This window comes from Haloarcula argentinensis DSM 12282 (genome assembly GCA_000336895.1).
Lineage (GTDB): Archaea > Halobacteriota > Halobacteria > Halobacteriales > Haloarculaceae > Haloarcula > Haloarcula argentinensis.
The window spans coordinates 166,595-220,275 of the sequence record AOLX01000027.1 but is presented as its reverse complement, the minus strand read 5'-3'; the positions used below and the strand labels follow the sequence as shown (position 1 = coordinate 220,275).

At 62.4% G+C, this 53,681-nt stretch carries 60 protein-coding genes and 6 tRNA genes (2 of these 66 running past the window's edge); 28 read left to right on the top strand and 38 right to left on the bottom strand.

Annotated elements, in window-relative coordinates; genetic code table 11:
- The 9 genes from C443_RS18970 to C443_RS18930 all read left to right on the top strand — a co-directional run.
- Positions 1–14 (top strand) — tRNA-Glu (locus C443_RS18970) (it extends 62 nt beyond the left edge of the window).
- Positions 15–76: 62 nt separating this feature from the next.
- Positions 77–898 (top strand): nucleotidyltransferase domain-containing protein, encoded by an 822-nt coding sequence (locus C443_RS18965; protein WP_005538439.1) that lies wholly within the window; start codon positions 77–79, stop codon positions 896–898.
- A 188-nt stretch (positions 899–1,086) separates the two neighbouring features.
- Positions 1,087–1,158 (top strand) — tRNA-His (locus C443_RS18960).
- A 3-nt stretch (positions 1,159–1,161) separates the two neighbouring features.
- Positions 1,162–1,233, top strand: a tRNA-Thr gene (locus tag C443_RS18955).
- A 525-nt stretch (positions 1,234–1,758) separates the two neighbouring features.
- A tRNA-Arg gene (locus C443_RS18950) sits at positions 1,759–1,833 on the top strand.
- 55 nt (positions 1,834–1,888) lie between these two features.
- A complete protein-coding gene (locus C443_RS18945) occupies positions 1,889–3,418 on the top strand; it encodes a TROVE domain-containing protein (protein WP_049944155.1) in 1,530 nt (509 codons plus the stop codon).
- A gap of 18 nt (positions 3,419–3,436) precedes the next feature.
- Positions 3,437–3,511, top strand: a tRNA-Gly gene (locus C443_RS18940).
- Positions 3,512–3,568: 57 nt separating this feature from the next.
- Positions 3,569–3,853 (top strand): hypothetical protein, encoded by a 285-nt coding sequence (locus C443_RS18935; protein ID WP_005538437.1) that lies wholly within the window; start codon positions 3,569–3,571, stop codon positions 3,851–3,853.
- 100 nt (positions 3,854–3,953) lie between these two features.
- The gene (locus C443_RS18930) at positions 3,954–4,880 is read left to right on the top strand and encodes an ADP-ribosylglycohydrolase family protein (protein WP_005538435.1); all 927 of its coding nucleotides are present in this window, start codon (positions 3,954–3,956) and stop codon (positions 4,878–4,880) included.
- Positions 4,881–5,258: 378 nt separating this feature from the next.
- On the opposite strand, the gene C443_RS18925 is transcribed toward C443_RS18930, so the two are convergent.
- Genes C443_RS18925 through C443_RS18915 form a run of 3 tightly spaced genes read right to left on the bottom strand, consistent with a single transcriptional unit; the run spans position 5,259 to position 6,725 of the window.
- A complete protein-coding gene (locus C443_RS18925; RefSeq protein WP_005538434.1) occupies positions 5,259–6,137 on the bottom strand; it encodes a mechanosensitive ion channel family protein in 879 nt (292 codons plus the stop codon).
- Positions 6,137–6,385, bottom strand: a complete 249-nt coding sequence (locus C443_RS18920; protein WP_004591849.1) for a YhbY family RNA-binding protein — start codon at positions 6,383–6,385, stop codon at positions 6,137–6,139. Before C443_RS18920 ends, C443_RS18925 begins: the two co-directional genes overlap by 1 nt.
- 52 nt (positions 6,386–6,437) lie before the next feature.
- Entirely contained in the window at positions 6,438–6,725 is a 288-nt protein-coding gene (locus C443_RS18915) for a ribonuclease P protein component 4 (RefSeq protein ID WP_005538431.1), read from the bottom strand.
- Positions 6,726–6,933: 208 nt separating this feature from the next.
- Between C443_RS18915 and C443_RS18910 the strand changes: the two genes are divergently transcribed.
- Positions 6,934–7,983 (top strand): glycosyltransferase family 4 protein, encoded by a 1,050-nt coding sequence (locus C443_RS18910; RefSeq protein ID WP_005538430.1) that lies wholly within the window; start codon positions 6,934–6,936, stop codon positions 7,981–7,983.
- Between the two features lie 22 nt (positions 7,984–8,005).
- On the opposite strand, the gene C443_RS18905 is transcribed toward C443_RS18910, so the two are convergent.
- A complete protein-coding gene (locus C443_RS18905) occupies positions 8,006–9,610 on the bottom strand; it encodes an MFS transporter (RefSeq protein ID WP_342764095.1) in 1,605 nt (534 codons plus the stop codon).
- On the opposite strand from C443_RS18905, the gene C443_RS18900 reads away from it, so the two are divergent.
- A complete protein-coding gene (locus C443_RS18900; RefSeq protein ID WP_342764094.1) occupies positions 9,506–10,552 on the top strand; it encodes a glycosyltransferase in 1,047 nt (348 codons plus the stop codon). The genes C443_RS18905 and C443_RS18900 overlap by 105 nt on opposite strands.
- Positions 10,553–10,584: 32 nt before the next feature.
- Here C443_RS18900 and C443_RS18895 read toward each other — a convergent pair whose 3' ends face one another.
- From C443_RS18895 to gatC, 4 genes are read right to left on the bottom strand one after another with little or no spacing between them, the layout of a single operon-like run.
- The gene (locus C443_RS18895; RefSeq protein WP_005538425.1) at positions 10,585–10,770 is read right to left on the bottom strand and encodes a hypothetical protein; all 186 of its coding nucleotides are present in this window, start codon (positions 10,768–10,770) and stop codon (positions 10,585–10,587) included.
- 41 nt (positions 10,771–10,811) lie between these two features.
- Entirely contained in the window at positions 10,812–11,957 is a 1,146-nt protein-coding gene (locus tag C443_RS18890; RefSeq protein WP_005538423.1) for a M48 family metallopeptidase, read from the bottom strand.
- 46 nt (positions 11,958–12,003) lie between these two features.
- Positions 12,004–13,281 carry an Asp-tRNA(Asn)/Glu-tRNA(Gln) amidotransferase subunit GatA gene (gene gatA, locus C443_RS18885; protein WP_005538422.1) on the bottom strand — a complete coding sequence of 426 codons (1,278 nt, stop codon included), beginning with the start codon at positions 13,279–13,281 and terminating at the stop codon, positions 12,004–12,006.
- Positions 13,282–13,560 carry an Asp-tRNA(Asn)/Glu-tRNA(Gln) amidotransferase subunit GatC gene (gene gatC, locus C443_RS18880; protein ID WP_005538420.1) on the bottom strand — a complete coding sequence of 93 codons (279 nt, stop codon included), beginning with the start codon at positions 13,558–13,560 and terminating at the stop codon, positions 13,282–13,284.
- A gap of 226 nt (positions 13,561–13,786) precedes the next feature.
- Between gatC and C443_RS18875 the strand changes: the two genes are divergently transcribed.
- On the top strand, positions 13,787–14,761 hold the full coding sequence (locus C443_RS18875; protein ID WP_005538418.1) for a transcription initiation factor IIB: 975 nt from the start codon (positions 13,787–13,789) through the stop codon (positions 14,759–14,761).
- A gap of 43 nt (positions 14,762–14,804) precedes the next feature.
- Positions 14,805–15,278: an NUDIX hydrolase gene (locus tag C443_RS18870; RefSeq protein WP_005538416.1), complete on the top strand. Its 474-nt coding sequence runs from the start codon at positions 14,805–14,807 to the stop codon at positions 15,276–15,278.
- A gap of 1 nt (position 15,279) precedes the next feature.
- On the opposite strand, the gene C443_RS18865 is transcribed toward C443_RS18870, so the two are convergent.
- The 7 genes from C443_RS18865 to C443_RS18830 form a co-directional block, all read right to left on the bottom strand.
- A complete protein-coding gene (locus C443_RS18865; protein ID WP_005538415.1) occupies positions 15,280–15,486 on the bottom strand; it encodes a DUF2061 domain-containing protein in 207 nt (68 codons plus the stop codon).
- A gap of 147 nt (positions 15,487–15,633) precedes the next feature.
- Positions 15,634–16,728: an asparagine synthase C-terminal domain-containing protein gene (locus C443_RS18860; RefSeq protein ID WP_005538413.1), complete on the bottom strand. Its 1,095-nt coding sequence runs from the start codon at positions 16,726–16,728 to the stop codon at positions 15,634–15,636.
- Complete coding sequence (locus C443_RS18855; protein WP_005538412.1) at positions 16,728–17,414, bottom strand: PHP domain-containing protein; 687 nt, start codon at positions 17,412–17,414, stop codon at positions 16,728–16,730. Before C443_RS18855 ends, C443_RS18860 begins: the two co-directional genes overlap by 1 nt.
- A gap of 248 nt (positions 17,415–17,662) precedes the next feature.
- A complete protein-coding gene (locus C443_RS18850) occupies positions 17,663–18,898 on the bottom strand; it encodes a TIGR04347 family pseudo-SAM/SPASM protein (RefSeq protein WP_005538410.1) in 1,236 nt (411 codons plus the stop codon).
- Entirely contained in the window at positions 18,895–19,209 is a 315-nt protein-coding gene (locus tag C443_RS18845; RefSeq protein WP_005538408.1) for an Htur_1727 family rSAM-partnered candidate RiPP, read from the bottom strand. Before C443_RS18845 ends, C443_RS18850 begins: the two co-directional genes overlap by 4 nt.
- A 346-nt stretch (positions 19,210–19,555) precedes the next feature.
- Positions 19,556–20,536 carry a quinone oxidoreductase family protein gene (locus tag C443_RS20885; RefSeq protein ID WP_005538406.1) on the bottom strand — a complete coding sequence of 327 codons (981 nt, stop codon included), beginning with the start codon at positions 20,534–20,536 and terminating at the stop codon, positions 19,556–19,558.
- Positions 20,537–20,807: 271 nt separating this feature from the next.
- Positions 20,808–21,959, bottom strand: coding sequence for a multicopper oxidase domain-containing protein (locus tag C443_RS18830; protein WP_005538405.1), 1,152 nt, complete (start codon positions 21,957–21,959; stop codon positions 20,808–20,810).
- A gap of 211 nt (positions 21,960–22,170) precedes the next feature.
- Between C443_RS18830 and C443_RS18825 the strand changes: the two genes are divergently transcribed.
- The 3 genes from C443_RS18825 to C443_RS18815 all read left to right on the top strand — a co-directional run bounded on the left by C443_RS18825 (position 22,171) and on the right by C443_RS18815 (position 23,303).
- Positions 22,171–22,548, top strand: coding sequence for a helix-turn-helix domain-containing protein (locus C443_RS18825; RefSeq protein ID WP_004516178.1), 378 nt, complete (start codon positions 22,171–22,173; stop codon positions 22,546–22,548).
- A gap of 2 nt (positions 22,549–22,550) precedes the next feature.
- The gene (locus C443_RS18820; RefSeq protein ID WP_005538399.1) at positions 22,551–22,850 is read left to right on the top strand and encodes a DUF7521 family protein; all 300 of its coding nucleotides are present in this window, start codon (positions 22,551–22,553) and stop codon (positions 22,848–22,850) included.
- Positions 22,851–23,006: 156 nt separating this feature from the next.
- Complete coding sequence (locus C443_RS18815) at positions 23,007–23,303, top strand: DUF7521 family protein (protein ID WP_005538397.1); 297 nt, start codon at positions 23,007–23,009, stop codon at positions 23,301–23,303.
- A 1-nt stretch (position 23,304) separates the two neighbouring features.
- On the opposite strand, the gene C443_RS18810 is transcribed toward C443_RS18815, so the two are convergent.
- A complete protein-coding gene (locus C443_RS18810; protein WP_005538396.1) occupies positions 23,305–24,618 on the bottom strand; it encodes a hypothetical protein in 1,314 nt (437 codons plus the stop codon).
- A gap of 89 nt (positions 24,619–24,707) precedes the next feature.
- Between C443_RS18810 and C443_RS18805 the strand changes: the two genes are divergently transcribed.
- The gene (locus C443_RS18805) at positions 24,708–24,992 is read left to right on the top strand and encodes a DUF2249 domain-containing protein (protein WP_049944154.1); all 285 of its coding nucleotides are present in this window, start codon (positions 24,708–24,710) and stop codon (positions 24,990–24,992) included.
- Complete coding sequence (locus C443_RS18800) at positions 24,989–25,261, top strand: glutamyl-tRNAGlu reductase (RefSeq protein WP_005538392.1); 273 nt, start codon at positions 24,989–24,991, stop codon at positions 25,259–25,261. Before C443_RS18805 ends, C443_RS18800 begins: the two co-directional genes overlap by 4 nt.
- A gap of 81 nt (positions 25,262–25,342) precedes the next feature.
- On the opposite strand, the gene C443_RS18795 is transcribed toward C443_RS18800, so the two are convergent.
- Both C443_RS18795 and C443_RS18790 read right to left on the bottom strand, forming a co-directional pair.
- Positions 25,343–25,657, bottom strand: a complete 315-nt coding sequence (locus tag C443_RS18795; protein ID WP_005538390.1) for a cupin domain-containing protein — start codon at positions 25,655–25,657, stop codon at positions 25,343–25,345.
- Positions 25,654–25,887: a DUF2249 domain-containing protein gene (locus tag C443_RS18790; RefSeq protein ID WP_005538388.1), complete on the bottom strand. Its 234-nt coding sequence runs from the start codon at positions 25,885–25,887 to the stop codon at positions 25,654–25,656. Before C443_RS18790 ends, C443_RS18795 begins: the two co-directional genes overlap by 4 nt.
- 89 nt (positions 25,888–25,976) lie before the next feature.
- Here C443_RS18790 and C443_RS18785 point away from each other — a divergent pair, with 89 nt between their 5' ends.
- Positions 25,977–26,513 carry a hypothetical protein gene (locus C443_RS18785; RefSeq protein ID WP_005538386.1) on the top strand — a complete coding sequence of 179 codons (537 nt, stop codon included), beginning with the start codon at positions 25,977–25,979 and terminating at the stop codon, positions 26,511–26,513.
- Positions 26,514–26,704: 191 nt separating this feature from the next.
- Positions 26,705–27,031 (top strand): hypothetical protein, encoded by a 327-nt coding sequence (locus C443_RS18780; RefSeq protein ID WP_005538384.1) that lies wholly within the window; start codon positions 26,705–26,707, stop codon positions 27,029–27,031.
- Between the two features lie 65 nt (positions 27,032–27,096).
- Here C443_RS18780 and C443_RS18775 read toward each other — a convergent pair whose 3' ends face one another.
- A complete protein-coding gene (locus C443_RS18775) occupies positions 27,097–27,462 on the bottom strand; it encodes a hypothetical protein (protein ID WP_005538382.1) in 366 nt (121 codons plus the stop codon).
- Between the two features lie 338 nt (positions 27,463–27,800).
- Here C443_RS18775 and purL point away from each other — a divergent pair, with 338 nt between their 5' ends.
- Positions 27,801–30,017 (top strand): phosphoribosylformylglycinamidine synthase subunit PurL, encoded by a 2,217-nt coding sequence (gene purL / locus C443_RS18770; RefSeq protein WP_005538380.1) that lies wholly within the window; start codon positions 27,801–27,803, stop codon positions 30,015–30,017.
- Here purL and C443_RS18765 read toward each other — a convergent pair whose 3' ends face one another.
- The 3 genes from C443_RS18765 to C443_RS18755 form a co-directional block, all read right to left on the bottom strand.
- Positions 30,018–31,235 (bottom strand): sensor histidine kinase, encoded by a 1,218-nt coding sequence (locus C443_RS18765; RefSeq protein WP_005538379.1) that lies wholly within the window; start codon positions 31,233–31,235, stop codon positions 30,018–30,020.
- Between the two features lie 3 nt (positions 31,236–31,238).
- Entirely contained in the window at positions 31,239–32,450 is a 1,212-nt protein-coding gene (locus C443_RS18760; protein ID WP_049944147.1) for an FIST signal transduction protein, read from the bottom strand.
- A 93-nt stretch (positions 32,451–32,543) separates the two neighbouring features.
- Complete coding sequence (locus tag C443_RS18755) at positions 32,544–32,735, bottom strand: DUF7550 family protein (RefSeq protein ID WP_004591771.1); 192 nt, start codon at positions 32,733–32,735, stop codon at positions 32,544–32,546.
- A gap of 117 nt (positions 32,736–32,852) precedes the next feature.
- On the opposite strand from C443_RS18755, the gene hisF reads away from it, so the two are divergent.
- Together hisF and C443_RS18745 are read left to right on the top strand one after the other, a co-directional pair.
- Positions 32,853–33,668: an imidazole glycerol phosphate synthase subunit HisF gene (gene hisF / locus C443_RS18750; protein ID WP_005538375.1), complete on the top strand. Its 816-nt coding sequence runs from the start codon at positions 32,853–32,855 to the stop codon at positions 33,666–33,668.
- Between the two features lie 298 nt (positions 33,669–33,966).
- On the top strand, positions 33,967–34,815 hold the full coding sequence (locus C443_RS18745) for a hypothetical protein (RefSeq protein WP_049944146.1): 849 nt from the start codon (positions 33,967–33,969) through the stop codon (positions 34,813–34,815).
- A 2-nt stretch (positions 34,816–34,817) separates the two neighbouring features.
- On the opposite strand, the gene C443_RS18740 is transcribed toward C443_RS18745, so the two are convergent.
- The 3 genes from C443_RS18740 to C443_RS18730 all read right to left on the bottom strand — a co-directional run bounded on the left by C443_RS18740 (position 34,818) and on the right by C443_RS18730 (position 36,836).
- On the bottom strand, positions 34,818–35,102 hold the full coding sequence (locus C443_RS18740) for a DNA-directed RNA polymerase subunit L (protein ID WP_005538371.1): 285 nt from the start codon (positions 35,100–35,102) through the stop codon (positions 34,818–34,820).
- A gap of 79 nt (positions 35,103–35,181) precedes the next feature.
- A complete protein-coding gene (locus tag C443_RS18735; protein ID WP_005538370.1) occupies positions 35,182–35,493 on the bottom strand; it encodes a C2H2-type zinc finger protein in 312 nt (103 codons plus the stop codon).
- Positions 35,490–36,836, bottom strand: a complete 1,347-nt coding sequence (locus tag C443_RS18730; RefSeq protein ID WP_005538368.1) for a hypothetical protein — start codon at positions 36,834–36,836, stop codon at positions 35,490–35,492. The genes C443_RS18735 and C443_RS18730 overlap by 4 nt, the downstream gene beginning before the upstream one ends.
- A gap of 166 nt (positions 36,837–37,002) precedes the next feature.
- Between C443_RS18730 and C443_RS18725 the strand changes: the two genes are divergently transcribed.
- The 4 genes from C443_RS18725 to C443_RS18710 all read left to right on the top strand — a co-directional run bounded on the left by C443_RS18725 (position 37,003) and on the right by C443_RS18710 (position 40,042).
- A complete protein-coding gene (locus C443_RS18725; protein ID WP_005538367.1) occupies positions 37,003–37,866 on the top strand; it encodes a cytochrome c oxidase subunit 3 in 864 nt (287 codons plus the stop codon).
- Between the two features lie 42 nt (positions 37,867–37,908).
- A complete protein-coding gene (locus C443_RS18720; protein WP_005538365.1) occupies positions 37,909–38,151 on the top strand; it encodes a DUF7385 family protein in 243 nt (80 codons plus the stop codon).
- Positions 38,152–38,205: 54 nt separating this feature from the next.
- Positions 38,206–38,841: a PGF-CTERM sorting domain-containing protein gene (locus C443_RS18715; RefSeq protein ID WP_005538363.1), complete on the top strand. Its 636-nt coding sequence runs from the start codon at positions 38,206–38,208 to the stop codon at positions 38,839–38,841.
- Between the two features lie 160 nt (positions 38,842–39,001).
- Positions 39,002–40,042 (top strand): NAD(P)-dependent alcohol dehydrogenase, encoded by a 1,041-nt coding sequence (locus tag C443_RS18710; RefSeq protein WP_005538361.1) that lies wholly within the window; start codon positions 39,002–39,004, stop codon positions 40,040–40,042.
- Positions 40,043–40,093: 51 nt separating this feature from the next.
- Here C443_RS18710 and C443_RS18705 read toward each other — a convergent pair whose 3' ends face one another.
- From C443_RS18705 to C443_RS18655, 11 genes are all read right to left on the bottom strand, one after another.
- Positions 40,094–40,399: a DUF7562 family protein gene (locus tag C443_RS18705; protein ID WP_005538359.1), complete on the bottom strand. Its 306-nt coding sequence runs from the start codon at positions 40,397–40,399 to the stop codon at positions 40,094–40,096.
- A gap of 270 nt (positions 40,400–40,669) precedes the next feature.
- Positions 40,670–40,743 (bottom strand) — tRNA-Thr (locus tag C443_RS18700).
- A gap of 78 nt (positions 40,744–40,821) precedes the next feature.
- On the bottom strand, positions 40,822–41,235 hold the full coding sequence (locus C443_RS18695; protein ID WP_005538357.1) for a universal stress protein: 414 nt from the start codon (positions 41,233–41,235) through the stop codon (positions 40,822–40,824).
- Between the two features lie 3 nt (positions 41,236–41,238).
- Positions 41,239–41,988 (bottom strand): ABC transporter ATP-binding protein, encoded by a 750-nt coding sequence (locus tag C443_RS18690; RefSeq protein WP_005538355.1) that lies wholly within the window; start codon positions 41,986–41,988, stop codon positions 41,239–41,241.
- Between the two features lie 2 nt (positions 41,989–41,990).
- Positions 41,991–42,776, bottom strand: a complete 786-nt coding sequence (locus tag C443_RS18685) for an ABC transporter ATP-binding protein (protein WP_005538354.1) — start codon at positions 42,774–42,776, stop codon at positions 41,991–41,993.
- On the bottom strand, positions 42,769–43,833 hold the full coding sequence (locus tag C443_RS18680; protein WP_005538352.1) for a branched-chain amino acid ABC transporter permease: 1,065 nt from the start codon (positions 43,831–43,833) through the stop codon (positions 42,769–42,771). The genes C443_RS18685 and C443_RS18680 overlap by 8 nt, the downstream gene beginning before the upstream one ends.
- Positions 43,830–44,717, bottom strand: a complete 888-nt coding sequence (locus tag C443_RS18675; protein ID WP_005538350.1) for a branched-chain amino acid ABC transporter permease — start codon at positions 44,715–44,717, stop codon at positions 43,830–43,832. Before C443_RS18675 ends, C443_RS18680 begins: the two co-directional genes overlap by 4 nt.
- A gap of 5 nt (positions 44,718–44,722) precedes the next feature.
- On the bottom strand, positions 44,723–46,033 hold the full coding sequence (locus C443_RS18670) for an amino acid ABC transporter substrate-binding protein (protein ID WP_005538348.1): 1,311 nt from the start codon (positions 46,031–46,033) through the stop codon (positions 44,723–44,725).
- Between the two features lie 143 nt (positions 46,034–46,176).
- Positions 46,177–47,724 (bottom strand): SLC13 family permease, encoded by a 1,548-nt coding sequence (locus C443_RS18665; RefSeq protein WP_005538347.1) that lies wholly within the window; start codon positions 47,722–47,724, stop codon positions 46,177–46,179.
- 61 nt (positions 47,725–47,785) lie between these two features.
- The gene (locus C443_RS18660; protein WP_005538345.1) at positions 47,786–48,037 is read right to left on the bottom strand and encodes a hypothetical protein; all 252 of its coding nucleotides are present in this window, start codon (positions 48,035–48,037) and stop codon (positions 47,786–47,788) included.
- A 46-nt stretch (positions 48,038–48,083) separates the two neighbouring features.
- The gene (locus tag C443_RS18655; protein ID WP_005538344.1) at positions 48,084–49,064 is read right to left on the bottom strand and encodes a class I SAM-dependent methyltransferase; all 981 of its coding nucleotides are present in this window, start codon (positions 49,062–49,064) and stop codon (positions 48,084–48,086) included.
- Between the two features lie 75 nt (positions 49,065–49,139).
- On the opposite strand from C443_RS18655, the gene dph5 reads away from it, so the two are divergent.
- Complete coding sequence (dph5, locus tag C443_RS18650) at positions 49,140–49,919, top strand: diphthine synthase (protein WP_005538343.1); 780 nt, start codon at positions 49,140–49,142, stop codon at positions 49,917–49,919.
- Between the two features lie 24 nt (positions 49,920–49,943).
- Here the strand turns inward: dph5 and artA are convergent, their stop codons facing one another.
- Positions 49,944–50,945 carry an archaeosortase A gene (gene artA / locus C443_RS18645; protein WP_005538342.1) on the bottom strand — a complete coding sequence of 334 codons (1,002 nt, stop codon included), beginning with the start codon at positions 50,943–50,945 and terminating at the stop codon, positions 49,944–49,946.
- Positions 50,946–51,092: 147 nt separating this feature from the next.
- Positions 51,093–53,681: the 3' portion of a DUF7282 domain-containing protein gene (locus tag C443_RS18640; RefSeq protein ID WP_005538341.1), read on the bottom strand. 165 nt of this gene lie beyond the right edge of the window; the window shows 2,589 of its 2,754 coding nt (coding positions 166–2,754); the start codon falls outside the window, past its right edge; its stop codon occupies positions 51,093–51,095.

Sequence of the window (53,681 nt, the reverse complement as noted above, 5' to 3'; positions counted from 1 at the left end):
TCCCCTCGGGAGCACTATCGGGCGCTGCTGCGACCCGAGGAACCAACTACGACGCACGAACACGAGGTAGCAAGCAATGACTATCGAACAGCTTGATCTGGAGTACGGTGCGGAAGACATCAGAGACTTCATCGAAGCCGCCGTCGCCACCCGGGGTTCGGAAAACCGACCACGGTTCTACGCCATCACCGGGAGCCATATCTACGGGTTCGACAGCACGGACAGCGATATCGATGTCCGTGGTCTCCACATGACTCCGGCGGAGGCGTACGCGTACCTTGATACTCCGGCTGAAGAGGTTACCGTCAACATGGACGGCACGACTGAAGGGTTCGAGGAGTACGCAGAGGTTGACCTGCGGAGCTACGAACTGAAGAAGTTCGCACAGCTCCTCCAGTCGGCGAACTACAACATCGTCGAGCTGGTCTTCGAAGCCCCGACGGTCATGAACGGGATGCCGCTGGAGATGGACGCCCTGCAGGACCTCATCCGGGAGTTCCTCCCGATGAATGTCCCGCACGCGTACCTCGGCATGGCGAAGTCCAACTATTACAAGCATCTCGACCCGGAGAAAGCCGAGGGGTACGATCCGCGAGCGAAGAAGTTCCTCTACGTCTACCGTGGGCTGCTCGGCGCGCAGTATGTCGTCGAGTATGAGGACATCGAGGCCGATATCTTCGAACTCGCCGGTGCTGTCGATGGCGGCGACCCTGAGCTCGTCGAGGACCTCGTCGCGCACAAGCGCACCGGCAACTCGGCGACCGTTCCGAACGGCTTGGAAGAGCGGGCTCGGGATGCGATTACCGGGCAGTTCAACGCCATCGGTGAGTTCCCGACGCCCGACAAGAGCGGTTACCGGGAAGCGTTGGATAACTGGATGCGGAAAGTCCGCGCGTGATGCTACGGTATTTTCCTCAGCTTGCGATTCGACATCGGAACGATAGCGCAATCGGGAGCGCACCCTCAGAGCTGTGCTCTGACGAGCCCTGCCTCGCTACGCTCGGCAGGACACCGGCCTGAAGAGCCAGGGTATCCGGGTTCGAGACCTGGTCGTTCCATGCGCTCGCATCAAGCGGGCACACCGTGGCCGGGTTGGGGTATCTGGTAACCTTCGGCCCTGTGACGGACGAGCAGCGAGTTCGAGTCTCGCACCCGGCCTTGGCCTGTGTAGCGTAATCGGCAGCCCGCGTCCGTGGTAATGACGCGGTCCAGGTTCGAATCCTGGTGCAGGCTTTCGGGACACCGTCGAGGCGGTGGGTTACTTCCTCTTGTCAGGAATTGCGGTTTACCCACCGCCGATTTTCCGGTGTCCCACCATCCGTCGGCGGCCGTCGAGATGGAGCGTTCCTTCCCGGCACCCAGCGGGTTCAACTCCCGCACCGCTCCGTCGATTTCCCGGCCGCTATCATTCGTGGTGACCGTCGAGTCGAAGTGTTTCTTCGATCAGGTATCCATCAGGTTCAAGCCCTGACGGTAGGCTTCTCCGGCCTATCGTTATGTCCGGACAAAGGGACCGACCCGACACCGGGCCCGCTTCGATAATTTCCCGGTCGCCATCACTCATCAGGTAGTCTTCTGAACACGGTGAGGAAGACCTCGTTGGATGAGCAATGCGAATCCAACGGTGGTCGCCGAGCTGGAGTGTTCCTTCGCTTGTGGAGCGACTACTCCGGGTTCGAGTCCCGGGAGCGGACCGGCCGCTCTGGTGTAACTGGTAACACAGTATCCCTCGCTCCAGCGATTTTCCGACCACCGCTTGTCCCTGTAGCTCAGTTCGGAACGAGCACCGGCCTTCGAAGCCGGGTGCCACAGGTTCGAATCCTGTCAGGGACGTGTTCCGCTCGCGGTGAGCGGGTTCGGCGTCGACTCTTGCGACGCCGGTGATAGCATGAAACTGAACGATACGAAACAGACGGTCGCGGAGGCGACACGCACCACCAACCACGAGGGCGGTGAAGCGTTCCAGCCTGCGGACCCACGACTCGCACTGTACAAACGAACGATCAACCAGCTGCTGGAGGATTCGTACTACGAGGACGACACCGAGCACCTGCGGGCGGTCGTCAAGCGGTTCGACGCCGCGGCGGCCGAAGATCCGGAGTTCGTCCTCAAACTGGCCGCGTACGCGCGTCAGGAGATGCATCTCCGGGACATCCCGCAGGTGCTGCTTGTGCTCGCCGCGAACGACGACCGGTTCAAAGACGACTCGGACGAGTCGCTCATTCGGGCGTGGACGCCGGCCATCGTCCAGCGGATGGACGAAACAGCGACGGCACTGGCAGTCCACGACACGCTGTTTGGCGGCACTGCGCCGTGGCCGCTACGGCGTGGTATCGAAGACGCGCTGGTCGGAATGGCCGACGCGTACTCGCTGGAGAAGTACGCGCTGCCACGGCGGGAGGTGACGCTGCACGACGTATTCAACCGTGTCCACCCGACGCCGGTTAACGACGAACAAGAAGACCTGTTCGAGCGGTTCATGCGTGGTGACCTCGACGACTACCCGGATGTCGACCCACTGCCGTCACCGAATACATGGGAGACAGTCATCTCTGAACGCGGGAACACCGCCAAGGCGTGGGAGACACTCATCGAAGACGACAAGTACTCGCTGCCTATCTTCGCCTCAATTCGGAACCTCCGGAACATGCTCGAAGCCGGGGTCGACGGGGAGACGATTGTCGGCCACCTCGACCTCGATTCGGTCCGGCATGCGCCGCTGTACCCGTTCCGGTATTACCAGGCGTACACGGCGCTGCAGGACGCTGGTATCGAGGCGCCCGAGGTCGAGCGCTGGCTCGAACAAGCCGTGGACGTGGCTATTGAGCACGTCCCTGACGGCCTCGGTGACACGTTCGTCGGCGTGGACCTCTCGGGATCGATGACCGCTATGCTCTCTCATCGAGGGTCGCTCCAGCGCAAGGAGATCGGAGCGCTGTTCGGTGCAGTCCTTGCCGAGCAGGGTGCCCGCGTTGGCGGCTTCGGGACAGACTTCCGGACTGTTTCCACCCACATCGAGACACCAGTCCTGCAGCGGCAGCGGGCCGTTATGGGTATCGACAACGATGTCGGGAACTCGACGAACGGTTGGAAAGTCCTCGATTACCTCCGTGAGGAGGAACTCGAAGCCGATCGTGTCGTCCTCTTCACGGACATGCAAATCTGGGACTCGATACACCACTTCGGTGACCAGGACCGGACGGTCAAGGCGGCCTTCGAGGACTACCGTGAAGACGTGGCGCCGGAAGCGGCGCTGTACATGATTGACCTCGCATCGTATGGCGATCTCGTGACGCCGGAAGGCTACGAGAACGTTTACAACATCTCGGGCTGGTCGGAGCAGGTCCTGGAGTTTATCGGCTACGCCGAGGAACCGATGCAGGTCATCGACGATATTGAGGCGTACCGGCCAGTCTGAACCGTTTCTACAGTTTTTGCGCGAGTCGTGTAGTCTGGCCGATCACGCAGCCATGCCACGGCTGAAACAGGTGTTCGAATCACCTCTCGCGCATCCGGAGTGGCGCGTCGGGACTGCCCGCCGGGTCGCTCCACCAATGGAGGTACGACAATGGAACTCACCAGTGACACCGAGACACGACAGACGACGATGACGGTCACAGTTCGCGTCCCTAACGGCGCGGACGGTGGCCTCACGACCGACGCCCAGCGGCGGCTCTCGCGCGTTGAGGGCGTGCTCGCTGTCACTATCGAGGATCTCTGTCGTCTCCAGCCCGGCCTGTCGGCGACTGAGGTGACCGTCCGTGTTACTATAGAGACAGACATCGCGCCACCTGCGCGTTCGATCACAGCTTCGCTTAGCGAACTCACCGGTGTCACACCCGTGGAGTCGTAGTGGCCGCCAAGCATCAGGAAGACACCGGAGAAAGGCAGCGTCTACGTGGGAAACACGCTGAAACCAAAACACTACATCGGCTACGCTCTCGTCATGATCCATGACAGTCGACCTCATTGAACGAGCGAAGGGGGCGTTACTGGGACTTGCCTGCGGGGACGCCCTCGGCCGGCCTGTCGAGTTCCGGTCATCGGAGCAGATTGCTACCGAGCACGGTCGGGTGACAGAGATGCTCGGCCACGGGACCCACGGCCAACCAGCTGGGACCGTCACTGACGACACGGACATGATGTTGTGTCTTGCGCGTAGCCTCGCCGAGCAGCAGGCGTTCGACGGAGAGGACATTGCTGACCGGTTCGCCGAGTGGTACGAGGACGGCCCCTTCGATATCGGGCTCATGACTGCTGACGCAATTAGTGAATACCAGAGCGGCACGTCATGGCGCGATGCCGGCCGGGAAGTCTGGCAGCGCCGCGCAGAAGGGTCAAACGCCGGGAACGGCAGCATCATGCGCTGTGCTCCGCACGCCATCGCATTTGCTGAGGGGACAGATACACTCGAACGAGTAAGTAAGCAGTCTTCGGCGATTACGCATCATGACCCCCGCTGTCAATACGGGTGTGTACTGCTCAATCAGACCATCGCTGGGTTCCTCCGTGGTGCGGAGTCGCCACTCGCCGCTGCAATCGCACGTATCGACAGCGATGGACCGGACGAACTCGTCGATACCATCCGTCTCATACCGGACCTCATCGATGAACAGCAACTGGAGAACACCGGCTACGTTGTCCACACGTTACAGACCTCGCTATACGACGCACTGACGGCAGACAGCGCTGAAGTAGCCATCGTTACCTCGGTCAACCGTGGCGGTGACACGGACACGCTTGGCGCTGTGACTGGGGCTCTCGCCGGCGCGCGTTTCGGGGCTACTGGACTCCCGGATCGGTGGCTTGAGACAGTCGAGTACCGGGAAGAGTTAGCTCTTCTCGGGCAAGCGCTTGCCACTGGCCAGATCAGTGGATAAGACACGGTAAGGACGACTCCGAACGCGTCGAAGAAACTGTGAAGCGGTCAAGTCCCTCAGCGCCCGTGACTTTTGTGCGAACGACAGTGAGAACCGAGAAGCGTCGGCTGAGGGATCTGTATCAGGGAGGCGTTTGCTCCGACTGTGGTTCAAATCTCTCAGCTACCGTAGCATCTTGCTGCGAGTGGTTCGTCAGCAGCAAAGCGCCATTTGAGGAAGTCAGTTCTACGCGAATGACTGTGAGATGTCCGTCCTACTTTTCGGGAAGCGAATACGGAAAGAACCGGCACGGAGATTCCAAACCACACGTAGCGTCGCACAGATCGTAAAACATCGGTGTGTCGTGGTTTCTTGTGACGATATCGCGTCAGCGCTGGCTCAGTCGTCGGCCGGTTCCACGACGCCGTCGAGTCCGGTCATCTCCAGCCCGCCGCCGATGGTCCGGTTCGGGTACGGCATATTGATGTCCTCGGCATCGAAGCGTTGCTTGACTGACTTGACGTATTCGGCGCGCGTTTTGACGAAGTCGGACCGACTCGGGTTCTTGATCCAGATACGAGACTGCAGTCCGACGGAGGAGTCACCGAGTTCAACGAGGCGAACCGAGGGCTCGGGGTCGTCCATAATCTCCGGGTGTGCCCTGGCCTCGTCGAGAATGATTTCAGTCGCTTCGTCGATGTCGTCGTCGTAGTCGATGCCGAACACGAACTTCAAGCGGAGTTGCTCCTTGGCGACAGGGTTCTTGATGACGCCATCAGTTAGATTCGAATTCGGCACGGTCAGCAGTTCGTTGTCGAAGGTCCGGACGCGGGTAACACGGAGGCTAATGTCCTCAACGACGCCGGAGTTGCCGTCCCACTCGATCCAGTCGCCGATCCGGAACGGTTTGTCGGTGTAGATGAACACGCCGGCGACAAAGTTCGAGATGACGTCCTGCATCGCGAAGCCGATGGCCAGCGTCGCCGCCGCGGCGATGGTCGCCAGCGACTGCAGGAAGTTCCCGTACTCGGCCATCCCGAAGGCGACGGAGATGGCGACGAACACGATACCGATGCTGACGACCTTCTTCAGCGGTCGCCGAGCGTGGGTATCGAGGTCGCGCGACTTGAGCGAGCGGTCGACGATGGGCAGGACAATCGCCTTCCCCAGGATGTAGACGAGGACGAAGACGACGACGAAAACCACCGCTGAGGCGATGGAGCCGGCGGCTGGGACGCCGAGACCGGCGAGCAGGTCCGCGAGGGGCTGGACCTGCATCATTTCTCGAACACCGCGGTGTGGCCCCGGACCTGAATCACGTCAGCATTGACCATCTCAGCCAGGTCGTCGGCGAGCTCCTCGGCTGTCGTGCCGCCCCGTGACGACCGGAGGAACTTCACCTTCACGAGGTCCGTGTTCTCCAGCTGGTCGTCGAGTTCGTCTGCGACGGATTCGATACCGTGTTTGCCGACGCGAAGCGTCGCGTCGAGGTCGTGTATCCGCGACTGTCGAGAAGAATCACTCATGTACACCGTTTAGCGAGGACAGCCCCTTAAAACCAGTAGTCGTAAAGAATCCTCAGTCGTACGGGTAGCGGGACTGTGACCCACAGTCGCACGTGATGACGACGTGGCCGGACTGCGTTCGGGACCGGGCATTGTGGCCGTGCAGGAGGTACGTGTCGCAGGCGTCACACGTCGACCGCTCGAACGACCGTGGCAACCGCAGGCGGTGGCGTTCAGCGACGCGCCGAGCGCGACGGACGTACGACCGAGCGCGTTCCTCGTTGCCGGCCTGAACGGCCTCGCGAGCGAGCGACTGGAGGCGCTCGATCCGCTCACGGGCGATGGTCGCCTCGTCCGTCATTGGCGGTACTGTGTCGGCGTCGGGAAAATGCCTTCCGAACGAGCTAGCAGATGTGAGGTCATAGTTTGGAAACTTTGTGAACAGCCAGAAAATCCCACCCTGTAGTTGTTTGACCAGCGGAAAAGGGTCGGGAACCTCTCTGCGCATCAGGTCCGTTTTTTTGGGTGAAGTCGATAGGATTTTCGGCCCCGGCGGAGTTGCCCGAGACGTGCGCGTCCTGAATTATCTCGAACTGGCCGACCGCCTCGACCGGTCGGGCATCGGCACCGCCGTGGACCACCAGCGGGCGGCGCTGTCCGAGACCGACATCGAGGTGGAGACGACGCCCTGGCAGGAGGGCCATCCGGCGTGGGCGCTGGGTGGCAATATCGCGTTCAACGACCCGATGTTCCGAGAGTTCGACATCGCTCACTGCAACATGATCGGACCCGGCTCCGTCGCCGTGGCCCGGTACGCGGCGCAGGCAGACATCCCGCTCGTTCTGCACGCTCACGTCACCCGCGAGGACTTCCGGGACAGTTTCCGCGGGTCGAACCTGATCGCGCCGGCGCTGGGGCGCTACCTCCGGTGGTTCTACTCCCAGGCAGACCTCGTGCTCTGTCCCTCCGAGTACACGAAGGATATCCTCGAATCCTACCCCGTCGATGCGCCGATACGGCCGATGACAAACGGCGTCGACATCGACGCACTGGCGGGCTACGAGGACATGCGCGAGGACTACCGGCAGCGCTACGATCTGGACGGGATGGTCGTCTTCGCCGTCGGCAACGTCTTCGAGCGCAAGGGGCTGACGACGTTCTGTGAACTCGCACAGGAGACGGAACACGACTTCGCGTGGTTCGGCCCCTATGACGCCGGACCACAGGCCTCCAAGACTGTCTCCCGGTGGGTGAACGACCCGCCCGAGAACGTGACCTTTACCGGGTGGATCGAGGATATCCGCGGCGCGTTCGGGGCCGGCGACGTGTACCTGTTCCCGACGAAGGCGGAGAATCAGGGCATCGCCGTACTGGAGGCGATGGCCTGCGGGAAAGCGGTCGTCCTCTCAGATATCCCGGTGTTCCGGGAGTACTACGAGGACGGCCACGACTGCCTCATCTGTGCGGACGAGGCCGAGTTCCGCGAGGCGCTGGAGCGACTCGCCGAGAACCCCGACCTTCGTGATCGGCTGGGCGAGAACGCCAAGAAGACTGCCAGAGAACACAGCCTGGACCGGGTCGGCCGGCGGCTGGTCGAGACGTACGAAGAACTGGCCTGAGTGGCGTTTGAAGCCGACAGTGTTACGCCGAGATCGGGTCCGTTTCGACAGACGCTGACGGCGAGCGACGCCAGACGACCGCGACCAGTGCCGCGCCGACCAGCACCAGCGCACCGGCGACGGCGAACGCGAGCAGGAAGTCGTAGCCCCCGAGCCAGCCGCCGAGTATCGACCCGACGCCGCTTGCCAGCCCGGAGATAGCGGTGTACAACCCGAGCGCCTCGCCGCGAATCGCTGACGGCGCGAGTTGGGTGACGACGCTGGCCGCGGTGACGGCAATTACGGCCCAGGCGACGCCGATGAGGGCGAACACGACACCGTTGACGGCTGTGCCGACGAGCGTGGCCGGGAGGAGCAGGCCCACAGCGGCAACAGCCGGGTGGAGCGCTGCGCGGGCCAGCAGGCTTCCGGCCTGAAGCCCGCTCGGGCTGTAGCGTTCTGCAAGTTCACCAGCGCGGCCGTACCACAGCGCGGACCCGACGCTGGAGACGAGATACAGTGCGAAGATAATTCCCGACTCGTAGCCGAGCGTCCGCGAGAGATACAGCGGCAACGGCCCCCAGAACACGCCGAAGCCGACGAAGAAGGCGATGACAGCGCCGAAGTAGATGGTCAGCGACGGTGAAAACCGGGCCGCGACCTCTCGGGGCTGTATCGACCGCGTGAGCCAGTACAGCCGGCCCGGACCGCCCGGGAACGTCACGCTCCGGAGCGGCAGCCGGCGCGACCGGGCGATAGCCCGCGCCATCCGACTGCCCCGTGGACGGTCGAGTTCGTCGGGATCGGACGGCAGCCACTTCGCCGCGAGAAACGCCGACAGGCCGACAGCGGCCGCACATACCCACAGTAGCGACTGTTGAGCGACGATCTCTCCGAGTGGTCTAGAGAGCAGCGCTGTCCACACGAGGCCGAGGACTAACCCACCGGCCCACCCCCAGCCCTGGTATCGGTTCAGGATGGCGAACCGCGCCGGCCAGTCCCGCTCGACGGTTCCGGCGGTGACAAGCAGTGTCAGCACCGGCGCTGCCGCGCCGGCCGCAAACCACAGCAGGCCGTTGCCGACGATGACCAGCCACGGCTCCTCCGTGAGCGAGATGACCACCAGCGCGAGGGTCGCCAATCCGAGTGCGAGCAGGACGAGCGCGCGGCGCTTTCCCGTTTTGTCGGCGACGCGGCCGAAAACCAGTGCCCCCGGCGCACCCGCGGCGGCGGCCACACCAGCGAGAACGCCCAGCATGAACGTCTCGCCACCGATAGCGACGAAATACAGCGGCACGAGCAACGAGCCCGCACCCAGCGCGACCGATGCGAGTGCCCAGGCGTACAGCCAGCCGTCCCGATCCATTGTCCACAATCCACAACGGTCCCTGAAAAGAACTCTGGCACCTGTTAGGCAGTGACAACTTTCTGATTGATGGCTTGCCAATGGCAACGGTTTAAGCCCTGGTCCTGCTACGCCGCGGCGATGACACTGCCGCACGTCGCGACGTTCACCGACACGTACTTGCCGACCGTCAATGGGGTGACCTATACGGTCCAGACGTGGCGGGACCGCTGGCGCGACCGCGGCGGTCGCATGGGTGTGGTCTATCCGAACAGCGACCACGCTCCGTCCGAGAACGAGTATCCGGTCCGGAGCCTTCCCTTCCCGTTCTACGAGGGGTTTCGGCTCGGGATGCCACAGATACCGAAGGGCGTCCGCGATGCCGAACTGGTCCACGCCCACACGCCGTTTAGCCTCGGGATGGCGGGCCAGCGACTCGCAGGAAAGCTCGATATCCCGTTTGTCGCGTCGTATCACACGCCCACGAGCGAGTACGCCGAGTACGTCTCCTTCAACGGCGCTGTCGAGTCAGCGGTCCGCTCCAGCGCCGAGAGCTACGAACGCTGGTTCCTGGGCCGTGCCGACACCGTTATCGCGCCAAGCGAGCGCGCAGCGACCCATCTCCGGGAGTCTATCGGCCTCGATACACCGGTGACGGTCGTCCCGAACGGCGTCGACACGACTGTGTTCGAACCGGTCAACACGACCGCGTTCCGTGACCGCTACGACCTCCCTGACGGCCCTATCGTCGGCTACACCGGCCGCCACGGCTACGAGAAGTGCCTCGAAGACATCATCACCGCCTGCGAGGGGCTGGACGTAACTGTCGTGTTCGCCGGTGACGGTCCGGCCCGCGAGTCGCTCGAAACGACAGCCGAGCACAGCGACGCCGACGTGCGCTTTCTCGGCTTTCTGGACCGTTCGGAGCTCCCCGAACTGTATTCGACGCTCGACGTGTTCGCGTTCCCCAGTCCCGTCGAGACGCAGGGGCTAGTCGCGCTGGAGGCCAACTGCTGTGGGACGCCCGTCGCCGGTGTCGACGCCGGCGCACTCAGCGACACCATCGAGGACGGCGAAACCGGCTACTCCTACGACGAAGGCGACATCGATGGCTTCCGCCGGGCTATCGAGCGCGTCCTCGACGAACGGGAGCACCTTCGAGAGCGCTGTCTTGCCCGGCGGGAGGGTATCAGCGTCGAGCACGCTATCGACAAACTGGCCGGCGTGTACGACAACGTGCTGTAGCTGTCGCCGGCACAGCGCCTGAGTCGCGCAACTCAGGCCCGCGAGTGCGACCAGCCGATACCGAAGGCGAGCCCGTTGAGCGTTCCAAGCAGTATCCCGAGATAGAAATCCTCCAGTGACACGGCCAGTATCAGGCCGGCCCCGATTCCCAGCGCCAGCCCCTTTAGCACCGTCGGCCAGTGGAGCCAGCTGAGTCGTCCTTCGGCGTCGTCGCTCATACGCTCTCTCGGGCCGCGGGCGAGTAAACTGTACCCATTCGTCACGGCTGCTCGTACTGATCGAGGGCAGACTGTCGCTCCGCCAGCGCAGCGATGCGGTCGTCGACATCTGGATGGGACCCGGGCAGCAGCCGCTCGGTGATGCTCTGCCAGCGGCGAGCGAGCCGTTCGGCCCGCCCTTCCGGCGGGGTTTGCTCGTCGGGCGCAATGGCGTGGGGAACCACACAGAGTTCTCGGACGCCGGTCTCAGCGGTTCGGATGTCCCTGTCCGGGCGCTGGTCGTCTGTCAACGTCTCCAGCGCGCTGGCGAGCGCCGCCGGGGAGCCACAGATGGCGACGCCCCCTGCGTCCGCCCCGTACTCCCGGATCCGTGAGAGGAGCCGGTAACAGGCCGTGCTGGCGAGATACAGCGTTGCCGTGACGGGTATCGCGATGACAGCAAAGAGCAGCATCACGATTTGAATGTTCCCGCCAGCGAACCATGTCCCGTCCCGGTCGTCGCCGCCGAGGAACCAGTGACAAAGCCCCGAGTACTGCACTGCCCTCCCGAGCGTGCGAGTAAACAGCGCGCTGACGGTCGGGAGGAACGCGGCCGCAGTCATGACGAACGCATCGCCGTTTTTGAGATGGGCCAGTTCGTGGGCGATGACGGCGTCGAGTTCCGCCCCGTCGAGCTGGTCGACAAGCGCCGTGGTCACGAACAGCGTCTGTTCGCCGGGTCGGCTGGCGACGTAGCTGTTTGGCGACTCGGCATCGATGACCCTCACGTCCGGTGTCGCCATGTCCGCCGTCTGTGCCAGCCGAGCCACTCGCTCTCGGAGGCGGTCGGCGGTTTCGCTGCGCCGTATCTCTGCCCGCATTTCATCGACGGATTCGGGGTCGGATGCCCGCGATTCCGTTGCAGTTGTCCCGGAACCCCGAAGCGTCATCCGGTAGCCGTAGATGGACTGGACGGCGAGAACGAGCGGTGTTCCGACGAGAAGGACTGGCCACAGCGGGACGATATCGAACCCCATCGTCCAGAACAGCGTCCCGGTATCGTACCCGACCAGCGGCAGGAGACCGAACGCGACATGGCCGAGCACGTACACGACACCGACAGCCACGGCGTCGAAGGCAACGAGCACCACTGCGAGCGCGATGAGACGTGCGCGGAGGGACCACGTCGTGGACTGGAGGGCAGCCATGGCCGATTATTCGGTGGAACGAACAAAAATCGTACGGGGCCTGCCCTCAGGCCAGCGCGCTGCCGGCCCGGATAATTTCCCGCTCGCCGAACGCCGGTCCGACCAACTGGAGCCCGACGGGTAGGCCGTCATCGGTTTCGCCGGCAGGGACGGAGATCGCCGGGAGGTTCGCGAGATTCACCGGGGTCGTGTTGGCGTCGGCGAGATACATCGTGAGGGGGTCGTCGAGGCTCTCGCCACGTTTCATCGGCGGTACTGGCATCGTCGGGGAGGCGAGTACGTCGGCGTCGTCAAGTGCTTCGTCGAAGTCCTGCTTGACCCAGGCGCGGGCGTCCTGTGCCTTCTTGTAGTACTTGTCGTGGTAGCCCGCCGAGAGGGCGTACGTTCCGAGGAGCACTCGGCGCTTGACCTCCTCGCCGAAGCCCTCCTCGCGGGCGTTCGCGAAGGACTCGTTCCAGTTGCCGTCGTAGCCGCCCGATTGCCCGTAGCGGACGCCGTCGAACCGCGCGAGGTTCGAGGACGCCTCGGACATCGCGATGACGTAGTACGCCTCGACGGCGTGTTCGACAGAGGGGAGGTCGACCTCGTGGTAGCTCGCGCCCTGGGCTTCGAGGTCGTCCATCGCGTCCCAGAACGTCTCGACGACTTCCTCGTCGGCCCCGTCGAGCAGTTCCGTCGGAACGCCGATAGAGAGCCCGTCGACATCACCGTCGGCGGCCGCTGCGTAGGAGCCATCGGCCTCGGGCGCTTCCTGCGTCGTCGCGTCGTGTTCGTCTGGCCCGGCGATGACATCTAGCAGTTCCGCAGCGCCTTCGACGGATGGCGCAATTGGACCGATCTGTTCGAGGCTGTTGGCGTAGGCGACGAGGCCATACCGCGAGACCAGCCCGTAGGTCGGCTTGATGCCGACAACGCCACAGAAAGCGGCCGGACAGCGGATGGAGCCGCCGGTGTCGCTTCCGAGTGCGAGGTCGGCGTCGCCAGCGGCGACGACAGCAGCCGACCCGCCGGAGGAGCCGCCCGGCACGCGGCCTGCAGCGGCGGGGTTCTCGACGGCCCCGAACGCCGACGTTTCGGTGGTCGTCCCCATCCCGAACTCGTCCATGTTCGTCTTGCCGGGGATGGTCGCGCCGGCGTCTTTCAACCGTTCGACGACCGTCGCGTCGTACGGCGGCACGTAGTCGGAAAGCATCGCCGAGCCACAGGTCGTCCGGACGCCTTCGGTGGAGATGTTGTCCTTGACCGCGACGGTCTTCTCCGCCAGCGGGCCGTCGTCCGCGCCCTCGATTGTCTCGTCGGTGACGTAGCCGTTGTACTCCGTCATCTACGACACCTTCGGCCCTTTGAACTGCCCTTCTTCGGTGTCGCTGGCGTTCTGGAGTGCCTCCTCTTGCGAGAGGCTTTCACGTGTCTCGTCGGGTCGCATCACGTTCGAGAGATCGGCCTCCCGTTCTGTCTCTGGGACGTCGTCGAGCGCTTCGAACGCATCAAGGATGTCGACAAATTGCTCAGTGAACCGCTCGATCTCGTCGTCTGCGAGGTCGACACGGGCGAGGTCGGCGACGTGCCGGACCTCCTCGGGATCGACGGCGGGGTCGCTCATGTCGGGCCGGAGTGCTGGATGCGCGGTAAGCGTTTCGAAACACCGGGCAGATGTATAGGGTAGTTAACAATAATTGAAGCGAATACACAAGATTTGCCAACTCTTGTTTCCCGTTCCGAAAATTGGACTTCTGAAACAGACAAAAGTTTTAAGTCGCCGTAGATACAACAATTGGTTACAACACGTTTTTCGGGTACGATACCCGGTTGTCCCACCCCCCCAACAAATGACCGATACCAGCATCCGCCGATACTCGAACGAGCGCGAAACGGAGACAGAGCAGACGGACGAAGAGGAGTCGGAGACGCTCGTCTGTCCGGAGTGTAGCGGGTCGTTACTGTCCGACAGCGAGCGCGGTGAGACGGTGTGTGAAGACTGTGGGCTGGTGGTCGAGGAGGACGAGATCGACCCCGGTCCCGAGTGGCGCGCGTTCGATTCGAAGGAGAAAGACGAGAAATCACGCGTCGGTGCGCCGACGACGAACATGATGCACGACAAAGGCCTCTCGACCAACATCGGCTGGCAGGACAAGGACGCCTACGGCAACTCCCTGTCCTCGCGCCAGCGCGAGAAGATGCAGCGCCTGCGTACCTGGAACGAGCGGTTCCGGACTCGCGACTCCAAGGAGCGCAATCTCAAGCAGGCGCTGGGCGAGATCGACCGGATGGCCTCCGCGCTTGGACTGCCAGAGAACGTTCGTGAGACGGCCAGCGTCATTTATCGTCGCGCACTTGACGAGGACCTCCTGCCCGGCCGTTCCATCGAGGGTGTCTCGACAGCGTCGCTGTACGCCGCCGCACGGCAGGCCGGCACACCCCGGTCGCTCGACGAGATCGCAGGCGTCTCCCGCGTCGAGAAAGACGAGATCGCCCGCACCTATCGCTACGTCGTCCGCGAACTCAGTCTGGAAATCCAGCCGGCCGACCCCGAGAGCTACGTCCCGCGGTTCGCGTCGGACCTCGATCTCTCCGAGGAGGTCGAACGGCGCGCCCGCCAGCTCCTCCAGAACGCCAAGCAAGAAGGCGTTCACTCCGGAAAGTCGCCGGTCGGCCTCGCTGCGGCCGCCGTCTACGCCGCCTCGCTGCTCACCAACGAGAAGGTGACCCAGAGCGAGGTCAGCGAGGTCGCCAACATCTCTGAGGTCACCATCCGTAACCGCTACCACGAACTGCTGGAAGCCGAAGACAACATCCACCCGTAACTGGTATCGTAACCTAAACGGCCGGCTGTGCCGTTCGTTCGGTATGGAGACGACTCGCCATTTTGTCGCCACCGTCTACGTTGTTAGTGACGGCTCCGTCGCGCTCCACGAGCACAGTAAGCTCGATATGTGGCTGCCCGCTGGCGGCCACATCGACCGCGACGAACTGCCTCACGAGGCCGCGCTCCGCGAGACGCGCGAGGAACTGGGCCTCGACGTGGACCTGATCGCTCCACAGCAGAACATCGAGAGCGAGACGGTCCAGTCGATGCCCCAGCCGCAGCATTTCCTGCTTGAGGATATCAACGTCAACGCGGAGGGCGAAGTCGGCCACCAGCACATCGATTTCATTTTCTACGGCCGGGCAGAGAGCCGCGACATCACGCCGGGACCGGGCGAACAGCCGGCCGACGACTGGGAGTGGTTCTCCGCTGACGACTTACAGGACCGGAGCGAGGAACTTCCGGCAGATGTCGTCGAGGTCGGCCAGCAAGCAATCGATGCTGTCGAAGAGTGACTTACGCCTCAGCGACGCCCCAGTCGATGTTGGCCCAGAGCCGTTCCCACACGTAGTACAGGGCCGTCTTAGCGATGGCCGCCGAAAGCCCGATTTTTGCAGACGAACCGAGTTCACCGGTAAACAGGAAGGCGATACCGAACACGACGCTGGTCGCGAACAGTCGGTAGCTCACGGCCTTGGCGATGGACCGGCGGTGTTGCGTCATTATCGGTCACCCCACTGTACTGGCGAAGATTCGATAGAGTGGCGTCCAACCCACATATGTCTTTCAAAAGAAACTATCTGCGCCGGCCACTAAAGTATAATTACATATCATTACTTCCCGGCAACGACTTCGATGGCGTCGTCTGGGTCAGTCCACGAGCGATTCGACGTACTGCGTGACGTGATCGTCCATCCGCCGCTTGTAACCGGCCTGTCTCGCCAGGCGGTCGAGTTCCCGGGCGGCCAGCGAGCCGTACTGCGCGGCCTTCTTGTCCCGGTCCGCAATCTCGTCCGGGAGCGAGTCCCGGGCCGCCGCCCGGAGCGCGACTTTCCGCGTCTCGCCGTCGACGAGCAGGTCGCCATCCAGCCGGAGTGCGGCGCGGACGACGCGGTCGTGCAACAGCGGCGTCACAGGCTCGACGCCGGCGGCCCGCAGTGCAAGCACGTCCCGCTCTAACTGGTCGGGGAGCGAAGCGACGACCTCTCGCTGGGCTCCGCGGACGGTGTCGGCCTCCACACGGGGGTCTTCGGGAGCCTTGGCGACTTTCGCGTAGCCGCCGAACAGCTCGTCTGCTCCCTGGCCGAGCGCGAGCCGGTCGAAACCGTCTGCGGCGACCCGCTCGGCGACGAGGTACAGCGGGAGCGCTATCTGCACGTCCATCGCGTTCACCCGGTTCGTCGCGCGGGCGATCTCGGGGACCGCCCGCTCGATGGCGTCGTGGGTGAGTTCGACCACGCGGACCTCGGTTCCCAGCAGATCGGCGGCCGACTGCGCCGCCTCGACGTCGTGGCTGTCCGGGAAGCCGGCGACGTACAGCGGCGCGTCGAGCCGGGCCGCGAGCAGCGCCGAGTCCACGCCGCCGGAGAACGCGATTGCGAGAGAAGCAGTGTCGACGGCGTCGATGCTCGTCTCGACAGCAGCACGGACCTGCTCGACTGCCGTTTCACGAGTGTCGAACGGGTCCGGCGACGGGAGCGACCACCGCTGTCGCGTCCCGCGTTCGTCCCGGACCGAGCCAGCGGGGAACGACCGTGGGTCAGCCAACGCTGTCGGGTCGTGGCTCCACTGCCCGGGGTCGAGTCGCGCCTCGTCAGAGACCGCACGCTCCACGAACAGCGGGTATCGCCCGAGAACGTCGCGGGCGAGAACTCCGTCCATTTCGCCCGCGAAGCCGCCGGTATCAGGGAGCGCGTCGCCGCTTTCGAGGGCGTCGGCGACGGCGTCTGTGTCGGCTCCCTGCATCACTGTAGGAGCTCCGCGATGCCGTTCTTGACCCGTCGCTTCGCCCCGCCGGCGGCCTGCCGGAAGCTGATGCGCCACGGCGTCCGTTTCCCCTCGACGGTCGTCTTGCCCTCACGGATGGCTTCGAGGATTGCCTCGACCGTTTGCTCGTCCGTGCCGACGTTGGTGACCGCCTGTCCGACCATCTCGGCGATGTGGGCGTCGCTGCCGGCGGTCATCGGCAGCCCCCGCCGTCGTGCGAACCGCTCGGCCTGCCGGTTCGACCGTCCAGTCAGCAGCCGCGAGTTGTACACTTCGATGGCGTCGGCGGTGGCGAGTTCGTCTTTCGAGATGTGTTCTAACACGCCGTGGCGGGACTCCTGAAACGGATGGGGAACGACCGCGAGCCCGCCCTGGTCGCGGATGCGGTCGAGCGTCTCGTCGAAGGGGAGGTGTGGCGGAATCGCCTCCTGAATCCCCAGGGCGAGGACATGTCCGGCGGCACATGTGACCTCCATCCCGGGAATCCCGACAAGGCCGTACTCCGGGGCGAGTTCGGCCGCCCGGAGGCTGGCGTCGATTTCGTCGTGGTCAGTCACGGCCAGCGCGTCCAGTCCGACGGCGCTGGCTTGCTCTAAGAGAAGCTCGACTGGGTCCCGGCCGTCGTACGACAGCGACGAATGCGCGTGTAGCTCAACCGACTGCACAGGTAGCGATAACGGGGGGCAGGGCAAAAACGCCCCGGTCCGCCCCAGTGCTCACAGAGAACAAACCGGCCGCCGTGTCCATGGCGGCCGAATGCCCGAAGGAACGCCCATCTGTCCCACGAGACTGAGCGTGTGTTTCCCGACGATACGACCGTCAATCGACGGTCGCATGTAGCAATTACCGGTACGCAGGAATCAGTGGTCCCCCTCAGCTTGGCGGGGATTAAAGTAGGGCTGACCGCCCCGGCTCAGTCAGCTGAACTCCCGCTCGCCACCGAGTTCTCACCGGTGTCAAATGGCGGCGGCCCGTGGACCTCAGTGTCTTCTAGGTAACACTGCGGGTCCGGTGCGAACAGGTCGTCTTCGATCGTGAGCGCCCGGAGCCGGGACGCCCCACGGCAGATCCCGGCATAGCGGCAGTCTGCACATTTGCCTGTGAGATGCTCTTCGCGGTTCCGAAGCGCCCGCAGTAGCGGGTTCGACTCGTCCTCCCAGATAGCGCCGAACGAGCGGTCCCGGACGTTCCCCAGCGAGTACCCCTGCCAGAACTGCGTGAGGTGGACGTTGCCCTGGTAGTCCACGTCGGCGACACGTTCGCCGGTCGGGTCACCGCCGTTGACCCGTAGATACTCGTACACTCGCTGGGCCTGCGCGTCACTCATGTGCTCGCGGGCGTACTCCACGAGATAGGCCGCGTCGGCGTAATTCCCGACCAGTAGCGTCTCGATTTCCTCCCCGCGGTCGTGGTACTCGCGGGTCATATCACAGACTCGTTTCACCGCCTGCCGGCGGTCCTCGGGTGTGAGGTCGGCATCAACGATCTCGGTCCCGCGGCCGCCGTAGTCGAGGTGGTAGAAACAGAAGCGGTCGACGCCCACGTCGGTCAGCAGGTCCACGACGCCCTCCAGGTCGGCGGCGTTGCGCTCGGTGATCGTGTACCGGAGGCCGGTCTTCAGTCCCGCATCGAGGCAGTTCTCGATGCCCTGAACTGCCCCCTCGAACGCGCCGTCGACCCCGCGGAAGTCGTCGTTTCGCTCCGGCAGGCCGTCGACGGAGACGCCGGCGTATTTCAGTCCGGCGGCCTTGAGCGACTCGGCGCGTTCCTCGGTGATGAGCGTCCCGTTGGTCGAGAGTACGGGGCGGACGCCGACCTCGTTCGCGTAGGCGACCAGTTCTTCGAGGTCGTTGCGGACGAGCGGCTCACCGCCGGAGAACAGCACCACCGGCGCGCCGTAGTCAGCCAAGTCTTCGAGCAATGCCTTCCCCTCAGCGGTCGAGAGTTCGCCGTCGGCGATTTTGGTGTCAGCGGCGGCGTAACAGTGGTCACAGTAGAGGTTGCACTGCTTGGTGACGTTCCAGACGACGACCGGCCGGCGTTGTTTTTCGTCCCTGATCTGGCGTTTGGTCGACTCGTCTGCCGCGTCGTACCGGAGGCCGTCCCCTTCAGCGTCGAGGTCACAGAGAAGTTTCGAGACCGAGATCATCGGTTCTCTCCCCGGAGCGTCTCAGACTCCATCTCGTCGACGCTCATAGTGGCGTCGTCCCCCGTTTTCCCCGTTCCGAGTGTCGCAGCATCCGTCTGGTAGCGGTGCGTCTCGTCGGCGGGACACAACCACAGTGTGACGGCCGTGCGCGCGAACAGCGACGCTGCCTGCTCTCTGGCGATGTCGGCGGACGGCGCACTGACACTGCCGACGTGGGTGAGTGGGTCCGCCGTGTCCTCGCGGACGAACACCTCCCACTCGCGACTTGTTGCGCCGCGCGGGGCGTCTACCTCGTGGTCGAACTCTTCCATATCCCCCTGTTAGACTCCCCAAGAAAAACGGGACTAGCGTGTTCTCAGCAACTGGGAACTACTCAGTTGCCGGCGCTCCCACGCGGTTGCAAGACGTGCCTCGTCATCGGAGAACTGTGAGGGCCAGATAGCACAGCCCGATACCCGGAATGATGTCATCACGCCAATTTCATGCGGAATTCGTGTATGACGGAACATGTGGCCGTCAGTGTTCCAGACATGTCTGCATGAACAGGCAATTCAGACGTTGAGACTGGCCATCTCAATGCATATGGTGTGGGCAGGTCAGGAGGACTCAAACGATATCAATCTGGATCTACTGTTCAGGAAGTGTACACATTTCCGTTCAAAGAGTAAGCACTATTTTCCCGATACTGGTCCGATTTTCCAGTCGTTGGTGGGCCATTGCGGCTTTTTCGAGTGGGATGGTGTTATCGAGCACAGCTTCAAGCGTTCCGTTGGCGAGTTGTTGCAAAATACCATCAGCAGGCTCAAGGACACGGTCAGGGGCTTCTGCGAGCGCACTGCCGTAGTGATAGCCATAGACTTGAAGATTCTTTGTGAGTAGCCCGCTGGAATTTAATTGCGTTCCCTCACCACTCGCCACACCGAAGGCGACCAACCGCCCAAACGGGGCGAGTGCCCGTAGACTGTTGTGGTGGACTTCCCCGCCAACGCCATCAAGTACGAGATCAACGCCCTCTCTGTCGGTCAAGGTATCAATCGCTTCGACAAACGGTGTTTCTTCGTAGTTGATGCAATGGTCACAGCCGAGAGCATCAATACGGTCGAGTTTCACGTCAGTGCTTGCTGTACCGAACACGTCTGCACCGGCTTCCCGAGCAAGCTGTACGGCTGCGGTACCGACACCACCAGCTGCTGCATGGATGAGGACCTGGTCATTCTCGTTGAGACCACCCCACGCAAACAGGCAATTATGTGCAGTAAGGAATTGAATAGGAACCGCCACTGCCTCATGAAGCGAAACCGAATCTGGAACGTGGAATGTATGAACAGGTTTGGCGAGTGCGTACTCGGCATAGCCGCCTGTTCCGCTTGCAACATAGCTAACGACTCTCTCGCCACTGTCGAATGCGTCAACAGCAGATCCGGTGGAATCAACGATTCCAGCAACCTCAAACCCAGGTACATATGGGGGAGAAGGGCCGCTGGGATACGTGCCACGACGGTGCATCACGTCAGCGAAATTGACCCCCGCGGCTTCGACTTCGATACGGAGTTCGTTGTGTGATGGAGCTGGTTGTTCGTGGTTTGCCAGTTGAAGTACGGTGGGGGTTCCGTACTCACGAACCTCGATAACTCTCATAAACCGTTTGAATGAGGCTTTGATGATTGCAGTTTCGACCTTGCCAACATAGATTGGCGCGAGTTGACGGGTCCTAATCCGCCCGACACTGCGAATCAAAGATCTACGAATCCGCTGTAGTCTCAACTTCCAAGACAACTGGTTCTGTATAGCCCTATCTCATTTATTGTCCGATGGAACATGTGTTCGGCAGACGGCGAGAAGGGACAATTCGTTCGATATGTACTGGGAAAAAGACCAGTCAACTCATGCAGCCTATCGAAATGCCGTCTTACGCTTCGTAGCCGGCGTAATCCATCAACTGTTTGAAGATGTCAGTGTCCATCGCCTCTTTGTAGACGACACCGGTGATCATCCCACCGGGGTACGCGGTCCCGTTCATCGCGTGGCTGACCTTGTGACAGTGCGCGAGGTAGATGCCGGGGTCGGCGTCGGCTTCGAACTCGATCGTGTGCCGTCCGGCGGGCGGGATGCTGGTGATGTCCTGATCGTGGCGGGCGGCTTCCGGAATCTTCCCGCCGTCCTTGTGAGTCACCTGGAAGCGGTGGTTGTGGATGTGCATCGGGTGGTCCATGTACCCGTTGTTACACATGTGGATGCGCACCGTGTCGCCCTGCTCGACGATGATCGGCGAGCCGTCCTCCGGGTGCAGCGTCCGGGGTGCCGACTTACCGTTGACAGTGAAGGTATCGGGACGGCGGTTCCGCGGATCGTAGCTAGCATCCATGCCAGCCATCTGGCGGTTGAGCCGGGAATCCCACTCCTTCAGCGTCATGAAGTACTCCTTGTCGGCCGGTTCGTACCCCTTGGGATCGACGCGGAAGATGCCGTACATCCCCATGTCGATGTGGCGATGGGTCTGGTAGTGGCAGTGGTAGAGGTGGGTACCGGTCACGTTCGCGGGGATCGTGTAGGTGTGTTTCTGGCCGGGATCGATACGGATGCCCGTCGTCGTCGGGACGCCGTCGTCTTCCCACTGCTTCTGGACGGCGTGGAAGTGGACCGTGTGCGGGCGCATACCGTCCGTATTGTCGAATGTGACCTCCATGTCCTCGCCCTCTGTCGTCCGGAGAATCGGCCCCGGGACGCTCGGTTCGCCGTCGTCGGCTTTGAACGCCCAGACCTTGGGCAGTTCGACGGGGCCGCCCATCGACCCGCCGGGATGGGCCTCGTGTTTGGCCGGGACGGAGGAGAGCGTCACTTCGCCGCCCTGCTCGTCGACATTGACGATCTCTGGCGGCGACGTGGTCGGGAGGTCGCTGTCGGATTCCGCTGGGGTTGTGCTGGTGTCGACTGACTCTTCGGTTGGAACCTCACCCGGAGCGGTACAGCCCGCAAGCGCGACCGTGCCACCGAGGCCGGAGGCTTTCACGAAGTCACGACGGGAGATGCCCGATCCGGGTGCGCCGATCTGATCTTCCATAAGCAACTGGGGGTAAGACACCACAGTATAAACCCCCAAAGGCAGTTCTCAGACCGGCAGAAGCGTTCTCAGTTACTGGGAACCAGGCCACGGTTACAGATAAGTCCCCCATATATTGCGTGCTGTGTGGCGGAAACATCGGCTGTGTCGGGCGGTAAGCGCTCCGAAGTCGGTTACATTAAACGTCTTGGGCGGGCAGTGTCGGGCAAGGATGGTCCGGGACCCCTTCGCTGACGAGGAGACGCCGGAGTTACAGGCGGTCCTCGACGCACTCGACGACGAGGACTGTCGCGCCATTGTCAGCGTACTGGAGGAACCGTTGACGGCGAGCGAGATATCCGACCGGAGCGGCGTACCGCTATCGACGACCTACCGAAAGCTCGAACTACTGACCGAGTCCTCGTTGCTGTACGAGGGTGTCGAGGTCCGATCGGACGGCCAACACGCCAGCCGGTACGCGATCGACTTCGAGGAAGTCGTCATCAGTCTCGACGAGGAACTGTCGCTCACCGTCGACATCTCACATCGTGCTCGGACGCCGGACCAACGGCTCGAAAACCTCTGGTCTGAGGTGCGAAAGGAGACATAACCATGGTACACATCCCAAGTTCACAGGTCGGCATCGTCGTCTCGAAGACACTGATCCTCATTCTCGGCGGACTGATAACGTACTACTCGTATCAGGCGTACAGCCGGACGAAAAGCCCCCAGCACAAGTGGCTCACGTACGGGTTCGGGGTGGTGACCCTCGGTGCGTTTGCCGGCGGTGTCCTCGATATCGCCGTCGGCAGGTATCTCGGTCAAGACCTGCTTCCGGTGGGCGTCTTCACGTCGAGTTCGCTGACGGCCATTGGCCTGGGTATCATCCTGTACTCGCTGTACGTTCGGTAGTGACCACCGACGTACCCGCGAAGCAATCTCGTTGCCTCTTGCGCCTCGATTTCAGTCGGAGCGGGCAATTGGTCCGTATCGCGTCGTGACACTAGGATTCTCACCGACTGGAAACGCTACGGACGGTATATTTATGCGGACGTGTCAATCAGAGCCATGCTTGGAGCGAACGCCGTGTTGTTAATCGGGATGAAGACAGTCACGCTGTTTTGCGGTGTGATACTGACGACGTTGACCTACCGCGCATACCGTCGCACTCGGGCACCAGCGATGCGAGCGCTCTGTCTCGGTATCGGGTTCGTCACACTGGGCGCAATACTCGGCGGCAGCCTCCACCAGCTCGTCGGCATGCCGGTAGCACAGAGCGTCACTGTCGAGGAACTGTTCACCGCTGTTGGGTTCTTTATTCTGACATACTCGCTGTACACTGACCAGCCGACTACGACGAACTGAGTTACGAGTCCTCAGCGGGCGTGTGTTCACGACCGGTCAGCAGTGTTGGCAGCGATTGCGGGCTGTGTTCGACGAGGACGGCAACGAGGTTGCCTGCGAACAGGCCGGTCCCGAGAAATGCGAGCCCTCCGGCGACCAACGCCGTGCCGTCCGGTGTCTCGAGCCACTGATTACTCACGAGGAGGCCGTACGCGATAGTTAGTGCAACGCCATCTATTGCTGCGATTCGGTGGTCGTACAGGTCATCGACCATCGGCACGTCCTCGAAACCGAGGCGGTCGCTGTACCGGTGGACCCAGACGATGAACGGGACGACGTGATACAGCGTCCCGAGGACGACGAAGCCGATGCCGCCGACGAGCAGCACCGTCGACGGCTGACCGAGCAGCCCAGCGTACGCCAGCGGGTCGTTCCACCATGCGACTACCGTCAGCCCTGCCCAGAGAAACAGCGACAGCGCCGCGACGCTGTAGCGGGTCAGCATCGGTGACCACTCGACTCGCGCTCCGATGAGCTGTCGTGCCAGAAGCACCGCGACCACGCCGAGACCAGCAGCGACGAGAACCGCGCCGAATCGGGCCAGAACGGGCGACCCAACCAGGCGACCGCCGGCCAGTCCAAGAACGCCGAACGGATAGACAGCCGTTTCAGCCCGCTGCACCCCCGCGTCGATACTGCCGGTGTCGGCCTGTGTAAACATCGGGGCGAGCTGGGCCAGCGCGCCCGCGACAGTCGTCAGGACCGCGCCGAACACAGCGAGTGTTCCATGGGCAAGCAAGAGTCCCTGTCGGCCGATTCCCAGCAGCGGAAGGACGCCGACAGCATGGTCCAGAGCCAGCACTATTCCAGCGGCCGTCACGAGGGCGAAAAACACCAGTGCCCAGCCGAAATGAATCGCCGTGACGTCGGGCTCCGCAGCGAGTAGCGTCCAACCGATGTTGTAACAAAGAGTCCAGACACCGAGCAGCGCGAGGGCTCCGGCGACTGGCAACAATGCGGGAGTTGCTGTCAGGAAGCCGGCCGCCAGACCCGCGAATCCGACCGCGGCGAGTGGTAACTGCGCAGCGGCGAGGCGGCGCGAATGGAGTTCGATCCCACACCAGACCGGGACGAACTGTGTCAACGAACCCATAATAGTGACACAGACCCACCCTGCAAGCAGGAGGTGGACCTGTGCGAGGTGGCCGGCCCGCCCCTCGACGATCCCGACGGTGACACCGGCGACCAAAAACGCCAGCGCGACGACGAAATGACGCAGCGGAACCGTCATCGGCGGTGCGGCGTTTGCATCCACGTCGGCGGGTATTCCGCTCATTGTTGTCTGGTACGACCCTGTCCCTGCTGGCAATGTGGCCGAATATGTTCGGGGAAAGGGTCGGCCCGCTCACAACCGAACGGGAACACATGACGTCGAACCACCAGCCAACAGCGCAAACCGCGGCCCTGATTTCGGAAACTGGTGCACCCGATGATGCGCCGACGGAACACCTCGACGTGCAGTCGCTGGGGCCGCCAAAGCCGCTCAAGCGGACGCTGGAGTTGCTCGCGGACTTGGACGACGACACCGTCCTCGTCCAGTTCAACGACCGTGCACCACAGCACCTCTACCCGAAACTCGAAGACAGAGGCTACGACTTCGAAAGTGTTGAGACCGAGGACGCGACAGTGACGGTCATCTGGCACAGATGAATCAGAACACGGAGCCGCCTGTCGATGTCGAAGAAGCAATTGCTCGTATCGACAGCCGTGGTGCGAAGGTTCAGCGGGAGCAACTCGAACGGACGCTGTCACAACTACAGCAGGATGGCGAACTGACGGCTGATCAGCGGCTGGCAGTTGAAGAACTGAGCGAACGACTCGTCGACCGATTGCTCGCTGTCCCCCGAGCAAGTCTACAGGACGCGGCGAAGAGTGCGGACGACGAGCGGATCGAAACGGCGATCTCCCTGTTCGAGTGATACTGTCGGCTGTATCCCGTGACGGATATTGCTCCCGCTTAGTGGTGGATCTCTGCACGAAGTGCGGCCACCAGTATGAGCCTACTCCGACAACGCCAGAACAAGCAGTGCCTCGCTGTCCGCCGTTGCGGCGGGGGAAATGTCCTGATCACCGTCGAACCGGACGACGTCGCCGGGAGAGAGCGACACCGTCTCGTCGCCGAGCGTCAGGTCTACAGCGCCCGAACGGAGGAGGAACACGATGTCCCGGCCGGGATGCTTGTGAGCCGGAATCGACTCACCCGCATCGAGCGTCAACCGGATGGTCTTTGGCTCCCCGTCGAACAACTTCGTCCGACCGTCTCCGTCGCCGTCGAGCGTTGCTTGCTCCGTTTCTGTGACGGTGGATTCGCTCATTGTTTCGGAAGGTCGGCGACGAACTTCTGTGGCCCATCCTGTTCGCACTGGTAATTCGCCGCGTCGAACGCCTCAACCTCGGCTTGCATCTCGTAGAACAGCGGCTTTGGCTCGTGATCGTTGATAATCCGAAGCGTTTCCCCTGAGGACAGCGCCTCGAAGGAGTCGTGTATCTTCGAGTGTCGCTCCGGCGGCGGCGTCTCGCGCAGGTCAAGTGTGGTTGCTGGCATCACCTGCATGTTCGTCGGGTATCGTCGAGGGGATTCTCCCGAACACGTTCGGGAGTAGGTCCTGATGGATGCCGCCCGTTCGTTCCAGTATGAGCCTTCTCTCCGGCCTCCGCGGCGGCTCAGACGTCGGGTTCGATAGCTACGGGACGTTCGTTCCCGAACACAACCCGGACCCCGGCCCGTTCCTGTCTGAGACAGCAGTACTGACCGGCACCGACCACGCCGCGTTCCACCGACTCACGATGGACCTATTCGACGAGCGTGGCGTGTACGACATGACTTTCGGATACAACCTTGCACGGCTAAACCTCGACCACCGGCATCCGGACGCGGGCTTTCGCTACGGCCGTGAAACGGATGACGGGAGCGTGTTGCGAGCCGAGTTCACGCCGACGACCGAGTTCTGCCCCCAGAGCGATACCCTAACTGTTGGCGCGTTCCGCGCCTGGAACGGGCTGTCGGACCGCCACGAGTACGACCTCGTTCGTGTCCGCGTGAGCCCGGGCCACCACCAGAGTACGAGTATCAACGACAAACTCCAGCAACTCGAAACGCGGTACCGGAAAACCGGTGAACTCCGGATGGACGATAAAGACGAATCGTCCGACGGGAGCATACCGTTCTGACGGCTGAAAACATAGAAACAATTATACCGTCTGCTGGGCGACATATTGTAAACCGAACCGACTACGTGGGATATCGGTGGCTTGGTGGGACAGGGGCGGCTCCCTCCACGACAGAAGCAACAACATATCAAAAACGATGGTATTGGCTTACTTCCAGCGTGGCGTCGCGGCTGGCCGGAGGTGGAGCTGAGATGGATAGCGGTATCTTTCGGGATTCGGACGGGACCTACAACAAGCGGTTTCTGGGACTTGCTCTTCTCGTTCTACTCGCCGTCATCGGGGCTGGCGTTGGGACCCTCGGTCTCACCGACAACAGCGACTCGGCACCCGACCAGCCCGCCACCGAGCTGACGCCACGCCCGACGGAGACGCCAACAGAAACACCGGATAGAACTGATTCCGCGTCGACCGAAAGCGGTGGCAGTGCCTCGCCGCCGCCGAGTGCGCTCCTGTCCGAAACCCCGACACCGGCTCCCAACCAGTCAGACGGGAACACCACCAACACGACGGTCGAATAGTCCGTCAACGACCGAGACTTGTCATTTTTGTCTCCGCTGCGAAGGGCTGTTCCCGTGAGGGCGTTTCAGGAAAACAGGAGCGTGAGATTGAATCCTGTCACGACGAGCCCCAGCACTGTCAGGAGCGCTGGCGGGCCGTAGTAGAGCAGCGGGTCCTCTTCCAGCACGCCGCCCCAGATGCTCAGACCGAGACAGCAGTAGATAACGAGGAGTTTGAGCCCGAGGAAGCCGCCGCCGCCAAACGACTGGATCGCCCACCGGATCGCAGGATTCGCCTCGGTGAACGTCGGGACAAAATAGACGATGGCGATGGTAGTAACCACGTCGCCGACGCCGTAGGTCGCCAGCGCCACCGCCCACACGCTGGAGAAGGACCGACTGGAGAAGGAGCTCCCCTCCAGCGTTAGCCAGTCACCATCGGCAGCACCCATACTGCGATGGGGTATGGCCAGCGGTCATATATACTGCGAGGGCCAGTTATCTGATTTGAAAAGGAGAGTAGTCACGTAGCCCCGCCGAGTATTGAGTCAGAATCCGTGGCACAACCACATCAATGTCTCATATTGTGGCTCTTGGAAAACCCACAGCCGATATCAGTGATACGCTGTATTCAGAAATGAGTGTCCAGCCGAAGGAGTGTATCGAGTCGCTGTACAGGTGCTTGCCGCGACAGACGCGGTTCGTATGCTGCTGACGCTGGGCACGTTCGCGTCCTGCCAGCGCGGGTGCATGGAAAGGGACTTATCTTGTGGGCGGCCACGACGAGGTAATGAGCCTGTCCGACGCGGACCACGAACTCGTGGTCGAGGAGATCGGTCGGGAGCCGACACGGGCGGAGGCCGCTCTCTTCGAGAACCTCTGGAGCGAACACTGCGCGTATCGCTCCTCTCGCCCCCTACTGTCGGCGTTCGACTCCGAGGGCGAACAGGTCGTCATCGGCCCCGGCGATGACGCAGCCGTCGTCTCCCTCCCGTCCCACGGCGACGGCGAGGAGATGTACATCACGATGGGCGTCGAGTCCCACAATCACCCGTCCTACGTCGACCCGTTCGACGGCGCGGCGACGGGCGTTGGCGGTATCGTCCGGGACACGCTGTCGATGGGCGCGTATCCAATCGCACTGGCCGACTGCCTGTACTTCGGTGACTTCGACCGGGAACACTCCCGCTATCTCTTCGAGGGCGTCGTCGAAGGTATCTCCCACTACGGGAACTGCATCGGCGTCCCGACTGTCACCGGGAGCGTCGCTTTCCACGACGACTACGAGGGCAATCCGCTCGTCAACGTCTCCTGTATCGGCCTGCTGGAGCCCGAGCGGACCATCACCGCCGAGGCACAGGAGCCGGGCAACAAGCTCGTTCTCGTCGGCAACGCGACGGGGCGAGACGGGCTCGGCGGCGCGTCCTTCGCCAGCGAGGACCTCGCGGAGGACGCCGAAACGGAGGACCGGCCGGCCGTGCAGGTCGGCGACCCGTACTCCGAGAAGCTGCTCGTCGAGTGCAACGAGGCGCTGCTGGACGAGGACCTCGTCGAGTCGGCCCGCGATCTGGGGGCCGCCGGTCTCGGCGGCGCGTCGTCCGAACTGGTCGCCAAGGGCGGCCTCGGCGCGCGCATCGAACTCGACCGCGTCCACCAGCGCGAGCCGAACATGAACGCGATGGAGATTCTGCTGGCCGAGAGCCAGGAGCGGATGGTCTACGAGGTCGCGCCGGAGAACGTCGACCGCGTGGCCGAGCTCGCCGAGCGGTTCGATCTGGGCTGTTCGGTCATCGGCGAGCTCACCGAACCCGGGACGAACTACGTCTGCACGTTCGAGGGCAGCGAGGCTACTGCCTCGGACGAGTCGAGCGGGCAGCGCTCGCGAGACGCCGAGACGGTCGTCGACGTGGACGCGGCGTTCCTCGGCGACGGTGCGCCGATGAACGACCTACCGAGCAACGCACCACCGAAGCAGGAACGGGACCTGCCGACCGCGTCGCTGGACGAGGCGTTCGAGCAGATCGTCGCCAGCCCGAACTGCGCCTCCAAACGGTGGGTGTACCGCCAGTACGACCACGAGGTGCAGGTCCGCACGAGCGTCCTGCCCGGCGACGACGCCGCCCTGCTCGCCATCCGTGAGGCCGGGACCGGGCTCGCCTTCTCGGCGGGCGCAGACCCCAACTGGACCGACGCTGCGCCGTACGAAGGTGCACGCGCCGTCGCGCTGGAAAACGCCACGAACGTTGCCGCGAAGGGCGCGATGCCCCACGCGGCCGTGGACTGTCTGAACGGCGGCAACCCCGAGAAGCCCGACGTGTACGGTGGCTTCAAGGACATCGTCGACGGTCTGGCGGACATGTGCAGCGACCTCGACGTGCCGGTCGTCGGCGGGAACGTCTCGCTGTACAACGATTCCGAGGACGGCCCGATTCCGCCGACGCCGACGCTCGCGCTGGTCGGAGTCAAGGAAGGCTACGACGCCCCGCCGCTGTCGCTGTCCGGCGAGGGAACGCTCGTCGTCGTCGGCGACACCGCACTGGAAGGTGAGACCGATCCGCGGCTGGGCGGGTCCGAGTACACCGCGCAGTTCGGCGGCACTGACCGCTTCCCCGCCCTCCCGGCGGAGTCGACGGCGGCCATCGAGACGATTGCCGAGGTCGCCGACGCCGACCACGTGCTGGCGAGCCACGACGTGAGCCACGGCGGCCTCGCGGTGACGCTGGCCGAGATGGTCCACGAGGACGCCGGCGCATCCGTCGAGCTCAACACGGTCGACCGCGGAACACGGAAGCGCCTCCTGTTCAACGAACGACCCGGCCGCGTGGTGTTCGAGACGACCGACCCGGCGGCCGTCCGCGAGGCTTTCGACGGCGTCGCCCCGGTGACGGAACTGGGCGAAGCAAACAGTTCGAACCACCTCGATATCACCGTCAACGACGAGACGCTGGCGTACGACGCTGCGGACATCGCCGACCTGCGGTCAGTCATCGAGGACGAACTGGCCTGATTACCAGCGGATATCGAACCGCGCACCGCCCATTTCGCTTTCTGAGACTGCGACTGACCAGCCGTGTGCTTCAGCGATGCTCTGAACGATCGACAGGCCGAACCCTGTCCCGTCCGAGTTGGTCGAGTAGCCGTGTTCGAACACCACCTCACGGTCGTCTGGTGAAATACCGGGGCCGTCGTCGGCGATGAAGAACCCGTTCTGCTCGTGTGCCCCGGATGCGGACACGACGACAGTGCATGCCGCGCCAGCGTGCTCGATAGCGTTCCGGTAGAGATTCTCGAATAGCTGCTGGAGGCGCTCGGAGTCCGCTTCGATGGTCGCGTCAGTTTGGATGGTAAGCGTTGCGTCCTCGGTTTCGACCTGTTGCCACGCGTCGGCTGCGACGGCTTCGATGGAGACGCTCGCGGTTTCGCCGACGACTCGCCCCTGACGAGCGAGCGTCAGCGTGTCATCGAGAATCCGTGCCATCCGCTCGTGTGCCGCAGCGACCTCCTGTAGCCCCTCCTGAACAGCCGGGTCCTCGATGTCATCGAGCAGGAGGTGGGTGCGGCCGGATGCGACGTTCAACGGGTTCCGAAGGTCGTGGCTGACGATACTGACAAACTCGTCGAGGCGCTCGTTCTGGTGTTTCAGCTGTTGTTCGCGGCGCTTTCGTTCAGTGATGTCAGTGTATATCCCATACCCTTCCAGCTGGCTGCTGTCACGGGTGACGATGGTGCTCCGGAACAGGTAGGTCCGGACCTCGCCTGATGCGGTCATCCGTCTGACCTCTTGCTCTGACTGGCCAGTCTGTTCCCACCAGTCTGTCCTGATGACTTCGGAGTCGGCTCCGGGCGGCGCGAGGAGTGTCCGAAGCTCCGCTCCCACTGCAGCCGCCCGGTCGTAGCCGAACGAGTCCGCGAACGCTTCGTTGATTGACTTGACGTATGGTTCTCGCTGCTCAAACTCGACGACGACAGCCGGGTTCGGGATGTTCCCCAGGAGCGCGTCAAAGCGTTCCTGTGCCGCCAGCTGTACGCGGAGTTCACTCGCGACGAGTGCAACGTATCCCTCGTTGTTGTGCTGGATTATATCACAGATGTCCTGTGCATCCGTGTTGTCTATCTCCGTTTCGTCACTGATACCAAGGTCACCCATCGCGTCGTCGACGATAGCCGACGCCTTCTCGATGCCGACCGTTTCTGCGAACTTTGAAACGAGTCCTGTTCGATTCATCTGTTACTCCGGCAGTGCGAAAAGCACTGTTGTCGTATTGTGAAAGCCACTGAGTTGTCCAGCCTGCATACACAGCTCCCCGTACGTCTCAAACCCAGCAACGGGGGCCGACAGGGTCGATATGATACCATCGACAGCCGCTGAAAACGCGTCGTCGAAGAGAAGCTGACGACACGCACAGTCATAGACGAACGCGCCAGCGATGTTCCCGTCACACAGCGAGACAGCGTCGGCAGCAGCCTGCTCGGCGGACGCGATCTGGTCCGCTCTGTTGCCATGCATTATACGAAGGACAGTCCCCTCCGGAATATCGACGGCGAACTGCAGTGCGCCAGTCTCCTCAATCGCGGTCCGGGGCCAGCGGATCTTGTAGGTCTCACCCTGGTCGATACCGAACAGGTACGTGACCATGAGCTTCCTGAGATCCGCGGACCCGACTGGGACATCGTCGACAGCTATCCCTGATGTCTCCATAGCGTGGTCTCGAACAGCGTCCTTCCACACGTCAAAGGCCGGCTCACCGTTAAGTTCGTGCACCACGTTTCCGGAGACATCGGTTACCTCCCACGGCTCTGAGATGGGGCTGTGACCGTGGTTGACAGTGATGATCGGACGCTTCTCGCCAGAGACGAGTACGAGAACAACTGCGTCTTCGGCGACCGACTCGTCGCAAAACACCGGTGCCGACTCCATTCTGAGACCGTCAGATGCGGCCCCACCTGCGAATTCGACATAGGGGCCAAGCCGTCGTTGGACCGACAACGATAATTGTTCACCGACGCCCGACAGCCCGTCGTGGAGGACGATCGCTGACTGGTATGGTTCCTCGATATCTTCGGGAAGCGCTCGGACAGCATCTCTGACAGCCCCGCGAGTGTTCTCACTGAGACCGACGGCGAGGGCTGTATCGAACCGGAACGAGTCACTGGTAACGAGCGTGACGGCCACGCCGGTATCCATCGATTCCTCCTCAGTGAACGCTCCGCCAGCCGTGCAGCCGACAACGGCTGTCTCGTCATCGACGAGCGCATTCACGCCCGCCAGAACGGCTTCGGCATCGAACCCCGAGCTAGCAAACACTTGACAGAAGTCCACCCGATCGGCGTCCAGTCGGTCACGAGCAGCGCTTGTCGCCTCCCGGCCAGCGCGCGTACCAGCGGTCGCCACTGACGTTCCCGTTGCGACCGCTGTACTCACGTCTGACTGGGGAGACATTGTACAACGGTTATTCGCGTGGAAACCTATATACTCTCCCCAGAAGTATCAAGAATGATATCTCTGGATGGCGACGTGGTCATACCAACCTGTTCAGGCCAGTGCCAGCGCGATACCGAACGTAAGCACCAGTCCGACCAGCAGTACGCCGAGTCCCGTGCCGACCTGGGACATGGTGAACGGACTCTGTGGGGCCGTCGACCGAAGCGGCGGTTCTCGCGCGGGCAGTTCGACGTGTTCGGGGTCGTAATCCGGCCGATCCTCCTCGTGGTGGTCGTCTGCCATAGCCGGTGGTTCTGGAGCGTCGTACGTGTAGCTGTCGGATTGTCACTGCGTACTCGGCCAGACACTTGCGCCAGTCGAAACGGTCAAACGGTGTTGTGTCGAACTCACAGGTATCGAATGACGCTCACGAAACGGATCATCCCCTGTATCGACGTCGACGTGGACGAGAACGGGGACGCGGCGGTGTACACGGGAGTCAACTTCGAGGATCTAGAGTACACCGGCGACCCGGTAGAGATGGCTAAGGCGTACAACGAGTCCGGAGCCGACGAGTTCGTCTTTCTGGACATCACCGCCTCCGCCGAGGGGCGCGAGACGATGCTCGATACAGTTTCGGCCGTGGCCGACGAGGTGTTCATCCCACTGACCGTCGGCGGCGGCATCCGCACCCGCGAGGACATCAAGGAGACGTTGCGGGCCGGCGCGGACAAGGTGTCGATCAACTCCGGCGCTATCGCCGAACCCGGCCTCATCAACGAGGGAGCGGCGGCGTTCGGGAGCCAGTGTATCGTCATCTCCGTCGACGCTCGCCGGCGCTTCGACGAGGACGGCGAGTACTACACCGAGGTCGACGGCGAGTCTTGCTGGTTCGAATGCACGGTCAAGGGAGGACGCGAGGGTACCGGGCTGGATGTCGTTGAGTGGGCCACCGAAGCAGAAGAGCGCGGTGCCGGTGAACTGTTCGTCAACTCCATCGACGCCGATGGAACCAAGGACGGATACGACATCCCGCTGATGAAAGCCGTCTGTGACACCGTCTCGACACCGGTCATCGCCTCCTCGGGCTGTGGCGGCCCGGAGGATATGGAAGAAGTGTTCGTCGATGCCGGCGCGGACGCCGGCCTCGCCGCCTCCATCTTCCACTTCGGCGAGTACTCCATCGCTGAGACCAAAGAGTATCTCGACAGCAAGGGGATTCCGGTCCGACTGTAACGCCATCGTCGACTTAGGGTAGCAATATTAAATACCCACACCTGTCATTATATCTGTATGATGCAGTTCTTCTGTCGCCTCGGCTGCCTCGGTTTTCCCCGCGTCTCGGCGTGCGATATCGCTTCCCGCTGTCAGCAGTCACACCCAGCCCAGCCTCTGGCAGCAGGTGTCACCGGAGTCGAACGGCCCCGATGAGTCAGCCGATGACCGAGCGACCGTGGAGGAACACCACCGGAGAACCGCAGCACTGTGGCCGGGCATCGGGCAGGTTTTATCCGCCCAACACGGAGACTCAACAATGAAATGGCGGTGTGAATGGTGTGGCAAACCCCACGAGGAGAACGACCCGCCGTGTGACAACTGCGGGCACGGCTCTTTCGAGGAGGCCGTGACCCAGGTCAACGAAGAGGTCGTCGAGGGCGGACCTAGGTGGGTCTGTCTGGACTGCGGTCGCCAGCACCAGAAGAACTCTCCACCGTGCAAACGCTGTGGCGGAAGCAACTTCGAGCGACGGACGGGGCCGCCGGAGGACGATCCCCTCGATGAGATACAGACCGGCTGGCTGGATGTACTCGAAACGAAGTACGTACTCGGCTACGCCGCCGTGGCACTGCTGCTCGGCCTCATCGTGCTCGCTGCTGTGGGCGGTATCACGCTGCCGGGCTTTGCCGCCGAAACCCCCACCGGCCCACCGTCGATCGCGTCCCCTGCCGGGAGCGGTGACACCGTCAACTCGCTCTCGCTCGCCGAGGTCGAGGACACATACGTCGACGTGTATAACGTCCGGCGGTCGGGCGTCGGCGGCGGAACGGTCTCGCGGAACGCGACCATAGACGACGCCGCAGCCTACTACAACAAGGGCCGCGTCGATGTGCGATACGACAACGCGGAGCGACCCACGCGAGAGGGGGTGTCTCGGTTCCCGCTCCCCTGTGACCGCCCAGTCGTGGTCAGCTACGAGGTGGCCTACGACCGAACGCCACAGTCACTCGGCCAGTTCCAGAACGAGACGGCGCTGGCGACCGCGCTCGTCGACAGTTACATCGAGCGGGGCAACAGGATTCAGAAGTCGGACGCCGGACTGATCGGTATCGATATCCACGTCGGCCCGGACGAACGGGTGTTCGTCACATACGTCCTCTGCTAGAATTACGCGGCGGCTTCGAACGCGTCGGTGAAACTGTCCGCCTTCTCGATGACGGCGTCGGTTCCGTCTTCGAGGGCTTCGAGCGCGTCGACGCCTTCTTCGGTTTTGATAGTCAGCACCGGGTCGGTCTGGCCACCGGACTGTTCCGGGTTCACGTCGTAGGTCGCCGCTGTGACGCCCTCTGTCTCCAGCAGCGCCCCCTTGATGACGTTCATGAACGTGTGGTCCTCACCAGCGATTTCGATAGAGAGTTCCGTGTCGGATTTGTCGATAACGCGAAGGTCCATACCCACTGTTTGGTCACCTGCGACCCATCAACGCTTCGCTTCCCGTCCGCTGTGTCGGTGGCGCGGTGAAACCCAGGAACTACACGAGTGCATACACCATCAGGAAGCCGAAGTAGATGAGTACGAGCGCGCCCAGTGCTTGGAGTCGGAACGTCGAAAGCGACTCTTCCTCCTCGTCGTGGGCCGCCCGGAAGGCCTCGACCTCCTCGTCGTCGAGTTCGCTTGGGTGGGCCAGGCCACGGTGGAGCGCGAGCCATGATTCGCGGGCGAACGGCCGGCCGCAATACGAACACCGGTAGGCCGTGGCGTCGGCCGGGACATCGTAGACTGCTTCCTCGTCGGTATCTGTCGCTGCCGTATCGGCTACTGGTTGGGTTGCTGTGTCAGTCATAGATGCGGAAGTGCCACCTCCGGCTGGGAGACGACCCAGAGGCTCGTCATCGTGTAGAACACCATAACCGCGATGAAGGGGTACTGCGACCGAATCGCCTGCAGGCGCGCGGGAAACAGATCGTACGCGGCGGCGTGGGCAACCCAGATGGCGACCAGGTGGCCAATGATGACCGACGCGAGTGCGATCGCACCGAACCACTCCGGTAGTTCGATGGTCGGCACTACTGCCGGGTCCGCGAACGGCGACGTGAGCGCGACAGCCAGCGAGGGTGCGAGTACGAGGAAGTACCCGAGGTAGTGCGCGAAGTGATAGCCGACGGCGATAGCGACGAGCGGCGGCGCGAACCGCTGTGCGAGAACCGCCGGGGCCAGATACGTCTCCGACATATCCCGAGAGAGCCGGACCGCGAGTCGATACACGCCGAGGAAGCCGGCGAACCCGACGGCGAGCGCGACCGGATACAGGAGATGCGGCGGGACGCCGGCGTCGACGATCGGCGTCGTCAGGTCGCGCCAGGCCGGCGTCGTGACCAGCCCGTCATAGGTCGTGACCCACAGCAGCGCCACCACGAACGCCACCTCGTCAGGACCGTCGACCAGCCGGGGCGTCGAGAGGTCCATACCGGGGAGCCGAAGCCGGAGCCCGTCCTCGTCGCGACCGATAGGTGCAAAGCGACCGTAGTAGCGGAACACCCGCTCCACCGGGTCAGCGTGGGCGAACCAGTCGTCGGGTCCGAACACGAGTGCGCCCGCAATCGTCAGCACGGTGTATCCGGCGACAACCGACGCGAGCAGGCGCGGCTGGTCGGCGAGCGGGCTGACGACTTCCAGCCACACCAGCACGAGCAGCCCACCGACAGCTGGCCACGACCCGACGCGGTCTGGGTACGGACGGTCGAGCGTCGGTAAGAGTTGGGCGAGGGTCTTGAACGGATTGAGCGTTGCCCAGCTGTTCCCCACGAGGTACGTCGTCATCGCGAGCCCGGCCCACCAGCCGACCCAGACGAGCAGTATCGCGAGATTCGTCCGGGCGTTCGTCGGTCCGAGGAAGCCGACGACGAACACCGCGGCCAGTCCGCCGAGCCCGACGAGTTGGCCGGCGAGCCGCAGGATACCCTCGAAACCGCCAGATAGCGGCCGTCCCCAGCCGTGGATGCGCTCGACGAATGTGCGGTCGGTGACGAACGACGCCAGCAGGAACGACGCGCCGACGGCCGCACCACCGGTACTCAGGAACAGCCACGTGGGGATCGTCAGCGACTCGCGGCCGCCACCGGCGAGACTGCCGCCGTGTGCGCTCGCTGTCCCCGTCGCGGCCAGCCAGCCCAGCCCGCATACCACCAGCGCGACCGTACGACGCCTCCCAGATGTCATCGTCGATAGTTGGGCCTTCGCCCTCGTGTAGCTTCCGGGATGCCGGCGAGTCACCCGTCGGGCCGGGCTGGAGGCGGCATACTCCGCAGGGAATTGGATGGGCTTTTAGTATTCCGTTCGCAAGGGCCCTAGTATGAGTGTCTCCGATGAACACGCGGACGACGGGCACGGGGAGCATCACCTCCCGGCGACGGAGGACTGGCCCCACGGGTTCGGTGAGGCCAGCTGGTGGCCCTTTGTGACGGCAATCGGTGGTTCGGGCATCTACGTCAGCGCGGCCCTGCTCGTGCTCTCGATGGGCGAAAACGCACTTGTCAGCCAGACTGTCGGGGCGGGGGCGATGGCCGGGAGCGTCGGCCTCTTCCTCGTCGGCATCTACGGCTGGCTGTACCACGCCTTCGTCTCTGACTTCTGGGAGCGCGGGACGGACTACCACTCGGACAAGACGCTGAAGTTCGCCATGCTCCTGTTCCTTGGGAGCGAAATCGCTACCTTCGGCGCTGGCTTCGTCTACTACTTCATCGTTCGTGGCGGCGAGGTCTGGACACAGGCGGCCGTTCCTGAGGTGTTCGGCTCACTCGTGATCGTCAATACGCTGCTTCTGATCGCCAGTTCGGTGACGCTGCACTACAGTCACATCGCGCTCCGGAGCGGGAACCGGAGCCGGTTCCTGAAGCTGCTGGGCGCGACGCTGCTGCTGGGCGTCATCTTCATCGGCGGACAGGTGTACGAGTACTACGAGTTCATCGTTCACAAAGGCTTCACCGTCGGTGGCGGTATCTACAGCTCCGCGTTCTACGGTCTGACGGGGCTCCACGGCCTGCACGTCACGATGGGCGCTGTGCTCCTCGGTATCGTCTTCGCCCGCGGGTACTACGGTCAGTACTCGGCTGAACGACACACCTCCGTCTCGACGGCGTCGATGTACTGGCACTTCGTCGACATCGTCTGGATCTTCCTCGTCGTCGTGCTCTACATGGGCGCGAACCTCGTGTAGATCGCCGACGAGTTTTAGACAGCCGCCGCTCGTTTCACACGCATGGACCAGCTAGACGTCAGCGGGAGCTTCGACGTACACGAGTACCGACACGGGCTCAAGTTGCTGAAAGACGACCGCGGGACGATGACGCTGTCGAACCGGAAGGGGTTCGCTTGTCCGGCCTGTGGCAACGAATTCGAGACGCTCTTTATAAGCGAAAAGCGGACGAACACCTTCGGAGATCCCGGGTCGCCCTTCTGTCTGGTTCGGACTGATGACCAGCTACTGGTCCTGACACATTGAGCCGTATCGGCCCCGGTAACAAGGCTTATCCCACCTGACCCGATTCGGTGAGGTATGACTCGGATTGTCCCTGCGATCGGTCTCGCTGCCCTCATCGTCCTCTCCGGCTGTGTGACGGCGACAGTTGACTCAACAGTGGCCGCCGACGGCACAGTTTCGGAGTACGACCTGACTCTCGAGATGTCCCCGTCGGCGTACGACGGCCTTCAGAGCCAGGCCCAACAGGAGGGCTACGACTCGGTTGAAGGGTATCTCCTGGCCGACGTGAACACCAGTCGGATGTCGAACCATACGTACGAGCAAGAGCTGGAGGGGGAAAACGTCACACTCTCGATGACATTCACGGACTGGAACCCCGGCCCGGAAAGCGACGTGTCGGTCAACGCTAGCGAGGGCAACGTCACGTACGAAGACCGGACGTTCGTCACTGCGAACGAGGATACCGACGTTGCCTTCGGCGATGGCGTCGCGGTCGAGTACCGACTGGCGATGCCTGCCGATGTCTCGTCCTCGAACGCTGATATCGTTCAAAATGAGACCGCTGTCTGGGAGTACGCAGCTGACGAACCGGTAGAGGAACCGATCCGCGCGACCAGCCCTGCACCGTCGTCAGCCTTCGGCCCCGGAATGGGGATTCCTGTCGCCGTTGTGGCGCTGCTCGGGGCCGCACTGCTGGCCAGTCGGGACTGAGTAGCTGCAAGCGTTACCGCACGCATTGTTTTTTCCCCCAGCGTCGACAGACGCTGGCCGGGTGGCTAATACAGTTCTAAATGTTGCAACGAGCGGTGCCGTCAATATATCCAATATTTTATAATGTGTGTTTATTGCCGTTTCGTCCGGACACAGGACGATGCGCGCAGCCAGACTCCACGAGTACACGCACGATATGTCGAACGGACTCTCGATAGACGACGTAGATGCACCACAGGTCGCGTCCGGGGACGATGTCATCGTCGAAGTCGAGGGGGCCGGCTGGTGCCAGACTGACAACCACATCATCGAGGGGATGTGGGAGCAGTACGTTCCGCAGGACCTCCCGATGACGCTGGGTCACGAGAACGCCGGGACAGTCGTCGAAACGGGCGACAACGTTGATATCGTCTCTTCTGGTGATCAGGTCATCTGCCACCCGGTCCAGACCTGTGGCACCTGCCGGCCGTGCCGGCAAGGGGAGACGATGTACTGCGAGAACGACGCGTTCAACGGCCTGACGACGGACGGCGGCTTCGCCGACCAGTTGCTGACCAGCGACCGGTCGGTCATCCCGCTGCCGGAGGGTGTCGACCCGGCCGACATCGCCCCGCACGCCGACGCCGGAATCACGGCCTACCATGCGGCGAAGAAGGCCGTCGACGGCCTCAACCCGGGCGACACCGCTGTCGTTATCGGCATCGGCGGCCTCGGCCACATCGGCCTCCAGTGTCTCGACGCGATGTGTGCCGCTGACCTCGTGGCCGTCGACATCAAGCAGTCCGCCCGCGATCTCGCCGACGACCTCGGCGCACACTACACCATCGACCCCGAAAGGGAAGATGTCGCCAGCGAGGTCGACGCCATCAGCGACGGCGTGGGTGCTGCGCAGGTGCTCGACTTTGTCGGGGCGGACGAGACGACGGCTCTCGCGCCCGATATCTGTGCCGCCGGCGGCGACCACCACATCATCGGCTACGGCGGCCACATCCACGAGCCCGCACAGGCGCTCGTCAACGGCGAGTTCGCCTATCAGGGCAACATCGTCGGTCAGTACACCGAACTGCAGGAACTGGTCGCGCTCGTCGAGCGCGGTGCGGTCGACCTCCACACGACCCAGTACGACCTCGGCGAGGTGAACACCGTCGCACAGATGCTGGAAGACCGGGAGATCGACGGCCGAGCGGTCATCACGCCCTGAACGGCCTGTGGTGCGGTGTCGGATCGCCGAACAGGGCACTCCTCTTCCGGCTTAGTGACCGTCAGCGCGGGTTTGCTCCGCTTCGTCGGCCAAGTCGTGATAGCGTCTGAGAAACACATCTCGGCTCACGGTCCCCGCACCGGCCGCTTCGAGTCGGTCTTCCAGCCCGGTCCGGCCGAAGTGACAGTGCTCGCGGTAGCAGGGCTTGCACAAGTACTCGAAGGATTTGTCGTCACGGTCCCAGCGGTCGCCGTACTTGTCGTATTCTCTGGCGTCAGACCGGGCAACTGTGTCTCCACATGCGATGCAGCAGACCTCTTCATCGCCGTCGCGGTGCCAGGCGTTTCTGAAATCCATCAGAACCACACTCCGTCTGACTGCCCGTACGTGTGTCCGTTGGACCGCCCTCCCGGGCACACAGCAGTACACGCCGGCAGTCTGTACTGTGTGATCATTGTTTACAGACGGAAATTCTATCCAGAAGCCCGTCGCGGTATCGCCTCACTGGCGAGGGTCGTTTTTATGCGGCTTGTGAGGGACCGCTAGGCCATCGACGCAGGACCGATGGCTGCTGGTGGACGAATATCAGTATGAGGAAGACCTGTCAGAACGATGCTGGAAAGAAGAAGCCGGTGGAGGGATTTGAACCCTCGGCCTAATCCTTACGAAGGATTCGCTCTGCCAGTCTGAGCTACACCGGCGCGTCGCTCGTGTACATCAGTTGTTGGACGCATAACCGCAATAAGGATTGCGAATCGGGGCCACCGAGAGGAACGTTCTCACTCCTCTCGGGACCCGACGACGGTGACCGGGTCGTCCGCCTCAAGCAGGACCTGCTGGGACACGCTCCCGAACACGGCCTTGCCGGTCGGCGACCGCTTTCGCGACCCCATGACGATCTGGTCGGCATCGAACTCGTCGGCCAGCTCGATGATGCCGTCCGCTGGCGGCTGCTGCCCCTCGGCTAGTTGGACATCGACGTCGTGGTCTTCGAGGTAGTCGCGAACGAGTCTGACTGTCGAGATCCGCTCGACGTTGCGTATCTCCTCGGGCGCTTCCGCCTCTTCTTTGGTCAATGCGTGCGTGATCACAGCCTCGATCTCGGTTTCAGCAGCCGGTAGCTCCGAGACGAAAGCGGCCTGGCCGCGGGCGCGGTCCTCATCGGCGTCGACGGGGACAAGTATCGTGTACATATATTATCCTCCTAGATACAAGCGTCCGACTTCCTCGTCGTTAAGCAGTTCGGTCCCCGTGCCGGTGAATTTGATCTCACCGCTTGCGAGCACGAAGCCACGGTCAGCGATAGAGAGCCCTTTCTCGGCGTTCTGTTCGACGAGCAGGATGGTGGTTCCGAGGTCGTTGAGTTGTTCGATGCGCTCGAACACGTCGTCGATAAACCGCGGCTCGAGGCCGATGGACGGCTCGTCGAGCATCATCACGTCCGGTTCGACCATCAGCGCGCGGGCCAGTTCCAGCAGACGGCGCTGGCCACCCGAGAGGGTGCCGGCCGACTGGCTCCGGAGGTCAGCGAGTACCGGGAACTCCTCGTACAGTTCATCGGCGCGGGCGGCGGCGCGGTCGTCGTCGTTGAACACGTAGCCGCCCATCAGCATATTCTCGTGAACACTCATCCCCGGAAAGACGCTGGCGTCCTGCAGGACGTAACTCATCCCGTTAGCGAGGTTCTGCTGGGGCGACCGGCCAGTGATGTCATCACCGCGGAACGACACCGTCCCGGTCTGGACATCCGCGAAGCCGTAAATGCTCTTCATCAGTGTGGACTTCCCGGAGCCGTTCGGGCCGATAAGACAGGCGACCTGTTCGTCCTCGACAGCGATACTCACGTCGTGCAACACGGTGGTGTTGCCGTACCCTGCTGTGACGTTCTCCATTCGAAGCACCGGGTCCCCGGTCGGTTCGTTCGTGGCGTCTGGTGTGGATGCCATATTCACTCCCTCCCGAGGTACGCGTCGAGCACGCGCTGATCATTCTGTATCTCTTCTGGCGTTCCCTCGGCGATGCGTTCGCCGTGGGCCAGAACGTAGATGCGGTCGGCGATATCCATGACGAAGTCCATGTTGTGTTCAATGAGGAAGATGGTCGACTCCTGCTCCTCGTTGGCGTTGCGGATGTAGTCGATGAGATTCCCCAGCATGGAGGGGTTGATGCCGCCGGCTGGCTCGTCCATCAGCAGGATTTCGGGTTCCGACATCAGTTCCATCGCGAACTCAAGCAGCTTCTGCTGGCCGAAACTCATCCGGCCAGCGCGGGTCTCCGCGAGTCCACCGAGGTCGACGTAGTCCAGCAGTTCGTCCGTGCGGGCGAGCAGCGAACTGTCGGGGCGACGCATGAGACTGGACACGTCAGCGCCACCCTCCTGGGCCGCAAGCAGCAAGTTTTTCCGGACGGTCATGTCTCCGAAGATACGGGTCTCTTGGAACATCCGGCCCAAGCCCGCCCGTGCGATCTTGTGTTCGGGCCAGTCCGTCACGTCCTCGCCCTGAAGGTAGACTCGGCCCTCGTCGGGCGTCAGCGCCCCGGTGATACAGTTGAACAGCGTGGACTTGCCGGCCCCGTTCGGCCCGATGAGGCCGATGATTTCGCCACTGTGGATCGCGATGTCCACGTCGTCGACGGCGGTCAGGCCGCCGAAGCGCTTCGTGACGCCGTCCGTCCGCAGCACCGCACGACCGCTGTCCGTGTCGGGTGCCGGGCCGCTCGTTGCCTTACTCATCGGCACTCACCTCCGAGCCGTCGTCAGTGTCTGTGGCGGCCATGCCGCCGTGTTTGTAGTAGTCCATCTGGCTCGCGTATTCGCTGAGCGTTCCGACGACACCATTGGGGAAGCCAATGACCGTGATGATGACAGCCCCACCGAGCAGAACGAGCTGCCACCCGACCGCGTACGTCTCCACGATTTCGATGATGGTGTGGAGACCGAAGGCACCGAGAACGGGGCCGGCGACAGTGCCGGACCCACCCAGCAGCGCCATCGCGATGAGTTCCACGTTCCACGCACCGTTGTAGGCCGTCTGGGGGTCGATGAACGTGTTGAACAGGCTGTACGCGGCGCCGGCAAAGCCTGTGAACAGGCCGGCCAGCATCCACGCGGCCGTCTTGTAGTAGGTGGTGTTGAACCCCATCGCCGTGGCCTTCTCCTCGTCATCGCGGATGGCGTTCAGGACGAAGCCAAAGCGCGTCCCCGAGAGGTAGTACACGAGCGCCATCTCGACGACGAGAACCCCCAGGAAGAGGTAGTAGAAGGTCTCGCCCGACGGCGTCTGGAGCAGGATTTTTCCGCTGGCCCCGCCGGTGATATCGAGGTTCCGGGAGATCTGCTGCGCGGCCAGCAAGACACCGAGCGTAGCGATAGCGAAGTAGTGCCCGCGGAGCCTGAGGACGATGACGCCGATGACGGCCGCGAAGGTCACCGCCAGCAGGCCAGCTAGGAGGAACGCGACCGGGAACGAGAGCGCGAAGTCTTTTGTTAGAATCGCTGTCGCGTACGCTCCGATACCGAAAAACGCCATGTTTCCGAAGCTCGGATAGCCGGTCTGTCCGCCGACGAGGTCCCAGGACAGCGCCAAGATGGCAAACAGGAACATCTCGGTGAAGACGGTCATCCGATAGCCAGCCTCCAGCCCCAGTAGCGGCAACGCGGCCGCGGCGAGCGTGCTGATGGCCAGCAGTTGCCAGCCGTAGGCGTCACACGTACTGAGGAACCGGTCGACCTGTTCGGGCGGAAGGACCGACCGGAGGACGCCCCGAGACTCCTCGTCGCTCGTGCTCATTGTTCAGCCCCCTGTCCGAACAGACCATTGGGTTTGACGACGAGCAACACGATGAGCGCAGTGAACGTCACGGCGAGTGTCCACTGCGAGGACATAAACCCTGCGACCAGTTCCTCAACGGAACCCAGCAAGAGCCCGCCGATGAGCGCGCCGGGGATACTTCCGACACCGCCGAAGACGACGATGACGAAGCTCTTGAGCGTGTAGATGAGTCCCATCTGTGGCTGGATGTTCAAGATGACGGCGATGAACGCGCCGATACCGCCGGCGATAGCCGAGGAGACGCCGAAAGTCACCGCTCGGGTGTGTTCGACGTCGATGCCGACTAGCGCCGCGGCCTCGGGGTTCTGTGAGACGGCCCGTATCGCTCGTCCAGTCCGTGTCTTCTGGAGGAACACGTACAGGAGTGCAGTGAGGACGAGTGCGCCGGCGAAGGCAACGAGTTTCATCTTCGGGACGACAATGCCAGCGAGGTTCATCGACGGGTCCGCAAAGCTCACCTGAATCGATCGCGGGTTCGCCGACCACGCCTGTATCGCCAGCTGCTGGATGGCGATGCTCGCGCCGAAGGTCACCAGCAACGTGAGGAAGATGTCAGTCCCGATGACTCGTGAAACCAGTATCCGCTGGAGCGCGTACCCGATTCCGAACAGCACGGCGATGGCAACCGGGATGGTCGCCAGGAACAGGAGCGGCGACCCCTCCGCATTCCCGGTGACCAGCGTCAGCACCCAGTAAGAGGTGTAGCCACCGAGCATCACCATTTCGCCATGGGCGAGGTTGATGATGTCGACGACCCCCCAGATGAGCGCGAATCCGACCGCCACGCCTGCGAACAGCGCACCGACCAGCAGGCCGTTGACGACGAATTGGGTGGCAGCCATCGCTCTCAGCGCTCGCTCCAGCCAGGCATCGGGTACACCGGATCAGACTGCGCCACGTTGTCCGGGTACACTATCTGAAGGTCGGACTCAGGCTGCCACTGGTAGACCAGCATGTTCTTGTCGATGACGCCGCTGTCATCGAAGGCGACGGTGCCGTACACTGTCGAGAACTCGGTCTGGCGGATGTGGTCCCGGACCGCCGTCGGGTTGAGTTCGTCGACGTTCTGGAAGGCGTTCATGAAGGTGAGGATGACCGCCTCGCCAGCCGCACTGTGGTAGTCCGGCGTGTAGTCGTAGTTCTCCTCGATGCCGGAGACGAAGTCGCCGGTTTTGCCGAACACCGGGTCGTCGAAGTCCGCGTTGACTGCCCACGAGGATGGCCCGTACATATAGTCGCCGTTCGCGCCGGCCTCATCCTTGAACGAGTCGTTGAGGCTCCCGACGGTTCCCATCGCCGCATCGACGTTGACGTCCTGACTCTCCATCTGGTTGGCCAGGATGATGTTGTGCTTCTGGTGGGCACACAACAGGAGGATATCTGCGCCACTGTCCCGAACCCTGCCAAGGTTCGTCGAGAGGTCAGACGTATCCGACGGGAACGTCTGGTCGACGACCAGTTCTAGATCTGTGTTGCTGATCTTGTTACGTGCGCCCTCCGCGGTCGACTGGCTGAACGTGCCGTCCTCGGCAAGAATCGCGATAGACTCAGGTGCCGAGTCCTGCGCGAGGCACATATCGATGTAGCTCTTGGCGTACTTGTTCGCCGTCGGCAGGAGGCCGAAAATCCACTCGTTACCCTGTGCGAAAATCTCCGGGCTCGCACCACCGCCCTCGACCATCGGCTTCTGGTTCTGTGCGGCCACGGCGCTCGCGGGCAGGGTGACCGTACTGGAGTACGGCCCGAGCAGGTAGTCGATCCCCTCGCGGTCGATGAGTTCCTGATAGATCGACTTCGACTGGGAAGCGTCGGTCCCGTCGTCACGGAGCACCATATCCAGTTCGTACGTGTTGCCGTCGCCAGCCTCGATGCCACCGGACTCGTTGATGCGCTGGATGGTCAGTTCGTAGGCGTCCTTGTACAACTGCCCGAGGTCGGCGTTGTCTCCCGTGAGACTCATCGACCCGCCAAGGGTGATGACGTTCGTTCCACTACCGCTTTCCCCGGTAGAGCCACCGTCACCGCCACCACTTCCATCGCCCCCGTCACTACTACCGTCGCCACCGTTACCGGAACAGCCAGCGAGCCCCGTCAGTCCGAGAACACCTGTGCTTCCTGCCACCTTCAGAAACGCGCGTCGGTCTTGTTTTCCAGTCATAGGTCGTTTTACGCCCGTGTATCAATGATACACGGCCTGTACGTCCCGTTGTGACATACCCTATTAAATGTTAAGGATACTGTGGCGGACGGAGGCGTGTACGTACAAGTACTCTTTCAGAACGAGCTACACCGAAAAGCGGCCTACCAGAGTATGTGCGGCCAGAAGACTGCGAAGGAAACGAGAACGAGCCCTGTCAATACGAGCGTCATCAGGATGTTCAGCACGACACCGGCCCGTATCATATCTCGTTGCTCTAGGTGGCCGCTCCCGAAGACGATGGCGTTCGGCGGAGTCGCGACTGGGAGTGCGAACGCGAAACTCGCCGCGATAGCCCCGGTAACCGTCAGCGTGATAGCGGCCTGTATCGGTTCGACGCCGAGCGTTCCAGCAAGCACACTTCCGAGGCCGATGAGGATCGGTGCGAGTATCGTCGTCGTCGCCGTGTTCGAGGACAGTTCCGTCACCAGCACGGTGAAGATGACGACAGCGAGCACGACGAGGGCCAGCGGTGCGCCCACCAGTGTGTCGAAGACAGTCCGTGCCAGCCACGTCGTCGCCTCAGTCTCAGCCAGCGCGTCCGCCAGCGAGATGCCGCCACCGAACAGGATGATAGTCCCCCAGTCGATGTCGACCAGATTCTCCCAGTCGTCAGCCCCCGACAGGACGAGTGCTGGGATTGCGAGCAGCCCGACCATCACGAGGTACAGGACGCCACGATGGCCTGTCAGACCGAATATAGTCTCGCCCGCACCGCCAAACAGCGTCACAAACACTGGTTTGGGGAGCATTCCTTCGAACAGGAATCCGAGCCCACCGAGAATCCACAGGCCCGCTGTGGCTGCGAAGATGTACGCCGCTCGTCGACCACTCGCCGACAGTGGTCCCTCTTCCTCAAGATATGCTTTCGCCTGCGCCTTCGCCCCGCTCACGTCGTCGACTTCCGGGGGGTACAGCCAGAACGTCAGGACATACCACGTCAGCGGGAGGGTCAACACGACGATTGGAAGTCCGATGGCCAGCCACTGCACGAATGATATCTCGACGCCGATGAGTCTGTCGAGAAACGCCACGGCGACCACGTTTGGTGGCGTCCCGATAAGGGTCCCAACTCCGCCGACGCTCGCCGCGTAGGCCGTTCCGAGCAAGGTCGCGATTCGCATATTCGATGCCTCGCCATCGGGCACATCTCGGCCGACGACCTCGGCAAGAACGCCCAGCGCGACAGGCGTCATCATCGCCGTTGTTGCCGTATTCGATACCCACATCGAGAGAAAGGCTGTCGCGACCATGATTGCCAGAATGAGCAATCGTGGTGAGCGCCCCATCCAGCTAATGAGGCGCAGGGCGATGCGGCGGTCGATATTGTGTGTCTGGAGCGCCTTCGCAAGCATGAATCCTGCCACAAACAGGTAGATGAGTGGGTCGGCAAAGCCCGAGAGTGCGGCCTCCATCTCGGTGTAGATACCGAACACTGTCAGTAACACCGGTATCAGCAACGCCGTCACCGGGAGCGGCAGAGCGTCTGTCACCCACAGAATTGCCGCGAAGGCCATCGTCGCTAGCGCGTATTGTGCAGCGATGTCAAGGCCAGTTGGTGTCGGGGCTGCGGCTATCGCGGCTGTCGAGACGAGGGCGACGGCAATCGCCGCTGCCGTTCGCCGCGGGTGCGTTCGACCCGACCAAGTCATGGCCGGCCCCGCTGGTCAGCTGCCGCGTCTCGGCGTCCATCGACTGTCGGTTCGGTCATGGTTAGAAGTTCGAAACCAGCACGCGCACCTGCTCGGTGGTCAGCTCCGAGCGGTACAGTTCGAACAACACTTCGAGTCGTTGCTCCGAAAGACTCCGGTTGTTGTTCTCTAGCATTGAGATGTGAGCCTGCATGATGTCGTCGATTTCCACCTCAACCTCTCGCTGGCCAAACCCCGCCGCGACACGGAGGAGACGCCACGCTGTCGGCGAGATGTCGTGGATGCCGATGTCGTCATCCTCGCTCACCTCCATCTGCTACTATTCCTCACCATCAGACGAGTGGACATAATTGTTCGTTTCAGCGCGTCAGTCGAACGTCGAGAACGACGTTGTGTTCCTTCGGGGCATACGACCGGACAGTGTGGCGCGTTTTGACCGTCACGTCGTAGGCCGGCTCCGCAGCCGCCCGTATCGCTCGCTGGCCGGGTCCGAACAGGTCGTCCTCGTGCTGGATATCGTAGTAATGAAGAACGCACTCATCGGCTGCCAAGTGGACAGCGGCCTCCAGAAATTCATCGGCGCTATGAGGAAGGTTCATCACGATGCGGTCAGCCCAGCCCTCATACTCGCCGGTAACCTCGCGTACGTCACCACAGATACCGGTCACGCGGTCAGCGACGCCGTTCCGCTCCGCATTTGCTCGGAGGTACTCGATTGCTGTCTCGTTGATGTCGGTCCCAACGGAGGTTGCCCCGCGCTTGGCGAATGGAATCACGAACGGGCCGACACCAGCGAACATATCGAAGGTCTGCTCGCCCTCGCTGACCTGCTCGGTAACGCGATGGCGTTCCGTCGCCAGACGCGGCGAGAAGTACACCTCGGCGAGGTCAAGTTCGAACGTACAGCCGTACTCCCGGTGGGTGACTTCTGTTCCGTCACCAGCGAGTACGTCCCAGTCGCGAACCCGCTGTTCGCCTTTGATCTTCGATGCGCGATTCAACACCGCTCGCACGGGCAGGTCCGAATCCATGATCGCATCGGCGATCATCCGGGCCCGCTCGTCGTCGTCTTCGTCGACAATCGCGACGTCGCCGATGCGCTCGTAGCTCGGGTCGAAGTCGAGTCCGTCCGCCGGCATCGTCTGGCCCTCGCGGACCGGCGGGTCTGCCTCCACGACGGTGAGGTCCGACGGCACCGCCGTGGGGTCGGTGACGGGGACGTACAGCTGTCCGTCGGCGACCGTGATGTCGTAGCCGTCGTCGACGAGGTTTGCCTCGGCGAGGCGCTGGCGTGTCTCTTCGCCGGCCTCGCGGGGAACGCGAACGCAGGGAACGCCCATACTCCCCCTCCCCGACCACGGGCGGTAAGCCTGACGCTTCGCGCCCTTTATCCCCGACGGCGACCCACTCCGGATATGCTCACATTCGTCGGGCTGGGCCTCTATGATGAGCGCTCGGTCACGGTCGCGGGGCGCGACGCCATTCGAGACGCCGACCGGGTGTTCGCTGAGTTCTACACAAGCCGGCTGATCGGTACCGATATCGAAACGCTGGAGGATACGTTGGAGACGAGTATCGAACTTAGAGACCGGGCCGGCATTGAGCGAGACCCCGAGCCGATTCTCGAAGCCGCCGAGAGCGAGGACGTCGTCTTCTGTACCGCCGGGGATACGATGGTTTCGACGACACACACCGACCTCCGGCTTCGGGCTGCGGACCGTGGCATCGAAACCCGAATCGTTCACGGGACGACTGCCCAGACTGCCGCCGGTTCGCTGACCGGCCTGCAGAACTACCGCTTCGGGAAGGCCACGACGCTCCCCTTCGAGGACGCTCACGGCGGTGATGGTGTCCCGGACAGCGTCGTCGCTACTATCGAGGGCAATCGGGGCCGGGACCTGCATACGCTGGTCTACCTCGACATCAAGGTCGACGACCCACACTGGGACGAGAGTGACGACACGTACATGACCGCCAGCCAGGCCGCCGCCATGCTGTCGGAGCCATTCCCGGACACACTTGGCGTTGTCGTGGCCAGGGCTGGCAGTCCAGACCCGTTGGTGGTTGCTGACACGCTCGACGAACTCGCTACGCAGACGTTCGGCGACCCGCTACATCTGCTTGTCATTCCCGGCTCGCTCCACCCACTTGAGGCGGATGCACTGGAGTCGGTTGCTGGAGCCGACCTGGAATAGCGGCTGTCGTTTCCACGACGCAGTTCAGTCGTCGCCAGCGGTCGCGGGACTCGACTCCGGCTGGTCTTTTTCGAACGTCGTTCCGAGGTCGTACTCGGTTCCGGTCACCAGAAACAGGAGGTCCTCAATAATAACGGTGAGCTCCGGTAGCTCCCGCATCAGCACCCACGTCAGCCCAACGAGGACAATAACGGAGCCGAACTGCGCCAGCATCCGGTCGACAATGTAGTAGGACACGAGCTGTGCGTCGCTGAGGCCGAACAGCGCCATGATCGCTCCCGGGAAGAACTGCGCCTTCTGGAGGCCAAAGGCCAGTGCGATCCCAAGATTCCGAATGAGATTCAGTACGTAGATGATGCCGATGGCCCCGACCAGCACACGGAGTTTCCGTCGCCACGGTGCCTTGACTGCCAGTATTCCGCCAGCGAAGATAGAGATACTGCCGATACCTGTACAGGCCAGAATGATAGTGTACGTTATCGGTCGCTCGTTCCCGTCGAACCAGAACGTGTTCTCATAGGGGTACTGCTTCGATGCGATATCGATGCCGTTGTGTGAGAGCCCGCCAACTACTGTCGGATCGTACCCGATGAGCGTCATAAGAAAGGCGACCTGATCGGTGACGGCCTCGATGATCATCTGGCGGAGCGGCCCGATGGTGAGGAAGGGCACATAGATGACGCCCATGATACCGATGGCACGGGTCAACACCAGCAGCGACTCCCGGCCGTTCCAGAGTAAATAGCCGGTGTACAGCGACAGTGGGACGGCGATGACGCTTCCCAGTCCTTCGACGACGCTCTTCTGTATCAGAATGAAATGCGGAGCTAGGGCGAGCCAGTACACTGCGAACAACCCCCAGCCGACCGTTGCGACTGGACGGGCCAGTCGCTCGTCATACTGGGCGACAGCCACACTTCCCAGAAACGCCGCAAGAACGAGCCACATCAGCGGCTCCGAGACCGCGACCGGGTCGAACGACAGTCCAGCGATATCGACACCTGCTTGCAGGACTGTCTCACTCATTGCTCGTACGTTAGCCAAACCGGCCTATATGTTTTGTCGTTGCGCTACTGTGCGGTGTCGTCGTCAGACCGACCTATCGGCAGTGCCGCCGCTACCCACGTAGCGCGCGAAAGAAAGAACGGTGTTCAGGGACTGGAGCGATTCCAGTTAGTTGTCGCGTCGGACAGCGAGGAGTGCAGCAGCGACGAGCGCGATGAGCGCGAGGGCTGCCGTGAAGCCGGGACCGGTCTGTTCCGTGGTCTCGACTTCGTCAGTTCCGGAGTCCATGGTGGTGGTCTCCTCAGTCTGCTCCTCGGTTTCGGTTTCCGTGTCCGGCGCTTCGGTTTCGGTTTCCGTGTCCGGTGCTTCGGTCTGCTCCTCGACGATGGTCACGTTCGCACTGTCCGTGACAGCCGTGTCGTTCGAGGTGTACGGACCGTCAGCGTCCGGGAAGTCGTACGCTTCGTTACCGTTGGTGTCGCGGTGCGGCATCGCGACTGCGGTGAAGTCCTCGTCCATCGGCTCGTCGAGCGTGATCGTGACGTCCTCGTGGCTGCCTGCCCCGAGGTACTTGGAGTTGCCGACGACGTCGCCGGATGCGTTACCGGCGTGGATAGCGATGAAGCCACCGTCGGACAGCTGTGCGCTGTCGACGACGACTTCGCTACCGGTGGATTCCTGTTCGCTGATGCTCACAGTGGCCGTACCAGCTTCGACGATGCGGCCGTCTTCCTCATCGCTGAAGGCTTCCTGGTCACTGATATCGTCGACGTCGATCGTCTGGACGGTGAAGTTCGTTCCAGCGGAGTAGTCGCTGAAGTCAGCCATGGCGGTGTACGTACCGTCAGTGGCGACCTCAACTTCCGGGCGGAGGACGAATGGGTTCGCCTCACTCTCGGACTCCATCTCGACTTCGAGTTCGGTGCCGGGTGCGACGTTAGTCGTGCCGGAGACTTCCTGACCAGCGGCGGCTGAAACCGTGACAACACCGCTGTCGTCAAGGTTCAGCGTGGCGTCACGTTCGGACGTGGTGTAGATCGCGCTATCGCTGTTCCGGTCGTCGGTCAGCGGACCGTCTCGAACGGAGAAGGTAGCGTTGAGGCGCGTGTCCTCTTCGTCGACGATCGTGTCACCAGACTCGAACGTGACATCGCTCGTGTCCACAGCGACGAAGTAGGAGTTGTTGTCCGGGTCGTCAACGACGGTCACCGCGTCGCTGCTGTTCGTGAAGTTGATCGGGTCTGCGTCAGCGTTGGCGCCAACGTCGGTCCGGTTGACGTAGAGTCGGAGGCCGGACGTCGTCGTATCACTGCTGTTGATACGGTCTGGCGTGGTGTCGGTCGCAGCGACGAACGCTTCGGTTGCGTCAGACGCGCTGCCGTCTTCCTGTTCGTACTCAAGAGCACCTTCGATACCGGATGCCTGAATCTCGTGGACAACGACGTCCTCAGCTGCGAGGTCATCCGACTGCGTGAGGTTCACGCCGATGCGGTCGTAGATATCGACATCGTCGTCGTCGATTTCTGCGTCACTCGGAGCGGCCCACGTGTTGATGTTCTCAACGGAGTTCTCGTTGAGTCGGAGCGTTCCAACCGTATCAGGGCTGGTGACGTCCGGGGACGTCCCAGCGGACACGTTGATCGAGTAGGACTGAGGTTCGAGTCCGTCCTCACCGAGGTTTGCTCTGCTATCAGTGAAGCTGCCACCCTCATCGACATCATCGAGGTCGTCGTCACCGGGGACGCTGAGAACCGTGTTGTTGTTGTCGGTCCCAGCGGTGTAGCTGTTGAACTGGACAGTAACTTCGCCGTCACCGTCTTCGTCCGTAAGCTGACCCTGGATGTAGTAGTTGTCGTCCTCCTGACTGCCAACGTTAATCACGGCGTCCTCGGTGTTGGACATCTGGACCGTGATGTTGGCGACGTCACCGAGTTCGTCCTGAACGGTCGAGGTTTCGAAGCTCGCGTCACCGTCGTCGGACTCGGAGACGTTAATCTGGTCGGATTCGGCGGAGACGCCGGTCTGATTGTCCGTCACTTCAACGTAGTACGGACTGTCGTCGGCGCTCTGGTTGCCGAAGTCGAACACGGCGTTGTCGTTACCCTGAAGATTTTTGACGATTGTTTCGACCTTGTCGTCGTCTTCGTCGAACAGCGTCGCGTTGGCCGGCTCGCCACCACGGTTCGTGGAGACGTTGACCGCGAGGGTGTCCGTGTCGTCGATGTTGGCACCGTCACCAACATCATCGTCAATGTTCACCTGTAGGCTGAGGTCGCTAATCGAGACAACTGCCTCGTCATTATTGGCGACACTGATCGTGTAGTCTTCGCCAGTGTCGAGGTCACTCGTATCAACAGTGTAGACTTGACTGTTGTCAGCGTACGAGTCAGACAGAACGATACTGTCTCCGTCAACCTCAATGGACGGGGAGTTGTCCGAGGTGTTCGCGGTATCGTTTTTAACGGCGATCACTTCACCACGGAAGGCATTGATCTCCGTGTCGTTCGTCTTGGTCGTCGTGATCGTATTGGACGTCACGTCGATGTCCTCAGCGACGACTGCGCCGCCATTGAGGTTCGTAACCTTGACGGTCAGGTTCCGGTTCGGCTGAACGTCTTGATCCAGAGTGAATTCAAGACGCTCATTCGTCCCGTCGGCAACGACGCTGTCGACGCCGTAGTTGCTCGGGTTCTCGTTCCCGTCAATGAATACTGTGATGTTTCCGGAATCGACTGCATCGCCGGTTGATCCATTGAG

Bases quoted from the DNA above. Each gene is read 5' to 3' on its own strand.
- C443_RS18965 (WP_005538439.1), top strand. From the start codon at position 77: ATGACTATCGAACAGCTTGATCTGGAGTACGGTGCGGAAGACATCAGA.
- C443_RS18945 (WP_049944155.1), top strand. From the start codon at position 1,889: ATGAAACTGAACGATACGAAACAGACGGTCGCGGAGGCGACACGCACC.
- C443_RS18935 (WP_005538437.1), top strand. From the start codon at position 3,569: ATGGAACTCACCAGTGACACCGAGACACGACAGACGACGATGACGGTC.
- C443_RS18930 (WP_005538435.1), top strand. From the start codon at position 3,954: ATGACAGTCGACCTCATTGAACGAGCGAAGGGGGCGTTACTGGGACTT.
- C443_RS18925 (WP_005538434.1), bottom strand. From the start codon at position 6,137: ATGCAGGTCCAGCCCCTCGCGGACCTGCTCGCCGGTCTCGGCGTCCCA.
- C443_RS18920 (WP_004591849.1), bottom strand. From the start codon at position 6,385: ATGAGTGATTCTTCTCGACAGTCGCGGATACACGACCTCGACGCGACG.
- C443_RS18915 (WP_005538431.1), bottom strand. From the start codon at position 6,725: ATGACGGACGAGGCGACCATCGCCCGTGAGCGGATCGAGCGCCTCCAG.
- C443_RS18895 (WP_005538425.1), bottom strand. From the start codon at position 10,770: ATGAGCGACGACGCCGAAGGACGACTCAGCTGGCTCCACTGGCCGACG.
- C443_RS18890 (WP_005538423.1), bottom strand. From the start codon at position 11,957: ATGGCTGCCCTCCAGTCCACGACGTGGTCCCTCCGCGCACGTCTCATC.
- gatA (WP_005538422.1), bottom strand. From the start codon at position 13,281: ATGACGGAGTACAACGGCTACGTCACCGACGAGACAATCGAGGGCGCG.
- gatC (WP_005538420.1), bottom strand. From the start codon at position 13,560: ATGAGCGACCCCGCCGTCGATCCCGAGGAGGTCCGGCACGTCGCCGAC.
- C443_RS18875 (WP_005538418.1), top strand. From the start codon at position 13,787: ATGACCGATACCAGCATCCGCCGATACTCGAACGAGCGCGAAACGGAG.
- C443_RS18870 (WP_005538416.1), top strand. From the start codon at position 14,805: ATGGAGACGACTCGCCATTTTGTCGCCACCGTCTACGTTGTTAGTGAC.
- C443_RS18865 (WP_005538415.1), bottom strand. From the start codon at position 15,486: ATGACGCAACACCGCCGGTCCATCGCCAAGGCCGTGAGCTACCGACTG.
- C443_RS18860 (WP_005538413.1), bottom strand. From the start codon at position 16,728: ATGCAGGGAGCCGACACAGACGCCGTCGCCGACGCCCTCGAAAGCGGC.
- C443_RS18850 (WP_005538410.1), bottom strand. From the start codon at position 18,898: ATGATCTCGGTCTCGAAACTTCTCTGTGACCTCGACGCTGAAGGGGAC.
- C443_RS18845 (WP_005538408.1), bottom strand. From the start codon at position 19,209: ATGGAAGAGTTCGACCACGAGGTAGACGCCCCGCGCGGCGCAACAAGT.
- C443_RS20885 (WP_005538406.1), bottom strand. From the start codon at position 20,536: ATGAGAGTTATCGAGGTTCGTGAGTACGGAACCCCCACCGTACTTCAA.
- C443_RS18830 (WP_005538405.1), bottom strand. From the start codon at position 21,959: ATGGAAGATCAGATCGGCGCACCCGGATCGGGCATCTCCCGTCGTGAC.
- C443_RS18825 (WP_004516178.1), top strand. From the start codon at position 22,171: ATGGTCCGGGACCCCTTCGCTGACGAGGAGACGCCGGAGTTACAGGCG.
- C443_RS18820 (WP_005538399.1), top strand. From the start codon at position 22,551: ATGGTACACATCCCAAGTTCACAGGTCGGCATCGTCGTCTCGAAGACA.
- C443_RS18815 (WP_005538397.1), top strand. From the start codon at position 23,007: ATGCTTGGAGCGAACGCCGTGTTGTTAATCGGGATGAAGACAGTCACG.
- C443_RS18810 (WP_005538396.1), bottom strand. From the start codon at position 24,618: ATGAGCGGAATACCCGCCGACGTGGATGCAAACGCCGCACCGCCGATG.
- C443_RS18805 (WP_049944154.1), top strand. From the start codon at position 24,708: ATGACGTCGAACCACCAGCCAACAGCGCAAACCGCGGCCCTGATTTCG.
- C443_RS18800 (WP_005538392.1), top strand. From the start codon at position 24,989: ATGAATCAGAACACGGAGCCGCCTGTCGATGTCGAAGAAGCAATTGCT.
- C443_RS18795 (WP_005538390.1), bottom strand. From the start codon at position 25,657: ATGAGCGAATCCACCGTCACAGAAACGGAGCAAGCAACGCTCGACGGC.
- C443_RS18790 (WP_005538388.1), bottom strand. From the start codon at position 25,887: ATGCCAGCAACCACACTTGACCTGCGCGAGACGCCGCCGCCGGAGCGA.
- C443_RS18785 (WP_005538386.1), top strand. From the start codon at position 25,977: ATGAGCCTTCTCTCCGGCCTCCGCGGCGGCTCAGACGTCGGGTTCGAT.
- C443_RS18780 (WP_005538384.1), top strand. From the start codon at position 26,705: ATGGATAGCGGTATCTTTCGGGATTCGGACGGGACCTACAACAAGCGG.
- C443_RS18775 (WP_005538382.1), bottom strand. From the start codon at position 27,462: ATGGGTGCTGCCGATGGTGACTGGCTAACGCTGGAGGGGAGCTCCTTC.
- purL (WP_005538380.1), top strand. From the start codon at position 27,801: ATGAGCCTGTCCGACGCGGACCACGAACTCGTGGTCGAGGAGATCGGT.
- C443_RS18765 (WP_005538379.1), bottom strand. From the start codon at position 31,235: ATGAATCGAACAGGACTCGTTTCAAAGTTCGCAGAAACGGTCGGCATC.
- C443_RS18760 (WP_049944147.1), bottom strand. From the start codon at position 32,450: ATGTCTCCCCAGTCAGACGTGAGTACAGCGGTCGCAACGGGAACGTCA.
- C443_RS18755 (WP_004591771.1), bottom strand. From the start codon at position 32,735: ATGGCAGACGACCACCACGAGGAGGATCGGCCGGATTACGACCCCGAA.
- hisF (WP_005538375.1), top strand. From the start codon at position 32,853: ATGACGCTCACGAAACGGATCATCCCCTGTATCGACGTCGACGTGGAC.
- C443_RS18745 (WP_049944146.1), top strand. From the start codon at position 33,967: ATGAAATGGCGGTGTGAATGGTGTGGCAAACCCCACGAGGAGAACGAC.
- C443_RS18740 (WP_005538371.1), bottom strand. From the start codon at position 35,102: ATGGACCTTCGCGTTATCGACAAATCCGACACGGAACTCTCTATCGAA.
- C443_RS18735 (WP_005538370.1), bottom strand. From the start codon at position 35,493: ATGACTGACACAGCAACCCAACCAGTAGCCGATACGGCAGCGACAGAT.
- C443_RS18725 (WP_005538367.1), top strand. From the start codon at position 37,003: ATGAGTGTCTCCGATGAACACGCGGACGACGGGCACGGGGAGCATCAC.
- C443_RS18720 (WP_005538365.1), top strand. From the start codon at position 37,909: ATGGACCAGCTAGACGTCAGCGGGAGCTTCGACGTACACGAGTACCGA.
- C443_RS18715 (WP_005538363.1), top strand. From the start codon at position 38,206: ATGACTCGGATTGTCCCTGCGATCGGTCTCGCTGCCCTCATCGTCCTC.
- C443_RS18710 (WP_005538361.1), top strand. From the start codon at position 39,002: ATGCGCGCAGCCAGACTCCACGAGTACACGCACGATATGTCGAACGGA.
- C443_RS18705 (WP_005538359.1), bottom strand. From the start codon at position 40,399: ATGGATTTCAGAAACGCCTGGCACCGCGACGGCGATGAAGAGGTCTGC.
- C443_RS18695 (WP_005538357.1), bottom strand. From the start codon at position 41,235: ATGTACACGATACTTGTCCCCGTCGACGCCGATGAGGACCGCGCCCGC.
- C443_RS18690 (WP_005538355.1), bottom strand. From the start codon at position 41,988: ATGGCATCCACACCAGACGCCACGAACGAACCGACCGGGGACCCGGTG.
- C443_RS18685 (WP_005538354.1), bottom strand. From the start codon at position 42,776: ATGAGTAAGGCAACGAGCGGCCCGGCACCCGACACGGACAGCGGTCGT.
- C443_RS18680 (WP_005538352.1), bottom strand. From the start codon at position 43,833: ATGAGCACGAGCGACGAGGAGTCTCGGGGCGTCCTCCGGTCGGTCCTT.
- C443_RS18675 (WP_005538350.1), bottom strand. From the start codon at position 44,717: ATGGCTGCCACCCAATTCGTCGTCAACGGCCTGCTGGTCGGTGCGCTG.
- C443_RS18670 (WP_005538348.1), bottom strand. From the start codon at position 46,033: ATGACTGGAAAACAAGACCGACGCGCGTTTCTGAAGGTGGCAGGAAGC.
- C443_RS18665 (WP_005538347.1), bottom strand. From the start codon at position 47,724: ATGACTTGGTCGGGTCGAACGCACCCGCGGCGAACGGCAGCGGCGATT.
- C443_RS18660 (WP_005538345.1), bottom strand. From the start codon at position 48,037: ATGGAGGTGAGCGAGGATGACGACATCGGCATCCACGACATCTCGCCG.
- C443_RS18655 (WP_005538344.1), bottom strand. From the start codon at position 49,064: ATGGGCGTTCCCTGCGTTCGCGTTCCCCGCGAGGCCGGCGAAGAGACA.
- dph5 (WP_005538343.1), top strand. From the start codon at position 49,140: ATGCTCACATTCGTCGGGCTGGGCCTCTATGATGAGCGCTCGGTCACG.
- artA (WP_005538342.1), bottom strand. From the start codon at position 50,945: ATGAGTGAGACAGTCCTGCAAGCAGGTGTCGATATCGCTGGACTGTCG.